33 protein-coding genes and 3 pseudogenes are annotated in these 43,760 nt (G+C 58.5%); 20 read left to right on the forward strand and 16 right to left on the reverse strand.

What is annotated here, in order from left to right; genetic code table 11:
• The 5 genes from clsB to DQ405_RS20895 all read right to left on the reverse strand — a co-directional run.
• Positions 1-718: cardiolipin synthase ClsB (gene clsB, locus DQ405_RS20875; protein WP_168425953.1), on the reverse strand; the 718-nt coding region annotated here is incomplete at its 3' end.
• Positions 715-1,518, reverse strand: coding sequence for an endonuclease/exonuclease/phosphatase family protein (locus DQ405_RS20880; RefSeq protein ID WP_168425954.1), 804 nt, complete (start codon positions 1,516-1,518; stop codon positions 715-717). The genes clsB and DQ405_RS20880, both read right to left, overlap by 4 nt.
• Positions 1,515-2,432 carry a DUF72 domain-containing protein gene (locus DQ405_RS20885; protein ID WP_168425955.1) on the reverse strand — a complete coding sequence of 306 codons (918 nt, stop codon included), beginning with the start codon at positions 2,430-2,432 and terminating at the stop codon, positions 1,515-1,517. The genes DQ405_RS20880 and DQ405_RS20885 overlap by 4 nt, the downstream gene beginning before the upstream one ends.
• A gap of 15 nt (positions 2,433-2,447) precedes the next feature.
• On the reverse strand, positions 2,448-3,713 hold the full coding sequence (locus tag DQ405_RS20890; protein ID WP_168425956.1) for a zinc-dependent alcohol dehydrogenase: 1,266 nt from the start codon (positions 3,711-3,713) through the stop codon (positions 2,448-2,450).
• 315 nt (positions 3,714-4,028) lie between these two features.
• Positions 4,029-4,949 (reverse strand): LysR family transcriptional regulator, encoded by a 921-nt coding sequence (locus DQ405_RS20895; protein WP_168425957.1) that lies wholly within the window; start codon positions 4,947-4,949, stop codon positions 4,029-4,031.
• A 103-nt stretch (positions 4,950-5,052) separates the two neighbouring features.
• On the opposite strand from DQ405_RS20895, the gene DQ405_RS20900 reads away from it, so the two are divergent.
• Both DQ405_RS20900 and DQ405_RS20905 read left to right on the forward strand, forming a co-directional pair.
• Positions 5,053-5,880 (forward strand): DODA-type extradiol aromatic ring-opening family dioxygenase, encoded by an 828-nt coding sequence (locus DQ405_RS20900; RefSeq protein ID WP_241730095.1) that lies wholly within the window; start codon positions 5,053-5,055, stop codon positions 5,878-5,880.
• Between the two features lie 28 nt (positions 5,881-5,908).
• Positions 5,909-6,190: a DUF2218 domain-containing protein gene (locus DQ405_RS20905; protein ID WP_168425958.1), complete on the forward strand. Its 282-nt coding sequence runs from the start codon at positions 5,909-5,911 to the stop codon at positions 6,188-6,190.
• 12 nt (positions 6,191-6,202) lie between these two features.
• Here the strand turns inward: DQ405_RS20905 and DQ405_RS20910 are convergent, their stop codons facing one another.
• From DQ405_RS20910 to glgA, 7 genes and pseudogenes are all read right to left on the reverse strand, one after another.
• Positions 6,203-7,060: a M23 family metallopeptidase gene (locus DQ405_RS20910; protein WP_168425959.1), complete on the reverse strand. Its 858-nt coding sequence runs from the start codon at positions 7,058-7,060 to the stop codon at positions 6,203-6,205.
• Between the two features lie 259 nt (positions 7,061-7,319).
• Positions 7,320-9,470 (reverse strand): glycogen debranching protein GlgX, encoded by a 2,151-nt coding sequence (gene glgX / locus DQ405_RS20915; protein ID WP_168425960.1) that lies wholly within the window; start codon positions 9,468-9,470, stop codon positions 7,320-7,322.
• 99 nt (positions 9,471-9,569) lie between these two features.
• Positions 9,570-9,944: a DUF2934 domain-containing protein gene (locus DQ405_RS20920; RefSeq protein ID WP_168425961.1), complete on the reverse strand. Its 375-nt coding sequence runs from the start codon at positions 9,942-9,944 to the stop codon at positions 9,570-9,572.
• Positions 9,941-12,754: a malto-oligosyltrehalose synthase gene (locus DQ405_RS20925; protein WP_168425962.1), complete on the reverse strand. Its 2,814-nt coding sequence runs from the start codon at positions 12,752-12,754 to the stop codon at positions 9,941-9,943. The genes DQ405_RS20920 and DQ405_RS20925 overlap by 4 nt, the downstream gene beginning before the upstream one ends.
• A complete protein-coding gene (gene malQ, locus DQ405_RS20930; RefSeq protein ID WP_168425963.1) occupies positions 12,751-14,829 on the reverse strand; it encodes a 4-alpha-glucanotransferase in 2,079 nt (692 codons plus the stop codon). Before malQ ends, DQ405_RS20925 begins: the two co-directional genes overlap by 4 nt.
• A pseudogene (treZ, locus tag DQ405_RS20935) lies at positions 14,822-16,599 on the reverse strand (malto-oligosyltrehalose trehalohydrolase). The gene malQ and the pseudogene treZ overlap by 8 nt, the downstream one beginning before the upstream one ends.
• A 12-nt stretch (positions 16,600-16,611) precedes the next feature.
• Positions 16,612-18,162 (reverse strand): glycogen synthase GlgA, encoded by a 1,551-nt coding sequence (gene glgA, locus DQ405_RS20940; protein ID WP_168425964.1) that lies wholly within the window; start codon positions 18,160-18,162, stop codon positions 16,612-16,614.
• A gap of 299 nt (positions 18,163-18,461) precedes the next feature.
• Between glgA and DQ405_RS20945 the strand changes: the two genes are divergently transcribed.
• Positions 18,462-18,962 (forward strand): CinA family protein, encoded by a 501-nt coding sequence (locus tag DQ405_RS20945; protein ID WP_168425965.1) that lies wholly within the window; start codon positions 18,462-18,464, stop codon positions 18,960-18,962.
• A gap of 96 nt (positions 18,963-19,058) precedes the next feature.
• Here the strand turns inward: DQ405_RS20945 and DQ405_RS20950 are convergent, their stop codons facing one another.
• A complete protein-coding gene (locus DQ405_RS20950; RefSeq protein ID WP_168425985.1) occupies positions 19,059-20,171 on the reverse strand; it encodes a mechanosensitive ion channel family protein in 1,113 nt (370 codons plus the stop codon).
• 184 nt (positions 20,172-20,355) lie between these two features.
• Here DQ405_RS20950 and DQ405_RS20955 point away from each other — a divergent pair, with 184 nt between their 5' ends.
• A complete protein-coding gene (locus DQ405_RS20955; RefSeq protein ID WP_168425966.1) occupies positions 20,356-20,886 on the forward strand; it encodes a ferritin-like domain-containing protein in 531 nt (176 codons plus the stop codon).
• 37 nt (positions 20,887-20,923) lie between these two features.
• Here the strand turns inward: DQ405_RS20955 and DQ405_RS20960 are convergent, their stop codons facing one another.
• Positions 20,924-21,205, reverse strand: a complete 282-nt coding sequence (locus DQ405_RS20960) for a DUF1652 domain-containing protein (protein WP_168425967.1) — start codon at positions 21,203-21,205, stop codon at positions 20,924-20,926.
• Between the two features lie 266 nt (positions 21,206-21,471).
• Between DQ405_RS20960 and ligD the strand changes: the two genes are divergently transcribed.
• From ligD to DQ405_RS21010, 11 genes and pseudogenes are all read left to right on the forward strand, one after another.
• Entirely contained in the window at positions 21,472-24,027 is a 2,556-nt protein-coding gene (gene ligD / locus DQ405_RS20965; protein ID WP_168425968.1) for a DNA ligase D, read from the forward strand.
• A gap of 26 nt (positions 24,028-24,053) precedes the next feature.
• Positions 24,054-24,321: pseudogene (locus tag DQ405_RS27580) on the forward strand (OprD family outer membrane porin); the annotation flags it as partial.
• 475 nt (positions 24,322-24,796) lie between these two features.
• The gene (locus tag DQ405_RS20970; RefSeq protein WP_168425969.1) at positions 24,797-25,315 is read left to right on the forward strand and encodes a transcription termination/antitermination NusG family protein; all 519 of its coding nucleotides are present in this window, start codon (positions 24,797-24,799) and stop codon (positions 25,313-25,315) included.
• A 236-nt stretch (positions 25,316-25,551) separates the two neighbouring features.
• Entirely contained in the window at positions 25,552-26,049 is a 498-nt protein-coding gene (locus tag DQ405_RS20975; protein WP_446730904.1) for a polysaccharide biosynthesis/export family protein, read from the forward strand.
• Positions 26,050-26,095: 46 nt separating this feature from the next.
• Positions 26,096-28,318 carry a GumC family protein gene (locus tag DQ405_RS20980; protein ID WP_168425971.1) on the forward strand — a complete coding sequence of 741 codons (2,223 nt, stop codon included), beginning with the start codon at positions 26,096-26,098 and terminating at the stop codon, positions 28,316-28,318.
• A 64-nt stretch (positions 28,319-28,382) separates the two neighbouring features.
• Positions 28,383-29,741 carry an oligosaccharide flippase family protein gene (locus tag DQ405_RS28330; RefSeq protein ID WP_168425972.1) on the forward strand — a complete coding sequence of 453 codons (1,359 nt, stop codon included), beginning with the start codon at positions 28,383-28,385 and terminating at the stop codon, positions 29,739-29,741.
• Positions 29,741-30,679: a glycosyltransferase family 2 protein gene (locus tag DQ405_RS20990; protein WP_168425973.1), complete on the forward strand. Its 939-nt coding sequence runs from the start codon at positions 29,741-29,743 to the stop codon at positions 30,677-30,679. Before DQ405_RS28330 ends, DQ405_RS20990 begins: the two co-directional genes overlap by 1 nt.
• A 13-nt stretch (positions 30,680-30,692) precedes the next feature.
• Positions 30,693-31,922: a glycosyltransferase family 4 protein gene (locus DQ405_RS20995; protein WP_168425974.1), complete on the forward strand. Its 1,230-nt coding sequence runs from the start codon at positions 30,693-30,695 to the stop codon at positions 31,920-31,922.
• 28 nt (positions 31,923-31,950) lie between these two features.
• The gene (locus DQ405_RS21000; RefSeq protein WP_168425975.1) at positions 31,951-33,219 is read left to right on the forward strand and encodes a hypothetical protein; all 1,269 of its coding nucleotides are present in this window, start codon (positions 31,951-31,953) and stop codon (positions 33,217-33,219) included.
• A gap of 29 nt (positions 33,220-33,248) precedes the next feature.
• Entirely contained in the window at positions 33,249-34,532 is a 1,284-nt protein-coding gene (locus DQ405_RS21005) for a glycosyltransferase (protein ID WP_168425976.1), read from the forward strand.
• 435 nt (positions 34,533-34,967) lie between these two features.
• Entirely contained in the window at positions 34,968-36,329 is a 1,362-nt protein-coding gene (locus DQ405_RS21010; RefSeq protein WP_168425977.1) for a glycosyltransferase WbuB, read from the forward strand.
• 13 nt (positions 36,330-36,342) lie between these two features.
• On the opposite strand, the gene DQ405_RS21015 is transcribed toward DQ405_RS21010, so the two are convergent.
• Complete coding sequence (locus tag DQ405_RS21015) at positions 36,343-37,071, reverse strand: hypothetical protein (RefSeq protein ID WP_168425978.1); 729 nt, start codon at positions 37,069-37,071, stop codon at positions 36,343-36,345.
• Positions 37,072-37,414: 343 nt separating this feature from the next.
• Entirely contained in the window at positions 37,415-38,602 is a 1,188-nt protein-coding gene (locus tag DQ405_RS21020; RefSeq protein WP_168425979.1) for a XylR family transcriptional regulator, read from the reverse strand.
• Between the two features lie 143 nt (positions 38,603-38,745).
• Between DQ405_RS21020 and xylA the strand changes: the two genes are divergently transcribed.
• The 5 genes and pseudogenes from xylA to DQ405_RS21045 all read left to right on the forward strand — a co-directional run.
• Positions 38,746-40,062: a xylose isomerase gene (gene xylA, locus DQ405_RS21025; protein ID WP_168425980.1), complete on the forward strand. Its 1,317-nt coding sequence runs from the start codon at positions 38,746-38,748 to the stop codon at positions 40,060-40,062.
• Positions 40,063-40,196: 134 nt separating this feature from the next.
• Positions 40,197-41,198 (forward strand): D-xylose ABC transporter substrate-binding protein, encoded by a 1,002-nt coding sequence (gene xylF, locus DQ405_RS21030; RefSeq protein WP_168425981.1) that lies wholly within the window; start codon positions 40,197-40,199, stop codon positions 41,196-41,198.
• Between the two features lie 105 nt (positions 41,199-41,303).
• Positions 41,304-42,860, forward strand: coding sequence for a D-xylose ABC transporter ATP-binding protein (xylG, locus tag DQ405_RS21035; protein WP_168425982.1), 1,557 nt, complete (start codon positions 41,304-41,306; stop codon positions 42,858-42,860).
• A pseudogene (locus tag DQ405_RS21040) lies at positions 42,861-43,046 on the forward strand (sugar ABC transporter permease); the annotation flags it as partial. It abuts the gene before it with no gap.
• 136 nt (positions 43,047-43,182) lie between these two features.
• A partial coding sequence (locus DQ405_RS21045; RefSeq protein ID WP_168425983.1) for a DUF4158 domain-containing protein occupies positions 43,183-43,760 on the forward strand: 578 nt, incomplete at its 3' end.

Genomic DNA, 43,760 nt, shown 5'->3' on the forward strand with positions numbered 1-43,760 from the left:
CACGGTAGCCGGGAAAGAAGTAAGCATTGGCGATCAACAGCCGTGAGCGTGCATCACGTATCGCCTGCAGATAGTGCTGCTCGATGTCGTTGCGGTGATCGTTGTTGTCGCGGGTGACGAACAGCGCACGCGCTTCGCCCCGGCTGACGCCGACGTAGCCATTGCTTTGCGTGCGTACCCGCCGATGCCACCAGCGGCGGTTCGACTGTGCCGGCGCGATCGTGCTGAGGGCAAACCGGTGAATGTCGTGCACCACGGGCCCTTCGACCCGTAACGCGTAATCCTGCTTGGCTGCCGGACCAAAGTCGCCGAGGTGATCGGCAGAGAAGTTGATACCACCGATGAAGGCGAGCTCGCCATCCACCACGACGATCTTGCGATGCATGCGGCGGAACACGTTGATCCGCTTGCCCAACAGGCGCTTGCCGGGATCGAACATATGGATGCGTATGCCGGCCCGTAACATCGCGGCGGCAAAGTCTCCGTTAAGGTCAGCCGAGCCATAACCGTCCACGGTCACATCGATGCTGACACCGCGCTCGGCGGTGGCAATCAGCGCCGCTTGAAGCTCCTGACCAACCTTGTCCTTGAAGAAAATGAAAGTTTCCAGCAGGACTTCCTTTTCTGCGGCCGCAATGGCCTCGAACACGGCGGGGAAGAACTCCTCTCCGTTTTCCAGCAACTGAAGACGATTCCCGTCTCTCCAGTGAAAATTCATAGGTGTATCTCCACCGCCAAGGGCAGATGATCGGACAAGTGCGTCCAGGGTTTGTTACCCAGTATTCGCGCTTTATGACTCGTGGCATTTCGCACATAGATTCGATCCAGGCGAAGCATCGGCCAGCGTGCCGGGAAAGTCTTGGCGACCTTGCCCTGGGTAACGGCGAATACCTCGTGCATACCGGCGCAGCGGTCCAGAACCTGAGCACCTTTCAGCCGCCAGTCGTTGAAGTCACCGGCGACGACCACAGGTGCACCGTCCGGCAGGGAATCGAGCAGATCACAGAGCAGGCGGAGCTGCTGCTGTCGATGGGATTCGCGCAGGCCAAGGTGCACACAGATCGCATGAAATTCTTCGTGTCCCGGCACCTGCAGCACGCTGTGCAGCAGCCCGCGACGTTCGGGGCCGGCGATGGAAATGTCGAGATTTTCGTAGCGCGTGATGGGGAATTTGGACAACAGCGCGTTGCCATGGTCGCCATCTGGGTAGACCGCGTTGCGGCCATAGGCAAAATCCGTCCAGATGCTGTCGGCCAGAAATTCGTACTGCGACATCTTCGGCCAGTCGTGAAAGCGCAGGGCGTGCTTCTCATGGGTGCCCAGAACCTCCTGCAGAAACACGATGTCGGCCGACACGGATCTGACTGCCTCGCGCAGCTCAGGCAGGATGAAACGCCGATTGAGAGCGGTGAAGCCCTTGTGGGTGTTAACGGTAAGCAGGCGGACCGAGTTGACCGCCGTCGACATGTGGGCGTCCAGGTCGCTGCTGTCGAGCGGATGATTCTTGTCCAGATTCAAGCCAGTGCTCCTTCCAGGTGGCCCGGAGTGGTCTCCAGGTTTTCCTCCAGCCCGAGCCGGCGCAACAGCTGTCGCGCATCGTAGGGAGCCCGGACCTTCACGTCGTTATCGAAATAGCAGTAGACCTCTCGCGCCTTGTGTGACGGAGGCTCGGTGGCGGAGATAAGCTGGGCATCGGCAGGTTGCCGGCCCTGGTTCCAGAGGCTGATCCGCTGGCACCAGTTGTCCAGTGCCTCGTCGCTATAGCCGCTGGTATAGAGCTCTTCGGCACCGTGCAGGCGGATATAGACGAAATCGCTGGTCAGGTCCTCGCGGTAGGGCCATTTGCCCGCGGTGTCAGCAACGACCAGCGCGACCTTGTACTTGCGTAGTAGCGCGACGAACGCGGGGTCGACGAAGCTCTCGTTGCGGATTTCCACCGCATGCCGTAGCCGGCGCTTGCGGTCTATCTGCAGGTAGCTGCGGCCTTCCATCCGCGCCTCGCAGCCTTTCGCCATTTCCAACGCGGCCTCGGTATCGTGAGGCAGCAGGGCGAGAAAGGCCTCGAAGCGCTCAGGATCGAACTTGAAGGACGGCGGGAACTGCCAGAGCATCGGGCCGAGCTTGTCCTTGAGCGCGAGCACACCCGAGGCGAGAAAGTTGGCGATGGGCTTCTCGACATCGCGCAAGCGCAGGATATGCGTGATATAGCGCGGTGCCTTGACGCTGAAGACGAAGCCGTTGGGTGTTTCGTCGTACCAGCCGGAGTAGAGCTCGGGCCGCTGGAGCGAATAGAAGGAACCGTTGATCTCGATGCTGCTTACGGCACGCGAGGCGAACTTCAGTTCGTTCTTCTGGGTAAGACCCTTGGGATAGAAGTCGCCTCGCCAGGGTGCGTAGCGCCAGCCTGAAATTCCGATATGGATGGCTGCCATCGCCGTCTCCTGCCGTTACCTGGGGCTCTGCATGCTGGTCGGATCGCTGGCCGGGAAGGTGTCGGCGACTGCTTGGTCGACCACGTTCTCCTCGGATCCGACTCCGGCCGAGCTGCTGCGCTGGGGTTGCAGTTCTACCTTGATCCAGCCACGTTCACGCCGGTCGAACGCCTCGAAGGCGGCGATGGCGTCGGTCATCGGCTTCACCTGGGTCAGGATTTTCGCCGGGTCGATGCGCCGCGCCTGGATCATCTCGATCAGCCGGGGGATGTATTTGCGGTGATGGCAGTTGCCCATGTTCATGGTGATGTTCTTGTTCATCGCCATGCCGATGGGGAAGGTCATCGCGTCCGGTGGATAAACGCCGATGATCGACAGCGTGCCGGCCTTCGCGAGACTCTGCACCGCCCACTCCAGCGCCTGGGACGGGCCGTCGCCGGGTTGCCATTGGGCGCCTTGGCCTGCCTGCGCGCCGTCGGCTGGCTTGCCGCCACAGCAGCCGTGTTCGGCGTCGATGCCGACCGCATCGATCGCGCGGTCGACCCCGATGCCGCCGGTGAGTCGCTTGAGCGTTTCGATCGGGTCCTCGCGGTTGAAATCGATGATCTCCGCGCCCTGATGTTGCGCCATGCGCAGGCGATCCTCGAACTGGTCTATGGCGAATACGCGTCCGGCACCCAGGAGCTTGGCGCTGGCTATTGCGAACTGGCCGACCGGCCCGCAGCCGAACACCGCCACCGTATCGCCAGGACGGATTTCGGCCATTTCGGCGCCGAAGTAACCGGTCGGGAAGATGTCCGAAAGCAGGATTGCCTGATCATCGCTGACGTCTGCCGGGAGCTTGACCAATCCGATGTTGGCAAAGGGAATACGCGCCTTCTCCGCCTGTAGGCCATGGAACGGGCCAGTCGCCGACGGACCACCATAGAACGCCGTGCCTGCTTCCTTGCCGTTGGGATTGGCCACGTCGCATTGAGCAAAATAGCCGGAACGACAATAGGAGCAGTTGCCACAGGCGATGGTCGAAGGAATCACCACCCGATCGCCGATCTGCAGGTTACGAACGTCGCCGCCAAGCTCTTCCACGATGCCGACCGCTTCGTGGCCCAGGATGGTGCCGGGCTTCATCCCGCTGAAGGTTCCGCGCACAAAGTGCAGGTCGGTTCCGCAGATGGCCGAGGCAGTGATGCGAACGATGGCGTCGGTCGGCGCCTCGATGCGTGGTTCGGCTACGTCCTCGAGGCGGATATCGCCGACACCGTGATAAACAACAGCTTTCATGGCTACTCCGTAACGCACCGCTCAAGCCGGCTGGGCTCGAACGGTATGAATGGTTGGTGACGTCCTGCGAGTCGGTCGGCTCATCGAGAGCCGGTCGGCGTTCCTTCGGAAGGGCGGCCGGCCTTTGCCGGCGGGCCATCCAGCAGCACATTGCGCCGAGCAAGTGCACCTTCATTCCGACTGGCCATGGCTTGCGCGGTTCATCTTTTTTTCGGTCGGCTACGCGTAGGCGCCTGCTTCAGAGGCGCTTTGCGAAGGTAGCGAGGCGACCAGGCGTGCGATTTGCTGCGAATCCCGGAAGCGACTGGCAGGGAATCAGGCGTCCGCTGCCATCCAGGGCAACTTGCCTGAGAAGGCTTCGACGAGGTAATCGATCATCGCCCGCACCTTGGCCGGGGGGCGACGATCCGGCGGGTAAACCACATGGATGCCACCGAGCCCCAGCGTAGGCTGATCCAGCTCCACCACCACCAGCTCGCCACGGCTCAGGGCGGAAGCGACGATGAACAGGGGTTGATAGATCAGGCCCTGATCGCCGACGGCGGCGGCCACCAGCGCCGCACCGTTATTGGCGACTAGATTGCCCTGGATCGGCACGCGGATTTCCGCAGCGGTGCCGAATGCCCATTCACGGCCACCGAGTGTGGACGACAGGCTATAACCCAGGCAGTTGTGCCGGGACAGGTCGCTCACCCGCCGCGGCACGCCATACCGAGCGAGATATCCGGGCGAGGCGCATACCCGCATCGGGCAGTCCGCCAGGCGCCGTGCCTGTAATGGACTGTCGTTGAGGCGGCCGATCCGCACGGCCATGTCCCAGCTCCCTTCGATCAGATCGACCTGGCTATCGGTAAGCCCCAGTTCCACCTTTACCGCGGGGTGGCGCCGGCTGAACTCTGGCAACAGCGGGGCGATGAAACGAGTACCGAATGATAGGGGCACGTTCATGCGCAGCAGCCCGGAAGCGTCGACTCGCTGTGAGGCGACACTGGCTTCGGCCTCATCGATTTCCGGCAAGATGCGCAGGCAGGCCTCGAGATAGCTGCTGCCGGCCGCTGTCAGGCTCAAACGCCGAGTGCTGCGATGGAACAGCTTGACGCCGAGCCGGGCTTCCAACGCGTCGACGTGCTTGGTCGCCATTGCGGGCGAGAGGCCCAGATGCCGCGCTGCGGCGGACAGGCTTCCGGCGCTGGCGGCACGGGTGAACACGCGCATCCCCGTGATTCGGTCGAGCATCTCGGTTCCTACTCTCAGTTGGAACTGTTGAAGTGTTTTGCCTTGTTAAAGCCAAACGAAGTGTAATCCATACTGTCACCTCACACGCGAGGACGACGATGACATGACCCGCCAGCACGAAGACGCGCCACCGACGCGCATGCCCACCCTGTTCGTACCGCACGGCGCCGGACCTTGCTTCTTCATGGAGTGGAATCCGGTCGATGCCTGGGACAAGATGGCCGCCTTCCTTAAAGGCATCGCCGCATCGCTGCCACAGCGACCGCGTGCCATCGTGCTGGTGTCCGGCCACTGGCTGGAGCGCCAGGTCATGGTCACCGCCAGCACCAGTCCTGAACTGATCTACGATTACAGCGGCTTCCCAGCGCACACCTATGAGCTGCGCTACCCGGCGCCGGGCGATCCTGCATTGGCGACGCGCTTGGTCGATCTGCTTGGCCAGGCCGGAATCGCTGCTGGCGAAGATCCGCAGCGCGGTTACGACCACGGTGTCTTCATTCCACTGAAACTGATGTTTCCGGATGCGGACGTGCCCGTCGTGCAGTTGTCGTTGCGCAGCGACCTGAATGCCCAGGCCCATATCGATATCGGTCATGCCATCGCGCCGTTGCGCGACGAGGGCGTGCTGATTGTTGGCAGCGGCATGAGCTTTCACAACATGCAAGGCTATGGCGACCCGCGTTTTGCGCCGATTTCGGACGCGTTCGATCATTGGTTGAGCGAAACCGTCAGCGCCGCGCCAGCCCAGCGCGACGCGTTGCTGCAGCAATGGACCGAGGCGCCATCGGCGCGTCTGTGTCATCCGCCTCGCGGCGAAGAGCACCTGCTGCCGCTCATGGTGGCAGCAGGCGCCGGAGCGAACAGCTCGGGCCGCAAGATATTCTCCGACCGGGTCATGCAAACGACTTTGTCGGCCTACCAGTTTGGCTGAGCGATCGGCCCTTAATCAGGAAATCAACATGCACAGTTCCACCGTACAGATCGAAACGTCCAACCCAAGTCGCCTGATCCGCAGACTTTGCAAGCACTGGGGTCACAAGTTCGAGGTCAGCTTCGACGATCAACAAGGCCATATTGCGTTCGGCGACGCCCAATGCCTGCTGACCGCAGGTGACGGGAGCCTGACCGCGCAGGTGCAAACCGAAGATGAAGCACAGTTGGCTCAAATGGAAACCGTGGTGGCCGACCACCTGCAGCGCATGTCCGCGGACGAAACCTTCAATTTCGCCTGGAAGCGCTGATCGTTTCGGAGCTCAAGGGTCGTTGCGAGCGAAGTTCGGCAGGGCGTTGACCGGCCTGGAGAAGCGGAAGGGGATCGACACCATCGCATCGCCATAGGATTTCTGCACCACAAAATGCAGATGCGGACCGGTGCTGCGTCCGGTGTTGCCGGATTGACCGAGCAGCGTGCCGGCCCGGACTTGCTGGCCGGCCTTGACTTGCACCGAGCCGCGCTTGAGGTGCAAGTAAGCGCTGTGCGTGCCGTCATCATGGAGTATCCGCACGTAGTTGCCAGCCGGATCAGGCAGGCGACCGCCCTGACCATTGCGCACTTTCAGTACCGTGCCTGCCCGTGCCGCAACGATGGGCGTACCCACCGGCATGGCCACATCCACGGCGTAGCGGCCTTTGGGCGAGTTGTGGCTGAAATCGCCACCGGCACCCTGGGAAATACGGAATGGGCCACCTTTCCAAGGCAGCGCGTAAGCGTAACCGCCAACCGAGCCTTTCTTGCCCGGCTCCGGTGAATAGATCAGGGAATAGCTGAACGACTGCTGATACATCAGAGGGTAGCCGGACTTGCGCTTGCGCAACGTCGCAATGCGCATGCGGGTGCGCGCAGGCACGGTCTTGCGTACCACACCTTTGCCGACGCCAGCGACATTGACCATTCGCGTCAGGCGCAGAACCACTTCAACCGGTACGTCGGTTTCGTTGCTCACGTCCATGGCCTTGCCGGAGCCGACGCGGTTGACGAACAGCCGGACGTTGCCAGGTTTGCCCGCCGGAAGCGTCGCATTGGTGATGGCGCCGCCAGCCAGAACGGGCAGGGCGGGAGCGGAACAGAAGATCAGCAGAGCAAGCGAAATGATCAGCCGAGTCGAAGCCATAAGCGTGTGATCCGTCACGGATGGGACAACCTGCAGGCGGCTGGCAGGAACAAATCCGTAGGTTTCGTGAGTGCCGCGCAGGGGTTGGGACTAAAGGTCTGTAATGGGGTTCACTACCGCACGTCGATATCCAACGAACGATTGAGAGTCCGGTAGTCATACCCCCCGGATGCGCCGCGAATTTCCACTGCAGAGACAACAGGGCCCCGAAATCGGGGCCCTGACATCGCGAGCGACGAAGCGTTGATCGCGCGTGGTGCTATTCCTCTTCCTTGATCAGCTCGAACAACAACAATGATCGCCCGGTCAGCGCGTACTCATCGCTGAATTCGAAGCGCTCTAGCCGAGCGTTGGGGTTGTTGGTATCGATCAGGCGGTTCCAATAGATGCCCTGCGGCACTTCCGGCAAGGTGAAGTTCACGATGTCGTGATGAGAGTTGACGATGATCAGCAGCGTCGCATCCGAGCCTGCGCGGCGAATACCCGTCGGTTGGGCGCGGCCATCGAGGAGCATGCCCATGCAGCGGTTATGGCCGTCCTCCCAATGCTCGACCGTCATCTCTTCGGCGTGCGGGGCCAGCCAAGTGACGTCCTTGACGCCCAATTCCTCGTTGTAGGCGCCGACGAGGAATCGCCCACGGCGCAGCATCGGATAGCGCTGACGCAGGCGAATCAGCTTGCGCACGAAGGCCTGCAGCGAGCGGCTGTCCTCGGGGATATCCCAGTTGACCCAGCCTATTTCGCTGTCCTGGCAGTAAGCATTGTTGTTGCCGTGCTGGGTACGAGCGAACTCGTCGCCTGCAACGAGCATCGGCGTGCCTTGGGAGAACAGCAGCGTGGCGAAGAAGTTGCGCATCTGGCGGAAGCGCAGCTCATTGATCTCTGGATCATCCGTGGGGCCTTCTACACCGTGGTTCCAGGAGATGTTGTTGTCGCTGCCGTCGCGGTTGTCCTCATCGTTATCTTCGTTGTGCTTCTCGTTGTAGGAAACCAAGTCCTTGAGCGTGAATCCGTCATGGGCGGTGACGAAGTTGACCGAGCTGAAGGGCCGACGGCCGCGCTGATTGAACAGATCACCGGAACCGGTGAGCCGGCTGGCGAAATCGGCCAACTGTCCGTCGTCGCCGCGCCAGAACGAGCGAACGGTGTCGCGGAACTGATCGTTCCACTCCGCCCAGCCAGGTGGGAAGCCGCCGACCTGGTAGCCGCCCGGACCACAGTCCCAGGGTTCGGCGATCAGCTTGGTTTTGGCCAGTACCGGGTCCTGACGGCAGGCGACAAGGAAACCGTGGCGCTCGTCATAGCCGTCGTGCTGCCGTCCGAGAATAGTCGCCAGGTCGAAACGGAAGCCATCGACGTGCATCTCTTGCGCCCAATAGCGCAATGAATCGGTAACCATCTGCACCACGCATGGATGGCTCATGTCCAGCGTGTTGCCGGTACCGGAGTCGTTGATGTAATAACGCTTTTCGTCGGGCATGAGCCGGTAGTACGAGGCGTTATCGATACCGCGCATGGACAGGGTCGGGCCCAGTTCATTGCCTTCTGCGGTGTGGTTGTAGACCACATCGAGAATCACCTCGAGGTCGGCGTTGTGCAGGTGCGCGACCATTTCCTTGAACTCGCTGATCTTGCCGCTGGCCAGGTATTTAGGGTGCGGGGCGAAGAAGGCGATGCTGTTGTAACCCCAGTAGTTGCTCATGCCTTTTTCCAGCAGATGCTGGTCTTGGACGAAGGCATGAATCGGCAGGAACTCGATCGACGAGACGCCGAGTTTGCGCACGTAATCAATCACGTCCGGCGTCTTGAAGCCGCCGAAGGTACCGCGCATATCCTCGGGCACCGAAGGATGCTGCATAGTAAAACCGCGCACGTGGGTTTCGTAGATGATGGTGCGATCCCAAGGTACCTGCACGGGGCGATCATGGCCCCAGGTGAAAGCCGGGTCGATGATCTTGGACTTCGGTACGAAGGGCGCGCTGTCGCGCTCATCGTAGCTGAGGTCGGCGTCGGCATGACCAATGGTGTAGCCGAACAGGGCCTCGGACCATTTCAGGTCGCCCACCAGTTGCTTGGCGTAAGGGTCGATCAGCAGCTTGTTGGGGTTGAAGCGATGGCCGGCGTCGGGCTCGTAAGGCCCATACACGCGATAGCCATAGATCTGCCCCGGGTGGGCGTCGGGTAGATAGCCATGCCAGATCTCATCGCTGTATTCGGGCAGTTCGATACGCTCCAGTTCGGTTTCGCCATCGGTGTCGAACAGGCAAAGCTCAACCTTCGTGGCGTTCGCGGAGAAGATCGCGAAATTGACTCCCAGCCCATCCCAGGTGGCGCCAAGCGGGAAGGGCAGCCCCTCACGAATACGCGAAGGGATCAGTATCTGAGGCGCCGCAGGCTTTTTTCTACTCATGAAATCTCCGATGGCACTCGTGACCAATGCTGTGCGAGGCGAACTGGACGCCGTGTTCGCCCGACACGCTATGGCAGCCGGGCTACACCGCGCAGGGGTTCAGGTTTCTTTCTTGGCGCGAGGGGCGCGGGTTTTCTTCACGCCAGCCGGAGTGCCTTCGGCGGCATCAGTCCCGGCCTTGGCCTTGGGGCGCGCCGTGCCTTTGGCCGCGGCGGTTGCCTTAGCGGGTTTGACGTCTTTTGGGTTCTTGGCATCTTTCGCTGCCTTGGCAGATGTTGTCTCCGGGGTTGCGTCGGTTGGCTTGGTGGCGGTTTTACGCGCGCGACTCGCAGGCTTTTCGGTTGGCTTGCCGCTTTCCGCCTCGGCGAGCTTGCTGGCCATTTCCCAATGCCGCTCGCTCTCACCGTCCGGGCGCCCCTCCGAAACCCAAATGTCGTACGCGAGTTCACGAATCCGCTGTTCGTTTTTATTCATCGTTCTGACTCTCCTGTTGAACTGATTGATACCTGTAGAACCGCCACTGACAGCTGCTGTAGGACCTCGGCCGCTGGCAAATCGTCTTGTTTGGGTGTGACTGTCATTCCGTCGAAAAGTCGCTCCATTTCACGACCGCTCAGCGCATCGGGTAATCGCACCCGGGTATCACCCCAGCGCTGGGCCGGTATTTGCGGCGTATGACTGTCGGCGAGCAGGCCGCTGGCGAGCCGCGCGGCAATCACGATGACCCATGCGCCGTCCAGCTCGCGGGCGAAGGCGATGAGCTGATCGGCATGCTCGCCCTCGACCTTCAACGGCAGATAACGTCCCTCGGTGAACAGCCGCGGCTGAGCCCGACGCAGCCTGAGGGTCCGAGCGATCAACCATTGTTTGATTCGGCCGTCCTGCCAATTCGTCAGCAACTCGGCGGGTTGTGCCTGCGGATCGAAGGTGGCGCGGCGTTTGTCGAAATCCACCGGGCGCCGGTTATCCGGGTCGACCAGGCTGAAATCCCAGTAGTCGGCGCCCTGGTACAGGTCCGGTACGCCGGGCGTGGTCATGCGCAGCAGGGTCTGGGTCAGGCTGTTCACCGCGCCCGCCGGTGCCAGCTCGGCCGCCGCCTCGGCGATATCGGTGCGCAGTGCTCTGCAGTCTTTACCGAGCAGCAGGGCACGCAGATATTGCTGGCAGGCACCTTCGTATTCACCGTTGGGGTCGGTCCAGGTGCTGCGAAGCTTGGCTTCGCGCACTGCCTTTTCCTGCCACTTCATGATCCGCTCGCAGAAGCCTTCGAGCGCGGGTTGATCATCGACGGTGAGGTCCAACGGCCAGCTGCTGATCAGTATCTGAAACAGCAGCATTTCGTCACCCGGCGATGGAGCCGGCCCGTCGGCAAGTTCCTGACGCTGCCCATAGGCGAGCTGGCGCCAATGGCGAACCTTGGCAGCAAACCAGTCGGCACGCTCGCTGATCACCGTCATCCGAGCGCGGGTGTCTTCGCCACGCTTGTGGTCATGAGTCGCGGTGGTCAACAGGTTCCGCGGGAAGTGCTCCGCGCGCTCCAGGCATGCGTCATGAAACGCCTCCACCGGTGCACTGAATGTCTGTGGGTCGAACCCGACGTCGTTGCGTGATAGCAAGGCGCCGGAGCGATAGCAGGCCGTGTCTTCAACAGCCTTGGCGGCCGCCGGTGAGGTGAGCTGCTGAAAGCGGGTGCAGGCATAACGACGAATACGCCGTGCCGGCCCTGGCGGCAGCGAGCGCAGGCTTTCACCACCGAGCCAGCGGTCGAGCAAATCCAGCAAAGGCCAGTCCGCCTCGCCAAGCGTGGTGCGCGCGCCTGCCAGCGCCTGCTGAAAAAATGGCTCGTCGGCCTCGCGCCGGCCACGCGCTCCGATATAGGTGCGGTACACCGGGAAGTGGACGATCAGCTCCAGCAGCGCCCGGCGAATGGCACCGAGAGTGATGTCGCGGGTCATCACGTCGTAGCGTGCCACTTGCAGGAGGGCTTGGGCGACGGTCTCGAAGTCGCCTGCCAGCGGGCCGGTCAGCACAAGCTGGCGCGCCTGGCGCACTTCTTCCATGAAATCTTCCGGGCGCTCGGCAGTTTCACTCCAGAGCGAGCAGAGCACTGCCTTGCCAGCGGGATCGTGCTGCAGCAGCGATACCTGATTCATGAATTCGTAGCCGGTGGTGCCGTCCACACCCCAGTCGTCATGCAGGCGCTCGCCCTCGGCAAGGATTTTCTCAACGTAGATCGGCACGTGCGCCTGCGCGGCTTCGGCAGGGCGGGCGGCATTGAGGCGGTCGACTCGCCGCCGCAGTCGCCGGCAGTAGCCGCGCGGGTTGGCCAGCCCGTCGATGTGGTCGATGCGCAGACCGTCGATCAACCCTTCGCTGATCAGCTCGAAAATCTTCGCGTGGGTTTCTTCGAACACCACTGGCCGCTCGACGCGCAGACCACCCAGCTCGTTGATATCGAAAAAGCGCCGCCAGTTGATGTCGTCGCCGGCGGTACGCCAGCTGGCGAGGCGGTAGTTCTGCCGTTCAAGCAAGCCATGAAGGCGCTTGAAACCTGCCTCGGTAGTAGCATCGTAGTGCTTGAGCGCGTCTTCCAGCGCCTGCCGGGTCGCGCTGTCCTCAAGCAACCTGGCCAGATCGGCGCGCAGTTGACGGGCAGTTAGGTAAGCGGCCGGCTCAGTCTTCAGCGCATCGAAATGCTGCGCCAACGTGCGCAGTTCCGGGTTATCGGTCAGGCGCAGGATCTCGCCGTAGCTGGGCGGGGTGATGGGGAAGCGATGTTCGTAGTGTTCGGCATAGAAGGCGCCGTTTTCCGCATCCAGGCGCAGGGGGATGTTGCCCTCCTGCAGCGCCTCACCATAGTCATTGCCCAGGAACGGAACCAGTAGCTGACCTTCGAGCAACGGGTCGGGCGAATTCCATTGAATATCGAAGAATTGTGCGTATGGGCTGCGGCGGCCCCATTCGAGCACGTCGAGCCACCAGGGATTGCCCGACCCGCCAACGGCCATATGGTTGGAGACGATATCCAGGATCAATCCCATCCCTTTGCTGCGCAGCGCCTCGACCAGGCGGCGTAGGGCGGGCTCGCCGCCCAGCTCGGGATTGATACGTGTCGGGTCGATGACGTCATAACCATGCATCGAGCCAGGGCGCGCCATCAGCAAGGGTGACGCGTAGAGGTGGCTGATGCCCAGGTCGGCGAAGTAATCGACCAGCGCCGTCGCGTCGTCGAGGGTGAAATCACGATGAAACTGCAATCGCAGGGTGGCGCTAAGGTCTTTCATCGAAGGTTGCTTCCAGTGTTCTGCTTGCGGGCTTCGGCAAGAATTTTCAGGCGGCGCGTGCAGGCGGGATTGTCCAGCAGCGTGGCGCTGTCACCGGGGTAGCGGCGCCGCCAATTGGGATGGGCATCGGTGGTGCCGGGCAAGTTTGGTTGTTCCAGCAAACAGAGCGCGTCTTCCACCGGAAACAGGGCCAGCGGTGCTGGTGTGCGTCCAATGAACGCGCCACAGGCATCGGCCAGCACCTCCGGGTCGCTAAAGTCACCCTCGACGTCTGGTGTGAATTCACGAAGCAGACGAAGCAGGCCCGCACGCTCGCGCTCACGCTCCATCAGCTGGGCTGCGCGCTCATGCTCCTGGTGTTGTCCGACGCGGATGCGCCAGTCGATATCGTGTTCCCGCCACCAGCCTTTGATAGTCGGCAGGTCGTGGGTGGTTGAGGTGGCCAGCGCGCTTCGCGGCCATTGTATCGGTGGCTTGAAATTGCCCTGGTGGTCGCGCTCGAAAAACAACACGCGCATACCCAGCAACCCGCGATCCGCGAGCTTTTCGCGGAGGCCGTCGGGTACGGTGCCGAGGTCCTCACCCAGGATCACCGCATTGCGCCGCCAGGCTTCAAGGGACAGCAGGCGCAGCAGGTCATCGAACGGATAGTTGAGGTATGCGCCCTCCATGGGGCCGGCGCCGGCGGGCATCACCCATAGACGCATCAAGCCCATGACGTGGTCGATCCGCATGCCTCCGGCGTGCGCCAGGTTGGCACGCACCATCTCGATAAAGGCGCGGTAGCCATGGGCCTTGAGCCCCCAGGGCGAAAAGGCGGAAATACCCCAGCTTTGCCCCTGCCGATTGATGATGTCCGGCGGCGCACCGACGCTCAGCGCAGCCAGCACTTCATCCTGCCGGCTCCAGGCCTGGCTGCCCGCACCGTCGGCGCCTACCGCCAGATCGCTGATCAGGCCGATCTTCATCCCGGCACTGTGTGCAGCGATCTGCGCCCGCTCGAGGCCACGCGCGATCAACCACTGGCAAAACGCGTAATAGCTGACTTCGTCAGCGTTCTCCTGGGCAAATTGTTCGACCGCCGGGCCTTGCGGGGTGCGGTACTCCTCCGGCCAGTCGCGCCAGTGTTGCGGATAGCCTTCCGGACTGAGCAGAGCAGCGTGCAACGCCTCGAAGCGGCAATGATTTTCCAGCGCTTCCCCGCCTGCTTCGCGAAAGCTGTCGAAGTCCGCCTGTTGTGCGTTACCGCCGGTGGCGAAATCATCATAGAGCGCGCGAAGCAAGCACTGCCGGGTCGTGGATACCGCATCCCAGTCGATCAGCTCCAGCTGCTCGAGGCGTTGCAATTCCTCACGCAGGCCGCAGGACTCGATGGCGATCCGCAGTGGTTTTTCGCCGAGCACCGCTTCCGGAGCGCTATGGAGAATGTTGTAGAAGAGCCGGCTCGAGGGTGAGTAGGGGCTGTATTGGCCGCTGTTGCCGGTGAACATCGCGTGAATCGGACTGATGCCGAGGGCATCGGCGCCATGTGCCGCCGCGTTGCGCACCAATGCTTCGAGGGCCAGGGTGTCGCCGAGCCCGCCATCGCCGGGGCGCCGCAGGCTGTATAGCTGCGCGGTAAGGCCCCAGGCATTGGGACCGGCCACGTGCTCGACGCTGGGGCATGCATGCGGCGCAACCGCCAGCGTCAGTTGTTGCCCGGCGATTTCCAGGCGATGGTAGCCGGGCGTGTCGATCGCGGCCAGGCGCCCCTGATCATCCAGCGCCCCCTCGCGACGGTCGCCATCTTCGAGATCCAGCCTGTAGCGGGTGGACGGCTCGAAATAGGCGCTCAGCTCCAGCGTACTGCCCTGATCGAGTGTCAGCAGGGGAGGTAGGCAGGACGTGCCGTTGATGGCGTCGAGCTTTTCCAGGCTGCTTTCGATATCGGTGTCGCTGTCGGCAGCAAGGCCCAATCCGTTGAGTACCGCACGCAGCATTTCGGGGCTTACCCGTTGGTCGCGGCCATCGGCATCCACCCAATCGATGGATAGGCCGGCGGCCTTGGCCAGGCGGTTCAGTCGTTCATCACTCATCGGCAGTCTCCAGATACATCTTGGCGGAGCGCGCGTGTAGCGTGCCTGCACCAAATTCGGTCTCGGTGCTACGACTGGCGTGCAGCAGACGCGCTCCTGCAACGGGAGCGCTGACCTCGAGATCCACATCGCTCAGGTTCAACTCCAGGCGCAGCGTGGTGCCGTCACCCAAGCGCCAGCGGGCGAGGGCGGCGGCGCTTCCCAACGCCTGTGCACCGAGGAACTGCGACCCTTCCAGGCGGGGCATGATCTCGCTGTGGCGGATCTGTAGCAGCTGGCGATACAACGCGAGCCACTCCGCATGTTCCGGCTGGTCGCTCTTGCTGAAGTCGGGTCTAGATGCTTCGAACGTATCCAGCGCATTGGGATCAGGGATGCGCTGGCGAGTCTGTTCGTTGGCAAATTCCGCAAATTCGGCGAACTCGCCCCGACGGCCCTCACGCACGGCGTCGGCCAGCTCGCCGTGGTGGCTGGTAAAGAACAGAAAGGGTTCGCGGGCGCCCCATTCTTCTCCCATGAACATCAGAGGGATCATTGGTGAGAGCAGCAGAACGGTGGTTGCTGCCTTCAGCGCATCGGGATCGCTGAGATTGATCAGACGGTCGCCGAAGGCGCGGTTACCGGTCTGATCATGGTTTTGCAGAAACAGCACGAACGCAGTCGGAGACAGATGCCCACTGGGCTCGCCTCGCGATTCGCCACGGCGATTCTTGTGGCCCTGGTAGATGAAACCTTCGCCGAGGAAGCGAACCAGCTTGTCGGTCGAGTCCTGATGATAGTCCGCGTAATAGCCCTGACTCTCGTCGGTCAACAGAGCGTGCAGGACGTTATGTCCATCGTCATTCCACTGCGCGGTAAAACCTTGGGTCAGCAGTCTGGAGCGGTTGTCTTCGTTCTCCAGCACCAGATGCACATGGCGGCCGGGCTCGGCTTCGGCGTGGACCCGCTCGGCCAGTTCGGTGAGAAAGGTACGATCCGGGATGGCATGGACCGCGTCCATGCGCAGGCCATCGAAACGGTATTCCATCAGCCACATCAGCGCGTTATCGATGAAGAAATCGCGCACTTCGCGGCGGCGGAAATCAATGGCGTCGCCCCAGGGCGTCTGCTGGTCGTGGCGGAAGAAATGCTTGGCATATCGATGCAGATAATTGCCATCCGGGCCGAAGTGGTTGTAGACCACATCGATGAATACCATCAGGCCCAGGCCATGGGCCGTGTCGATCAGGTGCTTGAGTTGCTCGGGCGTGCCGTAGGAGGCCTCGGGCGCGTACAAAAGTACGCCGTCATAACCCCAGTTACGGTCCCCAGGAAATTCCGCGAGCGCATCAACTCGATTGCCGTGACGCCGAGCTCGGCCAATGCCTGGAGGCGCTGTTCGATCTGTGCGTAACCACCATAAGTGCCCACGTGCAGCTCGTAGAGCACGGTTTCGTGCCATGGGCGCCCCGGCCAATCGCCGTTATGCCATTGATAAGCGTCCGGATCGACCAGCACGCTGGCGTCGTGTACATCGACAGACTGCGCTCTGGACGCAGGATCGGGAACCTCTAACTCATCGTCGATCAGGAACTTGTATTGCGTGCCAGCGCTGGCGTCCGCCTCGATGCAGTACCAGCCGTCTTCGTCTTCCAGCATGGGCAGCGTCTCGCCGCCGATTATCACCAGGCTGACGCTTTTCGCGTCGGGTGCCCAGAGCCTGAACCGGGTGCGCGAACCATCGAGTAGCACCGGTCCGTGTTGCCCATTGCGGGCAGGCCACTTGTGCATTGATTGACCTCGTTAAAAGATGGCATGGGCCTCGCGTCGCGCCCCCACGAGCCGTCGATACAGCCGGTTGTAGGGTTCGATCGCGTGGCGCCAGAAAAATCCGCTGCTCATCGCGCGACAGCGCATCGCGCTGAGCAGGTGCGGCGTCTGATGCACGGCCAATGCGCGCTCCACGGCTCGGCGGTAGCTCTGCGCAGTCGCTTCGTCAAACAGGAAGCCGGTCACGCCGTCGTCGATGCTGTCGGCAAGACCTCCCGTACGGTGGGCGATGGGCAGCGACGCGAAACGCTGGGCGTACATCTGGCTCAAGCCGCAGGGCTCGTAGCGGGATGGCATGAGGAGAAAGTCGCTGCCGGCGAACAACCGCCGGGCATCGGTTTCGTTGAAGCCGATATGCGCGCCGACTCGGCCGGGGAAGCGTTCAGTCAGCCGCCGCACTTGGTCTTCGATATGCGAATCGCCCCGCCCGAGGATCGCCAGTTGGCCACCGTGCGCGACAATCGTTTCAGCCACCTCGATCGTCAGGTCGATGCCTTTCTGATGGGCCAATCGAGAGACCACGGCGAACAGCGGGCCGTCGCTGTGCTCCAGGTCGAACAGATCGCGTACATGGGTCGCGTTGGCCTGCTTGCCGGCCCATTCCCGAGGGCCGAACTTGCTGATGAGATGCGAGCACTGCTGCGGCTCCCAGCTCTCGTCAATTCCGTTCAGCAACCCGCTCAGTAACCCCTGACGCGCCTTCATTGCGAGAAATCCTTCCATGCCGCAACCAAACTCGGGCGTGGTGATCTCCCGCGCGTAGGTCGCGCTGACGGTGGTGACATGGTTGGCGTAGGCGATGCCGGCCTTGAGCAACGACAGTGCGCCATAGAACTCCATGCGCTCCGGGCTGCACGCTTCCTGCGGAATGCCCAGCGTCCGGCGCTGGCTCATGTCGATGTTGCCCTGATAGGCCAAATTGTGAATGGTGAAGACACTGGGCGTGCTCAATCCGCGCCAGCGCATATACGCAGGCGTCAGCCCGGTTGGCCAGTCATGCGCATGGACTAGATCAGGTGCCCAGCGAATGCAGGCAGTGCCTGCAGCGATATCCGCTGCGGCCATGCACAGGCGAGCGAAGCGCACCGGATTGTCCGGCCAGTCGTTACCCTGTTCATCGCCGTAAGGCAGCCCCTCGCGCTCGTAGAGTTCCGGGCAGATCAGCACATAGATGATCAAACCATCGGGCATGTCGAGACGCCCGATTCGGCAAGGTGGCAAGTCACTATGGGAGAGTACGCTGCCGACGATGCGGATCGGCTCGCCACACTGCATGACCTGCGTGTAACCGGGGATCAACACCCGTACGTCATGCAGATTACCCAACGCGCGGGGCAGGGCGGCCGAGACATCGGCGAGCCCGCCTGTCTTGACCAGATCGGTCAGTTCCGAGGTCACGAAGAGAATTTTCTTTTTGTCATCCTGGGTGCTACGAAGCTGCAATACCGGACGCTCGCCAGGCGTCGTCAGATGCTCGATTGCATTAAAGCGGACAGGCTGGGTGTTCACTGCAGCAATACTCATAAGCACATTTTCCCCAAATAACCGGCATCTGCGCCAAGCCGGCTATAAGCACGTTCGTTCCAAACAGCTCCCCTCGGGAAGCCGCAAACCATGAGCACGGCAAGAGTGATTTTTCTTATTTGGAGTCGCTTGTTTTGCGGAATAGAGCCACCCGGCCCTACCTTGAAAAAAGACCGACAAGCTGTGAATTAGTTCTCAGTTGTTGAAAGAGCCCATGGCCAGGAACTTTGCAGATCAGGTCCGGTTCCGAAAATTGAATCGAGCCGGATGTTTTTTCGTTGTTTTTCGGAGCCAAGATCATGCAAGACCTCGCTGAAATCGTGCGCTTTCTAAGCGACAAGAAAATGAAGCTGACCACCGCCGAATCCTGCACCTGTGGCCTGATGGCTTCGCTTTTGGGTGATATCCCGGGTTGTGGTCGGGTGCTGGACAGCGGGTTTGTCGTGTACTCGCCAAAAGCAAAGAACCGGTTGCTTCATGTCAGTTTCGAAACCATCGAATCCTTCGGCCTGACCAGCGAAGAAGTTGCCACCGAGATGGCCGTCGGTGCGCTGAATGCCAGCGTCGCGGACATCGCAATAGCCAACACTGGGGTTGCTGACGACAGCGAGGAGGACCCGGGCGGGACCCAGTGCTACGCCTTTGCGCTGATGCAAGGAGAGCGCCAGGTCAGCATCAGCGAGACGGTGCAGTTCGAGGGTGACCGGGTGGAAGTCCGCAAGCAGGCCGCGCGCTATGGTCTCGAGCAGTTACCGAGCCGATATGAGCAGTTGTTGCGCAAGCTGCATGAGCGCGACTGAACGACACCGGCCCGAGCAGCGCACCAGAAGGTAGCGGCCGGCCGCGCTATGCACCGGATGGCAGCTCCGCATTTGCAGGTTGCCTCGCCGGTACGATCAGACCGGCGGCTGGCGCTCTGGCTCCACATGGTCCGGCACGGATTTGTCGATGCTTGGCTTCTGGCCAACGTTCAGGTCCGCACGCAGCTGTGGCAGGCATTGAGGGTATTGCCGTTGGATGAACCCGATAAGCTTTTCGCGCACATGGCAGCGCAGGTCCCAATTACGCGATGAATCGGGGGAGCTGACGAGGACCCGCAGCTGGATGGATTTTTCGCTGGTTTCCGTCACCTGCAGGACGATGACCCGACCGTCCCATAGCTCCGGCACGTCGTGGCAAAGCCTGCGTAGCTCTTCGCGCAACGGCTCCAGCGGTAACGAGTAATCGACCCAGAAGAACACCGAACCGATGATGCTGGAGTTGCGCCGCGTCCAGTTCTGGAAGGGTTTTTCAATGAAGTACTGCAACGGCACCACCAAGCGGCGGTCATCCCAGATGCGCACGATGACGTAGGTACCGGTGATTTCCTCGATACGGCCCCATTCGTTTTCGACGATCACCACATCATCCAGCCGGATAGGTTGAGTGATCGCAATCTGTATGCCGGCGATCAGGTTGGCGAGCACGGGGCGAGCCGCGAAACCGACGGCCAGGCCGGCGAGTCCCGCCGAGGCGAGCAGGCTGGCACCGAACTGGCGGGCCGCCGGGAAGGTCATCAGCATGCCGGCAACGCCGATCACCAGAACGAAGAAGCCCAGCGTACGCAGCAGTACCCGCGATTGGGTCTGGATCTGTCGGGCCCGCAGGTTGTCGATGATATCGACAGGGTTCTTCAGCCGTACCGCATGTTCGACCCCGCGCAACAGGCGCAACGCCAGCCAGGTGAAGCAGCCGATGATCAAAAGGGTGGTGACGCGTCGTGCCGTCCCAATCAGTGCAAGCTCATCGCTGGCCGCCGCTAGCACGGCTTGCAAGCCAAGCAGCGGCAGCAATAGCCGGATGGGTTTTTCCAGCTGCTCGGAGACGGCCTTGGTGAGAAGAAAGCCCCGGCCCAGCCGTAGCATCACTGCCGTCAGCACCCGGCTGAACACGCTCAACAGCACCACCACGAAGGCTGCAGCCAGCAATGTGCGTAATGCGGGCTCGGTTATGTAACGCTCCCATTGCAGGAGAAATCCGAAGGTTTCGATATGCCAGCTCCGCCTTGATGACTGCAGCAAATGACTGGTCGAGGCTTCGCAAGTTCACGCCCGAGGTGCTATCAGTCGGATGCGCGGAACTCCCCGCTGCAGTCCGTTTCACATTGACAAGAGGTGTAAATCTGAGCGCTATCCAAATGACGGGAGAGACGAAATGCAAAGTGCACAAACCGGTAATGATGTCCGTGTCGAACGCTTGATCGAATGGTTGCGTGATGCTCATGCAATGGAAGCGCAGGCCGAGTCCATGCTCAACAAGCAGGCCAGCCGCATCGAGCACTATCCGGAGCTAAAGGCGCGTATCGAACAGCACATCACCGAAACCCAGAACCAGGCGAAGTTGATCGAAACCTGCCTGCAGCGGTACGACAAGTCCTATTCAGGCTTCAAGGATCTGGGTGGCAAGATGATGGCGATGGGACAGGCCATGGGCGGAATGATGGTCAATGACGAAATAGTCAAAGGCGCGCAGATGGGCTACGTCTTCGAGAACCTGGAGATCGCCTCCTATGAAATCCTCATCGCCGCCGCCAAGGCCGTCGGTGATACTCAGACCGAAGAGGTCTGCACCCGCATTCTGGCGGAAGAGGTCGCCATGGCCGACTGGATGCGCAGCCACCTCGCGGAATTGACTCAAGCCTATCTGACCCGTGCGCAAGCGCCGAATACCGAGGCCAAGCGCTGAGCAAGCCAGGTGATGGCCGGGCGGAGCGAATGCTGAGTTACCGTTCGGCCACTTTTGCCGGAAGCGAGTTGTTCATCAGGCCGCCACGAGTCGCGTATAGCTCGAAACGCAGCTCCTGGGCGAGCCGTACCAGGTTGGCTGCATCGCGGCACTGATCATCGGTGATGCCGAACACGGTCAATTCTTCACCGTCCAGATGTTCTTCGTAAAGTCGGACAGTGACGCGGCTGTCTTCCTGGGCATGACAATCGCAGCGGAACGGATGAAGGTAGTTGCGGAGGATGTTCTCTATCGTCAGCAGAGGTAGCCGTGAAGCCATGATCCTTCCTCCCATCGTGTGTCCGGATTCAGCGAGGCGTCTCGCAGCCAGGTGCCGCAGCTTTATACGCACGGCATCGTTCAACGCTAGCAGGACCTGCCTCGTTGTAAATACCGTTTTGCCACCGCTCGGCAGAACGCCGCCTGCCTCGTGAGCCCTGGCGTGATACCTGCCTTAGGGTTTCGGGGCGCCGGCAGCGCGATATTGGCCAGCCCACGGGGCTTTCCGGCTCGTTCGAGCCGCTCGCGCCATACGGAGCCTTCGCCATGGCCCTTGACGAATACAACCGAAAACGTGATTTCGCCGCGACTCCCGAGCCCGGTGGTGAGGCGAAGGTGGCCCGCAAGCGCGGGGACCGGCAAGTGTTGCAGTACTGCATCCAGAAGCACGATGCCACAAGGTTGCACTACGACTTCCGCCTCGAACTCGACGGTACGCTGAAGAGCTGGGCGGTGCCCAAGGGACCGTCGCTCGATCCCAAGTCGCGCCGGCTCGCCGTGCACGTCGAAGACCATCCGCTGGAGTACGCGACCTTCGAAGGCACCATTCCGGCAGGCCATTACGGCGCGGGTGATGTGATCGTCTGGGATCGCGGCATCTGGATTCCGCAGGGCGATCCGCAGGAGGGTTATCGCAAGGGCAAACTCAAGTTCGCGCTGGAAGGCGAAAAGCTAAGCGGCACGTGGAATCTGGTGCGCACTCGCATGGAGGGCGGCAAGGAGCAATGGTTTCTGATCAAGTCCAACGACGAAGCCGCGCGGCCCGAGCGGGAGTACGACATCGTCACGGAACAACCGGACAGCGTGCTCAGCGATCGCACGCTGATACCCCGCAAGCGCGGCAAGGCAAAGCTTGAAGTCGATGCCAAGCCGGTCAAGACGCCCGCGGCCCGCAGCCGCAAGAAAGAGGCGTCGGCGACACTTTCCGGGGCCAAGCCCGCTCCGCTGCCGGAGAGCCTCAAACCGCAGCTAGCAACCCTGGTCGAGTCGGTGCCCGACGGGGATTGGCGTTACGAGGTCAAGTTCGACGGCTACCGGATCATGGCGAGAATCGATTCAGGCAAGGTGCAGCTATTTACCCGCAACGGCCATGACTGGACGGCAAAGATGCCGCAGCAAGCCGAAGCACTGGCCGCGCTCGGGCTGGAGTCCGCCTGGCTCGATGGCGAGGTGGTGGTGCCGAACGAAGAGGGCACCCCCGACTTTCAAGCGCTGCAGAACGCCTTTGAAATCGGGCGCAGTGGCACCATCGTCTATTACCTGTTCGATCTGCCGTATCTGAACGGCCTGGATTTGCGGCAAGTCCCGCTGGAAGAACGCCGCGCTGCTCTGGGCCAGTTACTGGAGACCAACGACAACGAGCTCTTGCGCTTTTCCGCCGATTTTACAGAGCACCCGGAAAGTATTCTGGAAAGCGCCTGCCAGATGAAGCTTGAGGGATTGATTGGTAAGCGCGCAGGCAGCACCTATGTCTCCAAACGCAGCAATAGCTGGGTGAAGATCAAGTGCAAGAACCGCCAGGAGTTCATCATTGTTGGTTTCACAGATCCCAAGGGCGCGCGCACCGGTTTTGGCGCCCTGCTGCTGGGCTTGCACAACGATAAGGGTGAACTGCATTACGCCGGCAAGGTTGGCACCGGCTTCAACCAGGCGACGCTGAAAAGCCTGCATACCAAGCTCAAATCGCTGGAAGTCGACAAGAGCCCGCTGGCTAAGGCACCACCCGCTGCGGATGTACGAGGGGCGCATTGGCTCAAGCCGGAACTGATGTGCGAAGTCGCCTTCGCTGAAATGACCCGACAGGGCGTGATCCGTCATTCCGTGTTTCATGGGCTGCGTTCCGACAAGCCCGCCCAAGCGATTACCCACGAGCGCCCCGGCAAAGCGGCCAAGGCTTCGACAGGCAGGCCCACGGCCAGCGCAGCGAACAGTCTCGGTGGCAAGATCAAGATCTCCAATCCGGAGCGCATCATCGACAAATCCATCGGAGCCACGAAGATGGAGCTGGCCCGTTTCTACGCCGAAGTGGCGCCTTGGGCCTTACCGCACCTGCGTCACCGGCCACTGGCGCTGGTGCGCGCCCCGGAAGGCATCGATGGCGAGCTGTTCTTCCAGAAACACACCGAGAAGCTGAGCATCCCGCACATTACTCAGCTGGACACTGCATTGTTTCCGAAGCATGCCGCGCTGATGACCATCGACACGGCGGAAGCGCTGGTCAGCGCAGCCCAGATGGGCACCATCGAGTTACACACCTGGAATGCGGTGGCGCCGGTGCTCGATCATCCAGACCGCTTTGTGCTGGACCTCGACCCCGATCCAGCGCTGCCGTGGAAACGCATGATCGAGGCGACCCAGCTGACCCAGACCCTGCTGGATGAGATCGGTCTGCAGTCGTTCCTCAAGACCAGCGGCGGCAAAGGACTGCATATTCTGGTGCCGCTGGAGCCAATCCACAGCTGGCACGAGGTGAAGGCGTTCAGTCAGGCCATTGCGCAATACATGGCGAAGCTTCTGCCGCAGCATTTCTCGGCAGTAAGCGGCCCTAAGAACCGCGTTGGACGGATATTCATCGACTATCTGCGTAACAGCCAGGGAGCCAGCACCGTTGCGGCTTACTCAGTGCGGGCACGCGAAGGGCTTGGCGTGTCGGTGCCGATTCATCGGGATGAGCTCAGTGATCTCAAGGGGGCGAATCTCTGGACCATCCGCAATCTCATCCCGCGCCTGGAGGAGCAGGGTGATTACGCCCCCTGGGCCGGTATCGACGAGACGGGGCAGACGATCACGGCGGACATGCGTGAGCGGCTGGGCATGAAATGATCGGTCAGTTTACGTACTGGTAGAGCGGCGACAGCATCTACTTGGACAACGCCCAGCAATACTCGGACTTCAACGGCCCGAACGAGAAACCCTAAAAACTGCACTACGGATATAACTTCGCCGAGCTGGGCCTGCCGGGCCTGAGCACCTCGGTGGCGTATTCGCGGGGCGAATTGGACCTCACCAAGGTCGATCCGAATAGCCCAGGCTACAGGCCGGCGGGGCGAGCACGCCACGCATTGGGAACGCGACCTGGACGTCAGACACGTGGCCCAGGAAGGCCACGCGAACAATCGCTTCCTTTTGATCCGGCCGTTCGTCACTTCACGCCGTTAAGTTGTTACAAAATGGAGCTAATCCTTTTTCTCTTGGAACCTTGAAAAGAACTAATTGTCACGTACCACTTTTTTGCTCTTGTCCCAGATCGGGGCGACCCGCCAACTCCAACGCTAGACATCGATCCATCGTAAATAGCCACGTTTTACATAAGGTTACTGGTGCGGCTCGGGCTGTTAGCCAGGTGGAACGGGTGGATGCGCGAGACCGCCAGCGTGATTAATCTGAATATCCTACGTTGTAAAAAATCGCCGAAACAATCCACGATCTAATCGCCCCACTGCTTCAGGCTGTTCCCGGTTATTTATTTCGGGGCTTGCACCGTATTAAAAAGCTTGCATAGTTATATCCAAGGCAAACGATGACGAGTGCTAAAAGCGCCAAACTGATGGCGCATTAGAATCAGATGCTTATCAAACCGTGGATGTTGGTTATGTCGAAGAATCCACAATTGCTTGGTAGTGCCTGGTTTTTAGTTCATTGCAAATCCAGGCAAGAGTTTCGGGCGTTGGAAAACCTGACCGAGCAGGGATACGTTTGTTATCTCCCGACCATTCGCGCCGGAAAAACATCGAGTGCTGGAATTTATTTAGCGGACAAGCCGGAACGGGCTCTATTCCCTGGCTACTTGTTTGTTCGCCTCTCTCCTGACTCCAACTGGCATAGCCTACGCTGTACTCGTGGTGTGCTTCGGATCGTTGGGTTCAATAACAAACCCTATCCGATAGGGAATGAACTCATTGAACAGATCAAGAACCGTTGCAAGGGGTATAGGCCGCTCGCGCCCGGTGAGAAGGTTCAGGTGAGGATTGGACCGAATGCGGGTATTGATGCGATTTTTTTAACAGCGAACGGATCGGAGCGCGCGGTATTGTTATTAAAACTGCTCAATCAGGAGTGTCGCCTGATCGTTTCAAGCACAACGATTGAACCCGTTCCTTTTTCATATTAATTTCTTTTTGCTGTAGTAGTCTGGCCGTAGTAATTTCGCATTAACTGGCTGTTTACTATGACTTGGAACAATGCGCTTTCTGGAACGAACGTTCAGGGCGGGAGCGTGGCTGAAATTTAATTCAGCGCGTAACAGCAAGGGAAAATTCGAGTGTTGTTCGGTGGAATGTATACATATGAAGGAGGAGAACAGCGATGTCGCTCCGCATAGCGTTCGGTCTACTCGCTTATTTATCGATGGCCGGTATAACTGCGCCTTCCGCTGATGAAATCTCTCAGTACAGAATGTCCGCTGGAGACGTCATCAGCATCAAAGTGCTTGGCGAACCCGATTTATCCTTCGAAGAGCTTCGTTTGACCGATGCGGGGTCGTTTTCGTACCCGTTCATTGGCGAGGTCAAGGCGAAGGGTAAGACCGTAGCTCAAATAGAAAATCTATTGCTGACGGCACTCAAGGGGAAGTACCTGGTCAGTCCGCGCGTTTCGGTAAATGTTTTGGAATACCGCGATTTTTACATCATCGGGGAGGTGAAACTGCCGGGCGGCTATCCCTATCAGCCCGGCTTGACCCTCCGACGCGCGGCTGCCCTTGCCGGCGGCCTGACGGAGCGGGCATCGGCAAAGCGGATCACCATCATCCGTGATCTGGATCCCAGCCAGGTACCGGTCGAAGCGTCGATGGATACTCCGGTACTACCGGGCGATACGGTGACCATCGAAGAAGGTTTCTTCTAGTGCAGTGGTCGCCGAATGGTGAGCTTCCTTACCCAACGAGCCTGATATGACCAGCAAACCTCCATCCATCGAGCATCATCTGACCGCGCTGACACAGGAACCTGTGGAGGCGGAGCTCAACCTGCGCAAGCTCTGGTTAAGCGTCTGGTTACGCAAGTGGCCGATTCTGGCTTTTATGCTTGTCGCATCGCTGCTCGCCGTACTCGCTACTGTGTGGATGACACCGCTATACCGTGCTGGCGCAACGCTGTTGGTTCAGAGCGACGTCGCGAAGCTGCTCGCCATCGAACAGGCCGATTCGAACGAAGCACTCAATAGCGATTATCTGCAGACCGAAATCGAACTTCTCAAGTCCCGTGTGCTGGCTGAACGCGTGGTTCGCCAGCTTGAACTGGTCAATCATCCTGAGTTCGCGGAGGCGCAGCAGCCGACTTCGGAGCTGCTGAGTACGTTGGCGCATCGATTCAGCCAGCTCTTCAACTCGGTGCAAGGACCTGCGAAACCTGATGGGCAAGGGCAAAAGCGGTTCGATAAGGCCACTGAGAAATTGATGGCAGCGATCACCGTGAACCCTCGAGGCAAGAGTCAGGTCGTGGCGGTTGAGGTGCTTTTGGCTGATCCATATGCAGCGATGTTGGCCGCCAATGCGCTGGTCGATGGATACATCGCTGGCAAGTTCGAGGCGAGTGTAGCGACGTCCGCGACAGCGACTGTCTGGATGGATCACCGCCTCGATGAGCTGCGAAGAAAATTGCAGGAATCCGAGAACCGTCTCCAGGCCTATCGCGAGTCGGAGGGGCTGGTGGACTTGCAGGGCATCGCGACCATCACGGCCACGGAGCTTACGTTGACCAGCGACAGGCTTATCAACGCGCGACGACAGCGGGCTGAAGCAGAGAGCCAATATCGTCAGGTGGAGCTGATGAAGACTTCCGGGCTGGACGGGCTGGCCAGCGTACCGGCGGTGTTATCGGACCCGGTTATCCAGCAGTTCAAGGCGACAAAGGCGCAAGCCGCCGCACGGGTAGATGAAGTCGCGCAGCGCTACGGTCCCGGTCACCCTGAACTGATCGCGGCGAAAGCCGAACTTGATGCGGCCACGGCTAGCCTGAGGACCCAGGTCGACCAGGTGGTTGCCGGCATCGAACGCAACTACCAACTGACGATGGCCAATGAGCAATCCCAGCAAGCGCAGTTCGACTCGAACAAGCACCAGATTCAAGAACTGTCTAGCAAGGAATTCAGGGTCAGAGAGCTTGCCCTCGAAGTGGAGGCCAACCGGGCCCTCTACGATACCTTTCTGGTCCGCTTGAAGGAGACTGTTGCAACCGCTGACCAGAACAACGTCAATGTCGAGATGGTCGACCGTGCGATGGTGCCTGAGCAGCCAGTCAAGCCAAACAAACCTCTGATCGTTGCCGTGGTCGCCCTGATGGCGCTGTTCGTCGGTGCCGGAACGGGAGTGGTCAAGGATGTACTGAATGACACCTTCGGTACGACCGAAGCAATCGAAAAGAAGCTGAACATCCCGGTGCTGGGCATCGTGCCCCTTGTACCCAAGGCGCAGAGAGAGCAGCTGGCCCATATGTATTCAGAGGATACGGACCGCCTGTTTACCGAGACTATCCGGACCATCAGGACCAGGCTAGAAATGGCGAATACCGATCATCACCGACAAGTCATTGTGGTGACATCGGCGCTCCCCGGCGAGGGAAAGAGTGTGCTCTCGGCCAATCTTGCTCACGCGCTCGCCAACATGGGTAAGGTGCTGCTGATTGATGCGGATCTGCGCAAACCGACGCTGGCAAAGAACTTTTCTCTACTAGAAGACAGGTTGGGTGTAACGGACATCGTTGAAGACCGTGCCAGCCTTGAAAGCTGCATTACAACCATCAACGGGGTAGACATGGTAGGTGCCGGTACAGCAGTCCGCGACCCGCTAAGTCTGCTTGCTTCGAGCCAATTCACGTTAATGATCGAAGAGTTGAAGACTCGTTACGACCGTATTGTCGTGGATTCCCCGCCGACTCAGGGGGTCAGCGATGTGATGCTGCTAGCGGCACAAGCAGACACTCTGGTATTCGTCGTGCGCAGCGAAGTCACACCCATTATCGAAGTTGAGCGGGGCGTCGCCCAGTTGGAGCAAAACGCCACGGCAGTGGACTGGGTAATACTCAATCAGGTTGATATTCGCAAAGCCGAAAGGCAGGGCTATCGGTATAGCAGTTATTACGACTACAACCAGTACGGGGGAACTGCGGCTAACTAGGCAGCTGTTGTTATAGGTTTCCTATATCAGGGAAAAGCCCTCGAATAACCAATGGAATAGGCCTGTGAAGCGATATATTCAGAACTCTGCTTGGTTGCTGTTGGAAAAGATAACCAAGCTGGCTGTGGCGTTCGTTCTGATAGGGTTGGTAGCGAACCAGCTAGGTCCGGAGGACTTCGGCGTACTCAGTCTGGGGCTAAGCGTTGCGGCTATCATCTGGGCTGTGGGTAATCTAGGGCTGGATCAGATCCTCATCAAGGAGTTCGCGCAAGAAAATTACTCTGACATCGAATTGCTGAGTACGGCAGTCGTCTGCAGATTTGCAGCGAGCATATTGATTGTCGTTCCCTGTTTCATCTGGCTATACCACGCAACCTCGCTACCGACCGAGCACAAACTCGCCTATGCGATAACGATCGGGGCGGTGCTTTTCTATAATTTCAACAGCTATCAAGCGTTATATCAGGCCAAATCCAGATCATCCCATATCGCATTCATTGGTCTTTCCAGTTTGTGTGTCTCTTCTTTCATCAAAATAATATTGCTGTGGAACGAGTCCGGGCTGATTCTGTTTTCCCTCAGTGCTGCCTTTGATATCGCGATAAATCTCGCGCTCTACACCGTATATCAGACAATCGAGCCGGTGCGGGTAAGGCTTTCAGCATTCAAAGTTTCCTTGCTGGGCGAATTATGGCGGCCAGCGCTGCCGATGCTGCTTTGTTCGCTGATGATCGTCGTCTACACCCGAGTTGATCAGCTGATGATTGCTTCACTTATCGGCATAGATCAGGCGGGGATTTACAGCGTCGCTATTCGTGTTGTTGAAGCTTACGCGGTCGTGCCCATGTTGATCGCAACCGCTTTCTTTCCGTTCGTCTGTAGCAAACCAGACGCGGACAATGCCAGGACCTATTTCGATATCGTCATGTTTTCATCGGTAGTCGCCGCGGCTGCCGTATGGATAGCGGCTCAGATGGCTATCCCGTTCCTGTTCGGGCCCGAGTACATCCCGGCGCTCGATATATTGGGTGTGTCGATGCTTGCTGCGGTGTTCTCCGTCGTCGGCTTCGCCTGTACCAACTATCTGGTCGCAGTGAGCCTTGGTCATTTGCGCCCGATACGGCTGGCGCTTGGGCTGATGCTCAACATCGGTTTGAATCTGGTGCTTATCCCGCGTTTCGGTTTGTGGGGCGCGGCGACCGCAACGTTGATCAGTCAGGTATTCGCGTCCTGGATCGGCAATGCATTGAGCGTGAGGACCTTCGAATGCCTAAGGATGCAAAGCTGGTCGATCGTCACCTTGGGGCTGCCAGGCATCAGCCGGGTGGTGCGAGACCTGATGAGGGAGAGGGTGAATAGGTCCGGATCCTCACAACGGGGAAGATCGGCGTGTATTCGACCAATCGAGTCAGGAGACGTCTGATGCCGGAGATTTCAATAGTCATACCGACCTATAACAGTTCGGCCTTCATCATGAACGCGGTGAGATCCGTATTGCAGGCGGTCGGGGATCTTAGCTATGAAATCATTCTGGTGGATGATCTTTCGCCTGATTTCCCCGCCCTTCGTGCAGTAACGGCGGAAACGCCCTGTTTGAAGATCATTGAGAAGACTGCAAGGGGTAATGCTGCGGAGTCGAGAAATCTGGGCATCTCTGCAGCCGGGGGTGACTTCATATTTCTGCTCGACAGTGATGATGTATTTGCACCGGAGCATATAAAACGGCGGCTGCTCCTTCACCAGCACTATCACTGCGGCATCATGTTCGGGCGCTATCTAGCAAGAAACGCCTACCGGACCTTTGAAGTCAGGCTCCCCCGATTTCAGGGCGATATGTACGATTACCTATTTTGCCTGGGTGGGGATGTCAGAAGCTCGACCATTAGCATCTGCCGATCCAGTTACAAGGGCACCACATTTGATCCTCTACAGGCCAAGCACCAGGACTGGGGATTTGGGCTTCGCGCTGCCAGGAATGGTGAGTCCTTAGGCTTCGATGAAAATCATGGTGCGATCATCGATTCATCGGTAAACGGTGGGCGCATGAGTAACGTTCTCAATATTCCGGCGAGCAAATACTTTCTGTACAGCTACATCAGCGCACCAAGACATATGCGTGGCTTCGCAATGAACCACCTCCGGGTGGTGCTAAAAAACAATGACAAGCTTTCTACGGCCTTTGTACACGACACGCTGGTGCGGGCGCTTCGTGATGCTTCGCTATGGGAGCGACTGAAGTATCTGCCGGCAGTAGCTCTAACCAGCCGGCCCCTGACATTACCGGCAAGTCTGGTGATGCAAATACTGGCAATGGCCCGTGCTTTCACCGTAAAGAGCTACCGAAAGATCACCAACTTTTAGACGGAAAACAGCGATGTCCATTCCGATTATCATCGCGACGGTCCTGCGAAGAACAGGTGAGACCGGCGTGCACACGCATTACCGGACCTTCATAGGCTGGCTTGAAAACAGCGGTCGTGAATCGCCGGAACTGGTGACGCCCTATGATCGAAACAGATGGCTGATTTACCCGGTATTCGCGCTACGCCGTGTTATCGCACCTTTGAGCGGGAGCCTCAGCTTGTGGTGGTACCGCTACTGGCATCAGCTAGCCCTGTTTTTGAATCTGAAGACCATCCTCTCTCACGGACGCGCCTGCGTCGTCTATACGCAGTGCCCCATGTCCGCCCAAGCCGCGCTTGCTGCCCGGGTATCACCGACGCAGCGAGTCGTCATGATTGCCCACTTCAATATATCGGAGGCGGACGAGTGGGCAGGGAAGGGCGTGATAGCGAAAGATGGCTGGCTATTCAAAAGAATCCGGAGATACGAAGCCCAGACGATTCCGCGCGTCGATCGGCTGGTTTTCGTGTCGGCCTTCATGCAGCGAAACATCCATGAGCGGATTCCTCGGGCTGCCGCCGTGAACGGTAAGGTCATCCCTAATTTCATCTCTGCTCCCCGACGGCCGGAAACCCGGCAGGCCGTGAGCGGTGATCTGATCTGCGTCGGAACGCTGGAGCGAAGAAAGAACCAGCACTATGCCCTTGAGATAGTCGCGGCGGCACGACAATCCGGCCATCCGCTGCGATTGACGCTCGTCGGCGGTGGTCCGGATCAGCCAGCGCTGTTGAGAGCCGCGAAGAGCCTGGGCGTCGAAGAGGATGTGTTGTTCACGGGGCACGTGAATAACGTGACTTGCTTGATGGCCAATCACCGCGCCTGCCTGCACGTTTCGCACATGGAAAGCTTCGGCATCGTATTGATCGAAGCGATGGCACAAGGGCTTCCGGTGTTCGCGAGCCGCGTAGGCGGCATGGTTGAGGTGTTCAGCGATAGCGTTGAAGGGCGCTTCATTCCGCTGGATAACGCAAGCAAGGCAGCCCGGATCATTCAGGACTGGATGCTTGAGCCTGAGACCTTACGACAAGCCGGTATCCGTGCCCGAACCCGGTTCACCACTCATTTCGAAACCGGCAGGGTCGCTCAAGCACTGGTTGATTTTCTGATGTCGGATGCGAATGAACCAGACCTCTCTCTACATCCCATAGCCAACATCGAACCTGACCAGCCGATGGGCGCTCCGGTCTCTACTGTCGAATAACGTCAAGCTTCACCCGCGAGGAGTCCGGATGCTGTCGACTAATCTCAGGCCCCGTAACGTCATTGTATTCCCGGCTTTCTGCCTGGCGAGCGCGATCATCGCATCAGCGATCCTCACCCATGCGCTGGACATCGTCGGGTTCAGAGCCATGCCATACGTGCGGCTGGCCGTGGTCGGTGCGGCCATTGTGTTCGTTGGGACGTTTCTGCTTCAGACGCGCATGAGGCCAAGACTGGCGGTTGGGAACCTCTGGAGAGCGGTTCTGGCTCTTCAATTATTGGGGTTGGTTTACCTGGTGCTGGGATTGATCAGGCAGAACAGCCACTTCTATCTGGCTACCGATGTTGTGTATTTGCTGATGTTCTTCTTGACGTTCCTGCTTGGCGCTTGGTGTTACCGGATCGGAACATTCGCATTTTCCTACCGCATCATGCTCCGTGTCGTGTTGGCGCTGGTGTGCATTACTTCGTTTTGCTGGCTGTTCGGCCTACAGGTCGGGACACCGCCGGAACTGCTAGTTCTTTGGGGATGCGTACTGATAATTTCCATGGCGTATAAAAAACACTTCCATTCCTTGGTCTTGTTGCTTGCTGTGGTTCCCCAGATAGCAGGCATTAACAGAGCGCTGGTGCTGGCCGTCGTGGGGGGGTTGGCGATCTTTTTCGTCAGCTCTGCGCTTCTGAAAAAATTGAAGGTACTTAGCATCGTGGCTATTTTCTTAGGTGTCCTCGTCATCGTGCTGAACAGCCTAGGAACATTGGAAGGAAGCAGCTTTGAACGGCGTATCAATGAAACACTTTCGTTATTGTCAGATGGCGACCGCGATATGCCGGTTGCGCTGCAGCAAAGATTCTACGAAGGACAGGTCGTTAGCCAAGATCTGAAAAAAAATACTATGTTGCCGGTTTCGCTTATGTTCGGGCTAGGCGCCGGTTATACACTGGACATGAGCCAAAGTATCGATTCGTCCGTAACCAACAGCCAACTGCTGGGCGAGCAATACACGCATAACATTCATTTTCTGAGTTACGCCTTGCTCGCACGGTTTGGATTGCTGGGTGCGCTGTGTTTTGCTTTTATTTTTTTCACCTGCGCAAAACGATCCTTTGTTCTCTTCAAAAAGCCACCTTCCGATAACGGCACTATTGAATTGCTCGCGAATCTGTTCGTAGTACTGCTCTTCATTTTCTCAGCACCGGCATCGTCATTTCTATTTTCAAGCATGTTGCTTGGCTATTTTTGCGGTATAGCAAATGAGGCACGACTGACAGCGACGCAGAACCGCTTGTTATGTTGACGCCGCGTGCAAACCAACAAGGAGAGAACGTGAAAGTATTGCTTGTCAGCTCATATCGTTCGAAAGGAGGTGCGGCCCGTGCCGCGTCCAGGCTGGCTGAAGCATTGGCCGGAGCGGGCGTTGACGTAGAATATAAAAGCATCTACCCCAAGCAGATGAACACCTGGCAGCGCCTAAATTACTTGGCTCGTGTCGCCTATGACCGGGTGCCTGCTTTGGTCGTCGCGCGAAAGAGAAGCATGTTCTCGTCGGGTGCGTTGCCCAATAACAGACTGATCAGACTAATCAATGAGTCGGATGCCGACCTGGTCCACCTCCATTGGATCAACGGGGGAGGGTTATCCGTGGATGATCTCAAACACATCCATAAACCCATCGTCTGGACGTTGCATGATATGTGGGGTTTCACCGGAGGCTGCCATTACGATGCAGGTTGCAACGGGTTTCTCTCAGGGTGTGGCCGTTGTCCCATGCTTAAATCCGACAACCCAGCTGATCTGAGCGCCCTGGGGGCTGAGCAAAAAGCGTCAGCCTATGCGCTTTCGGAAAACCTGACGATCGTCGGGCTTAGTAGATGGATGGTCGACAGTGCCGCGAAATCCTTCGCGATGCGGGGGCTGGCCATTAAGCAACTTCCGAACCCTATCGATGTAGATGTATTTCGTCCCGAGGATAGATTGCTTGCCAGAGCACGACTTGGCATATCGCTTGATACCCGTCTCATCGCATTTGGCGCAGTCGCTGCAATCGGTGACGATCGCAAGGGTTTTCGACAGTTGATAGCAGCGCTGCGCCTGTTAAACCAGCAAGGCCATTCGAACATCGAACTGGCTATTTTTGGCGGTTCAAGCTCTCAGCACTCTCTGGAAACCCATTACAAGGCCCACTACTTTGGGCATGTTTCCTGCGACGAGCAGTTACGCGATGTCTATAGCGCAGCCGATGTCATGGTCGTCCCATCCCTGCAAGAGGCATTTGGGCAGACCGCAACCGAGGCCATGGCATGCGGGACCCCGGTCGTTGCGTTTAGCGCAACCGGCCTGATCGATATTGTCGACCACAAGCGTAATGGGTATCTAGCTAGGCCCTTCAGTGCATCCAGTCTGGCTGAAGGGATTACGTGGGTACTGGATGCCGAACATAGCGATCAGTTGCGAAACCAGGCTCGATCAAAAGCGGTAAGTCAATTTGCCAATGAACGGGTCGCCTTGGATTATCTGGCTCTTTATAAAAGCTGTGTGTCGCAGACGGCCCCCATTCCAGCTCCGATAGATGTACAACTGGATATACCGCTAAAGCGAGCTATCAAATAAACCTGGCGGCATCGTGACGGTTTATCGGCGTTCGTTGTAAGGCCCTGCGGCCTGTTTTCCAAATTCTTATAAATAACTGACCGTGCACTCCAGTGCGCGACGGGGTAACTATTCCTGCCGTTTGGGTGGGCAAAGAAACGGCTACGGTCTCCGCAAACCCATCGTTTTTTTAAAGTTGACGCTGATGCGTTAACCTGATTTACCCAGCCACAAATAACACAACGGATATGCGCTAACTGAAAAGTTCAAGTGCAGGGGTACGTTTGGCTGTTATTTGCCTTCTAGCCGCAACCAAAGTTCATCCACGCACCAGGCAATCGCCAGGAAGGAGGTATCACGCCCGCTGTTTTTTACTTGCTGTACTCGATTTTGATGTTTGCAATTCAGACCTATTTCAATAACCCGCAATGTGCGGATGCGTTATCGGAGGGGCAAATGAAATATCTTGTTTATGGCATAAATTACAGTCCTGAACTGACCGGGATCGGAAAGTACAGCGGGGAAATGGCTACATGGCTGGCCAAGCACGGACATGAAGTGCGAGTGGTGACTGCGCACCCGTATTATCCAGATTGGAAAGTTTTCCCCGGCCACGCGAACTGGCGTTATGCCAAGACCAGCGAAGACGGAGTTATGGTGATACGCTGCCCACTCTATGTGCCTGCCAAGTTAACCACCGTTAAGAGGCTTCTACACTTGGCTAGCTTTTCGTTTTTTTCCACATTTGCACTCTTCACTAACATTGGTTGGCGCCCCGATAAGATCATACTCATAGTACCAACCATGTTTTGCGCTGCGCAGACAATACTGTATGCGAAGATAACCCGCGCGACCTCTGTATTGCATATCCAGGATTTCGAAGTTGACGCTATGTTCGGCCTGGGAATCTGCACTCGCAAGCGCGCTATGGGTTTCGCTTACAAGGCAGAGGCCTGGACGCTAAGAGCTTTTGATGAGATCTCCACCATATCGGGCGGTATGGTAGAACGCGCTCGGAGCAAAGGGGTGGAAGATCAGCGTCTTAGTCTATTTCCGAACTGGTCTGAAATTGGGCGATTCCAGGGTGTATCGAGATCGGCCGCATTGTTGCTGAGACTGGGCATCAATCCCGACAAAAAGGTTTTGATGTATTCGGGCAATATTGGCGAAAAACAGGGTTTGGAATCGGTTATAGAGGCGGCGCAATTACTGGCCGCACGTGATGATCTCGTATTCATCATCATAGGTGAGGGGGCAGGGAAGAGCAGGTTGGTGGATAGTGTAAGGCGCAAAGGGCTGCAAAATGTTGTATTTGCGCCATTGCAATCATATGAAGACTTACCGGTGCTATTGGCATCGGCTGATTGTCACTTGGTGATACAACGTCGTGGCGCCGCCGACTCCGTATTGCCATCCAAACTAACCAATATTCTTGCCGTCGGCGGCAACGCCGTCATCACAGCAGACCCTACCACAAGCCTCGGCATGTTGTGTAACGAACATCCTGGAATAGCTGCGCTTGTCGAGCCGGAACGCCCGCTGGCACTTATAGAAGGAATTGAAAGGTGTATTAGAATGGCGGCGCCTAACCGGGTCGCGATGGCATACGCAGAGGAGTTTCTGGATAAGGACCGGATCCTTGCGCGTTTTGTGGCTGGCAATACCCTGCAGCCCACCAGCGATCAGGTTGCATCGAATGAGGACGCGTTGTTCGGAGTAAAGGCCAGACCAGCTGAAGCCATAATTGGCTCACGGACTGACACCTTGCTTCCTACAAGAACGGCTTCAACAACCCGTATTCTTCCTCTGGATGGATAGGCCACATCCATAGTTAACGTCCTTTGGGCATTAGCCACCGCGCGATATTGCTGCATCGATGCGGGTTGTCAAAATGGAACAGGACGGTAGACCGCAGGGCCTGGGAATTACATGGCTCGTTCGCATGCAGGCTGCGGTAGCCCCAGAAAAAGTAAAGGTTTCCCGGTACAAGTGCGACTTTTATCGGACGTAGCAAGCCGAACGCGATCGCCCGCGTAACTAACCATTGACTGATACGGTTTTGGATCACAGCTTTTTCGAGCAAATTCAGTAATGCGCTACAACGCAGCTCGCGAATATTCGGAAGCAGCACAAAGCGTCCGCTCTCAGTGCTGTGCTCTGGTATGAAGACCGGTAACAGTATCGTCAAGGTGGTTGCGTCATAGTGGAATCTATTCGATTCGCCGGCGCTGTCTCGTCCTTGTAAACAACGTACGACCGTATGAATTTTCTCTGAAGGCGACGGCACACGTCCCGTTCCGAGGCTATATACGCTCAGCAATAGCCGTTGAAACTCGCCCGAGCCCGCTAGCCGCTCAAACAGTGTTCCGGGAATATCAGGAGCACCTCTAATGGCGAAGCTTCTTTTTTCTCGAAGGTGGGCTTCTTTTTCTATATCGCTGCGGGCCATCCGAAGTTGCTCGTGACAAAGATAGTTCTCGATGAGCGCAATGCCGACTTGGTTCAAGTCATTTGCTAGACGCGACACTGTATCCGCATCAACTTCCATAAAGGTTGGCATTGGCTGGCGGCTCCACGCATCAGGATGGCGTTGGTTAAGCGGATTACTAGAAAACAAACGGGCGACGAAACGATAGCAGGCGATTTGCCCGGCGACATGCAGAATGTTCAGCTTCGGCTGGGTGTCAGCCGTGCGGCAATCCGAGCCGAGACTGAGCCGAGTTACTGCTTTTTACAGCGCTTGCGACCAAGAGAGCTGGCGAGCTCCAGGTCTATCAGTTCGCATAATGCATATTATGTTAAATAGACAATATGAATTCTATGCTCATACGCGCTTTACCCTGGTTCCCGCTTGGCACCTTTCGATTTTCCGGCGGTAAGCGAGACGTATCCACGCATCTGGATCACTGCATCGCTACGTTGGCGGCTTGCTGGTATTCGCGCGGCGTACATCCGAACTCGCGCCGAAACACGGCATGCAGGTACTGCGCAGATTTGAAGCCACAGTGTTGAGCAATATCCACCATCGTCGAATCGGTGTTTTCCAGCCTGCTCGTAGCAGCCTCCAGTTTGAAACGCAGAATTTCGTCATGCACGCTGCATCCTCGGGCTTTGCGAAAATGCGACTCCAACGATGAACGCGACACGCCCACATAGGCCGCCACCTGCGCTGTCTTGATGCCCTGGCAAGCGTATTGGCGGATAAACAACAGCGCCCGCATGACGTACGGGTTACCCAATGGCTGATGCAGGCTCGATAGCTGTACGTTGACCGCATCAGGCGGTATCAGTATGTGCGTGCTGGCCGACGGCACACCGTGCAGCATTTGATGGAGCAGATGCGCAGCGGTCCGGCCCATGGTTTCGGTGCCCTGAACGACCGAGCTCAAAGGCACCCGGGTCAGGCTGCGTGTCAGCGGGTCGTTGTCGATACCGATCAACGCCACTTGCTCCGGCACTGTGATCCCGGCGGTCAGGCAGGCTTGCAGCAACTGCCGGGCGCGAGCATCCGTCACGGCGATGATGCCAATGGGTTTGGGCAGGCTTTGCAGCCAGGCGATCTGCTGTTCGACGGCGCTGTCCCAAAGCGGCGCGCTGGTACCCATTCCGCGATAGACCTCGGCATGCAAGCCATCGCGTTTCATCAATTGGCAAAACACCTTTTCTCGTTCCTGCGCCCAACGATTGGCCTGTGCTTCAGGCAGGCTGAAGCAGGCAAAACGCCTCAGCCCGGCCTCGATCAGGTGCTCGTATGCCAGCGTTATCAACGCTTTGTTATCGGTGGCGACGTACGGAATACCCGTCGGATAAGCGCGCTCGTCCTGATAGGAACCGCCTACCGCCACAACGGGCACCTTGATGTCGGACACCGCCTCGCCAATCATCGGATCATCGAAGTCGGCGATGATCCCGTCCCCCTGCCAGCGCTCGATCCCTTTCAGCCGACAGTGGAAATCCTCCTCGAGAAACAGATCCCAGGATGCTCGAGTGCTGCTCAAGTAGTTACCGATGCCGCTGATGATGCCGCGGTCGTAGATCTTGCTGCCGTTGAACAGCAGAGCAATACGGTGAACGAGCGGTACGGTTTTCATTGTTCTTGTCCTGAGCCGTTCAGTCCCTAAGCGGTAGTAAAGGCTAGGTCAAAATCGAACCCTGGGTTGGTGACTTTCGTACTAATTACCCATAGGGCCGTTGCTAGTATCGGGACACCGCCAAGAACAAAAGGACATTGCAAGTGCCCTACTTCCCCGATGTCGAAAAGATTCGCTATCAAGGCACCGCCAGCGATTCGCCCCTAGCTTTCCGCTACTACGATGCCGACAAGCTCATCCTCGGCAAACCCATGCGTGAGCATCTGCGCATGGCGGTCTGTTATTGGCACAGCTTCGTCTGGCCAGGCTCCGATGTGTTCGGAGCTGGTACGTTCAAGCGTCCGTGGCAGCAGCTTGCAGATCCGATGGAAATGGCGATGGGTAAGGCGGAGGCTGCATTCGAGTTCTTCTCCAAACTCGGAATCGACTACTACTGCTTCCACGACACGGATGTTGCCCCGGAAGGCAACTCGCTCAAGGAGTACCGCAACCACTTCGCGCAGATGATCGACCATCTGGAACGCCATCAGGAAGAAAGCGGAATCAAGTTGTTGTGGGGTACCGCCAATTGCTTCAGCAACCCACGCTTTGCCGCCGGCGCCGCCAGCAATCCTGATCCGGAAGTGTTCGCCTGCACCGCCGCTCAGGTGTTTAGCGCCATGAACGCCACTCAACGCCTCAACGGATCGAACTACGTGTTGTGGGGCGGCCGTGAAGGCTACGAAACCCTGCTCAACACCGACTTGAAACGCGAACGCGAGCAACTGGGCCGGTTCATGCGCATGGCGGTCGAGCACAAGCACAAGATCGGTTTCAAGGGCGACCTGCTGATCGAGCCCAAGCCCCAGGAGCCAACCAAGCATCAGTACGACTACGACAGCGCCACCGTATTCGGCTTCTTGCATCAGTTCGGCCTGGAAAACGAAATCAAGGTCAACATCGAGGCCAACCACGCGACCCTCGCGGGCCATAGCTTCCATCACGAAATCGCAACGGCAGTTTCGTTGGGGATTTTCGGGAGCATCGACGCCAACCGCGGTGATCCACAGAACGGCTGGGATACCGATCAGTTTCCCAACAGCGTCGAAGGAATGACCCTGGCCATCTATGAAATTCTCAAAGCCGGTGGCTTCCAGAATGGCGGGTTCAACTTCGACGCCAAGGTGCGTCGGCAGAGCCTCGACGAGGTCGATCTGTTCTATGGTCACGTCGCCGCGATGGATGTCCTCGCCCTGTCCCTGGAGCGCGCGGCAGCCATGGTGCAGAACGACCGACTCCAGCAGCTAAAGGATCAACGCTACGCCGGCTGGCAGCAGCCGTTTGGACAGGCAGTGCTGGCGGGCGAGTTCAGCCTCGAATCGTTGGCCGAACATGCTTTCGCCAACGAACTGAATCCGCAGGCAGTAAGCGGTCGTCAGGAGATGCTCGAAAACGTGGTCAACCAGTTCATCTACCCCTGACAGCACCCGGTCGGCGTCACGCGGTTACATTCTCGCGACAATTCGTTACTCGCGGCGCCGTTCGACTTTCTACTGTTCTATAGCACCCCAATCGTCAGGCAGTGTCTCCAACAACAATAAAAGGACGCACCACCATGAAAACAGTAACGCGCATGCTCCTCGCCGGGGCCCTCGCCCTCTTCTCGCTCCCTCTGTTGGCCGATCCCGCCAACCCGAAAATCGGCTTTTCCATCGATGACCTGCGCCTGGAGCGCTGGGCTCGGGACCGTGACTACTTCGTCGCGGCAGCCGAGGAAATGGGCGCCAAAGTCTACGTTCAGTCGGCCGACGCCAATGAGCAGAAGCAGATCTCGCAGATCGAAAACCTCATCTCTCGCGGTGTCGATGTGGTCGTCATCGTGCCGTTCAACGCAACCGTGCTGACCAACGCCGTAGCCGAAGCCAAACGAGCCGGGATCAAGGTGGTCTCCTACGACCGGCTGATTCTGAACGCCGATATAGACGCGTACATCTCATTCGACAACGAAAAGGTCGGTGAACTGCAGGCCCAGGGCGTGCTGCAGGCGGCACCCAAGGGCAACTACTTCCTCCTCGGTGGCGCCCCCACGGACAACAACGCCAAAGTGCTGCGTGAAGGACAGATGAAGGTCTTGCAGCCGGCGATCGACAAGGGCGACGTCAAGATCGTCGGGCAACAGTGGGTCAAGGAATGGAGCCCGACCGAAGCGCTCAGCATCGTTGAAAACGCCCTTACCCGAAACGACAACAAGATCGATGGCATCGTCGCCTCCAATGACGCCACGGCAGGGGGCGCTATCCAGGCGCTGGCGGCGCAGAAGCTGGCCGGCAAGGTGCCAATTTCCGGCCAGGATGCCGACCTGGCGGCGGTCAAGCGGGTAATCGGAGGCACCCAGACCATGACCGTCTACAAGCCGCTGAAACTGATCGCCTCGGAAGCCGCCAAGCTCTCGGTGCAGCTGGCACGCAACGAGAAGCCTGCTTACAGCTCCCAGCTCGACAACGGCGCCAAGCAAGTCGACACCATCCTGCTCACCCCTACTCTGTTGACGCGCGACAACATCGATCTGCTGGAAAAGGACGGCTTCTACACCAAGGCACAGATCGCCGGGCAATGATCGTCGAGCTGAGCAGACTCGACTGACGACCCGACCGCGACCCACGTGGATTGGCAGGTGCCCTCCTGCCGCTCCCCGCCCGTTGCTTATCTGTGAGTACCTCCCGTGACCGATTACCTGCTGCAAATGGACGGCATCGTCAAAGCCTTCAACGGTGTCAAAGCCCTTAACGGCATCGATATCAAGATCAAGCCTGGCGAATGCGTCGGCCTGTGCGGTGAGAATGGCGCCGGCAAGTCCACGCTGATGAAAGTGCTCTCGGGCGTCTATCCCTACGGCACCTGGGACGGTGAAATTCGCTGGGACGGTCAGCCGCTCCGGGCGAAATCAATCAACGAAACCGAAGCGGCCGGAATCGTCATCATCCATCAGGAGCTGACGCTGGTTCCGGACCTGTCGGTGGTCGAAAACATCTTCATGGGCCACGAGCTGACCCTGCCCGGCGGGCGCATGAACTATCCGGCGATGATCCACCGCGCCGAAGCCCTGATGCGTGAACTCAAGGTGCCAGACATGAACGTCTCGCTGCCGGTGTCGCAGTACGGCGGTGGCTACCAGCAGCTGGTGGAAATCGCCAAGGCATTGAACAAGCAAGCGCGGCTGCTGATCCTCGACGAGCCTTCATCCGCCCTCACCCGCTCGGAAATCGAGGTGTTGCTGGACATCATCCGCGACCTCAAGGCCAAGGGCGTAGCCTGCGTCTATATCTCCCACAAACTCGACGAAGTGGCGGCCGTGTGCGACACCATTTCGGTGATCCGCGACGGCCAACACATCGCAACGACCGCCATGGCGGACATGGATATTCCGAAAATCATCGCCCAGATGGTGGGACGGGAGATGAGCAACCTCTACCCCACCGATCCCCACGACATCGGCGAGGTGATCTTCGAGGCGCGCCACGTCACCTGCTATGACGTCGACAACCCCAAGCGCAAACGGGTCGATGACATTTCCTTCGTTCTCAAGCGCGGGGAAATCCTCGGCATCGCCGGGCTGGTCGGTGCCGGCCGCACGGAGCTGGTGTCGGCGCTTTTCGGCTCCTATCCGGGCCGGTACGAAGCGGAAGTCCTGCTAGAGGGCAAGCCTATCGACACCCGCACGCCACTCAAGTCCATCCGCGCCGGGCTGTGCATGGTTCCCGAAGACCGCAAGCGCCAAGGCATCGTCCCGGACCTGAGCGTCGGCCAGAACATCACCCTGGCGGTGCTGAAAAACTACGCGAGGATGACCCGCATTGATGCCGAAGCCGAACTGAGCAGCATCGACAAGGAAATCGCGCGCATGCACCTCAAGACCGCGAGCCCATTTCTGCCGATCACCAGCCTCTCCGGCGGCAATCAGCAAAAGGCCGTGTTGGCCAAGATGCTTCTGACCCGGCCCCGCGTGCTGATTCTCGACGAACCCACCCGCGGGGTCGACGTTGGCGCCAAGTACGAGATCTACAAGCTGATGGGCGCGCTGGCGGCCGAAGGTGTGTCGATCATCATGGTGTCCTCGGAGCTGGCCGAAGTGCTCGGCGTTTCCGATCGTGTCCTGGTGATCGGCGAAGGTCAGTTGCGCGGTGACTTCGTTAATCACGAACTCACCCAGGAACAGGTGCTCGCCGCCGCGCTCAGCCAACCCGCTGGCTATCACAACACTGACCGGAAGTCGGCGTAGATGAATAACGTCAAACAATTCTTCACCCGCTACAAGATGCTCGCGCTGGTGATCGCGGTAACCGTTATCTGGTTGTTCTTCGGTTGGCAAACCGAGGGCGGGTTTCTGACCCCGCGCAACCTCTCCAACCTGCTGCGGCAGATGTCGATCACCGGAATTCTCGCCTGCGGCATGGTGCTGGTGATTAGGGGGTCATGCCGAGATATAAGGAAAATTCACTCACTTCGCACGTAACGTGTTGATGCCAAGAGAATTTACCAAGTCGACCGCACAGCCTCTGATCGTGGACTATCTTTTCTGACTCCTCAGAAAAGGAGTTCCTATGGCTTCATTAGAGCGTACGGCGTATCCCACTCTGCCAAAGGCGTATTCAAAAGCTGAGCTGCAGCGTGATTTTTCGTTCTCAGATGATGAGATTAAGTGGGTACGAAGCAAGTCCAAGGCCCCCTTTCACCTCAATCTCGCCGTTCTCCTAAAAACCTTTCAGGTGCTCCGATATTTTCCTGATATCACCGACGTACCTATTCAACTGGTGGACTTCATTCGCGGAGAGTTGGGTCAGCGTAGCAAGGTGAAACTCGCGGAATACAAGTGGTTCCAACAATATCGCCACATGAACGCGATCCGAGCTCGCCTCGGTGTGACGGCATTCTACGGCTCTGATGCCATGGAGCTCGCCGAGCGGCATGCCAAAGCAATGTCGTTTGTGCTTGACCAACGCGCCGACATCATCAACTCCGTAATCGAAGAGCTGATCAGCCAGGATTATGAGCTCCCTGCGTACTCGACCCTGAATGATCTCGCTGAGCGAATTCATGCCGAATCCCAAGAGGCAATATTCAACCTCGTAGTAACCAGAACGCCAGTCGAGGTGATCCACAAGTTAAAGGATCTGCTCGA

This window comes from Pseudomonas sp. SST3, from assembly GCF_003325755.1.

What these genes read in the sequence shown, in the direction of transcription:
- DQ405_RS21015 (WP_168425978.1), bottom strand. Translation starts at nt 37,071, where the DNA reads ATGCCAACCTTTATGGAAGTTGATGCGGATACAGTGTCGCGTCTAGCA.
- DQ405_RS20920 (WP_168425961.1), bottom strand. Translation starts at nt 9,944, where the DNA reads ATGAATAAAAACGAACAGCGGATTCGTGAACTCGCGTACGACATTTGG.
- DQ405_RS20895 (WP_168425957.1), bottom strand. Translation starts at nt 4,949, where the DNA reads ATGCTCGACCGAATCACGGGGATGCGCGTGTTCACCCGTGCCGCCAGC.
- DQ405_RS21000 (WP_168425975.1), top strand. Translation starts at nt 31,951, where the DNA reads ATGCTGTCGACTAATCTCAGGCCCCGTAACGTCATTGTATTCCCGGCT.
- DQ405_RS20975 (WP_446730904.1), top strand. Translation starts at nt 25,552, where the DNA reads ATGGCCGGTATAACTGCGCCTTCCGCTGATGAAATCTCTCAGTACAGA.
- malQ (WP_168425963.1), bottom strand. Translation starts at nt 14,829, where the DNA reads ATGAGTGATGAACGACTGAACCGCCTGGCCAAGGCCGCCGGCCTATCC.
- DQ405_RS20905 (WP_168425958.1), top strand. Translation starts at nt 5,909, where the DNA reads ATGCACAGTTCCACCGTACAGATCGAAACGTCCAACCCAAGTCGCCTG.
- ligD (WP_168425968.1), top strand. Translation starts at nt 21,472, where the DNA reads ATGGCCCTTGACGAATACAACCGAAAACGTGATTTCGCCGCGACTCCC.
- DQ405_RS20890 (WP_168425956.1), bottom strand. Translation starts at nt 3,713, where the DNA reads ATGAAAGCTGTTGTTTATCACGGTGTCGGCGATATCCGCCTCGAGGAC.
- DQ405_RS20945 (WP_168425965.1), top strand. Translation starts at nt 18,462, where the DNA reads ATGCAAGACCTCGCTGAAATCGTGCGCTTTCTAAGCGACAAGAAAATG.
- DQ405_RS20885 (WP_168425955.1), bottom strand. Translation starts at nt 2,432, where the DNA reads ATGGCAGCCATCCATATCGGAATTTCAGGCTGGCGCTACGCACCCTGG.
- DQ405_RS20955 (WP_168425966.1), top strand. Translation starts at nt 20,356, where the DNA reads ATGCAAAGTGCACAAACCGGTAATGATGTCCGTGTCGAACGCTTGATC.
- xylF (WP_168425981.1), top strand. Translation starts at nt 40,197, where the DNA reads ATGAAAACAGTAACGCGCATGCTCCTCGCCGGGGCCCTCGCCCTCTTC.
- DQ405_RS20995 (WP_168425974.1), top strand. Translation starts at nt 30,693, where the DNA reads ATGTCCATTCCGATTATCATCGCGACGGTCCTGCGAAGAACAGGTGAG.
- glgX (WP_168425960.1), bottom strand. Translation starts at nt 9,470, where the DNA reads ATGAGTAGAAAAAAGCCTGCGGCGCCTCAGATACTGATCCCTTCGCGT.
- DQ405_RS20980 (WP_168425971.1), top strand. Translation starts at nt 26,096, where the DNA reads ATGACCAGCAAACCTCCATCCATCGAGCATCATCTGACCGCGCTGACA.
- DQ405_RS20900 (WP_241730095.1), top strand. Translation starts at nt 5,053, where the DNA reads ATGACCCGCCAGCACGAAGACGCGCCACCGACGCGCATGCCCACCCTG.
- glgA (WP_168425964.1), bottom strand. Translation starts at nt 18,162, where the DNA reads ATGAGTATTGCTGCAGTGAACACCCAGCCTGTCCGCTTTAATGCAATC.
- DQ405_RS20960 (WP_168425967.1), bottom strand. Translation starts at nt 21,205, where the DNA reads ATGGCTTCACGGCTACCTCTGCTGACGATAGAGAACATCCTCCGCAAC.
- DQ405_RS20925 (WP_168425962.1), bottom strand. Translation starts at nt 12,754, where the DNA reads ATGAAAGACCTTAGCGCCACCCTGCGATTGCAGTTTCATCGTGATTTC.
- DQ405_RS21020 (WP_168425979.1), bottom strand. Translation starts at nt 38,602, where the DNA reads ATGAAAACCGTACCGCTCGTTCACCGTATTGCTCTGCTGTTCAACGGC.
- DQ405_RS21010 (WP_168425977.1), top strand. Translation starts at nt 34,968, where the DNA reads ATGAAATATCTTGTTTATGGCATAAATTACAGTCCTGAACTGACCGGG.
- DQ405_RS20990 (WP_168425973.1), top strand. Translation starts at nt 29,741, where the DNA reads ATGCCGGAGATTTCAATAGTCATACCGACCTATAACAGTTCGGCCTTC.
- DQ405_RS20910 (WP_168425959.1), bottom strand. Translation starts at nt 7,060, where the DNA reads ATGGCTTCGACTCGGCTGATCATTTCGCTTGCTCTGCTGATCTTCTGT.
- DQ405_RS20970 (WP_168425969.1), top strand. Translation starts at nt 24,797, where the DNA reads ATGTCGAAGAATCCACAATTGCTTGGTAGTGCCTGGTTTTTAGTTCAT.